Source organism: Methylorubrum subtropicum (genome assembly GCF_038442325.1).
Classification (GTDB): domain Bacteria; phylum Pseudomonadota; class Alphaproteobacteria; order Rhizobiales; family Beijerinckiaceae; genus Methylobacterium; species Methylobacterium subtropicum.
The window spans coordinates 114,570-167,800 of sequence record NZ_JBBXMW010000005.1 but is presented as its reverse complement, the minus strand read 5'-3'; the positions used below and the strand labels follow the sequence as shown (position 1 = coordinate 167,800).

Here is a 53,231-nt window from a genome sequence, read left to right as displayed (position 1 = left end):
CGCGTGCTGCCCTGCGCCGCCTACCTCTCGGGCGAGTACGGCGTGGACGGCCTCTATGTCGGCGTGCCGGTGGTGATCGGCGAGAGCGGCGTCGAGCGCGTCCTCGAAGTCACCTTCAACGACGATGAGAAGGTGATGTTCGAGAAGTCGGTCGGCGCCGTGAAGGGCCTGATTGCCGCCTGCCAGGGCATCAACGAGAAGCTCGCGTAAGACGGGCGAAGAGCGAAGGGTGAGCGGCGCGTAAAAGGCCCGTCCGGGCCGTCGCCGCTCGCTCAAGGCTACTCGATGCTCGCTACTCGCTCCGGGAGGGAACGATGAACATCCACGAATACCAAGCCAAGGCGGTCCTCAAGGAGTTCGGCCTGCCCGTCTCCCGCGGCGTGGCGATCTTCAAGCCGGAGGAGGCGGCGGCCGCCGCCGACGAACTCGGCGGCCCGGTCTGGGTGGTGAAGAGCCAGATCCATGCGGGCGGGCGCGGCAAGGGCACCTTCAAGGGCGCGCCCGAGGGCGCCAAGGGCGGCGTGCGCGTCACCAAGTCCAAGGACGAGGTGGTGCAGTTCGCCCGCGAGATGCTGGGCGAGACCCTGGTGACAATCCAGACGGGCCCGGCCGGCAAGCAGGTCAACCGCCTCTACATCGAGGAAGGCGCCTCCATCGCTGCCGAGTTCTACCTGTCGATGCTGGTGGATCGCGAGACCGGACAGGTCGCCTTCGTGGTCTCGACCGAGGGCGGCATGGACATCGAGCAGGTCGCCCACGACACGCCCGAAAAAATCGTGACCTTCTCGGTCGATCCGGCCACCGGCATCATGCCTCATCACGGCCGCGCCGTCGCCAAGGCACTGGGCCTTTCGGGTCCGCAGGCCAAGGAAGCGGGCGATCTCGCCACCAAGCTCTACACGGCGTTCGTCGCCAAGGACATGAGCATGCTGGAGATCAACCCGCTGGTGCTCACCGGCGACGGCCATCTCAAGTGCCTCGACGCCAAGATTTCGTTCGACTCGAACGCCCTCTACCGGCACGCGGACATCGTCGCGCTGCGCGACGAGACCGAGGAGGACGCGAAAGAGATCGAGGCCTCCAAGTACGACCTCGCCTACATCGCGCTCGACGGCACCATCGGCTGCATGGTCAACGGCGCGGGGCTCGCCATGGCGACGCTCGACATCATCAAGCTCTACGGCGAGGAGCCGGCCAACTTCCTCGACGTCGGCGGCGGCGCCTCGGAAGAGAAGGTGACGGCGGCGTTCAAGATCATCACCGCCGACCCGCAGGTGAAGGGCATCCTCGTCAACATCTTCGGCGGGATCATGAAGTGCGACGTCATCGCCCGCGGCGTGATCGCGGCGGTGAAGGCGGTCGGCCTCGAAGTCCCGCTGGTGGTGCGCCTGGAGGGCACCAACGTCGAGGAAGGCAAGGCGATCATCCGGGGCTCGGGCCTCAACGTGATCCCGGCGGACGATCTCGACGACGCGGCGCAGAAGATCGTGGCGGCGGTTCGGAAGTGAACAAATGGACGGCCGTAGCGCTCGTGATCGCACTTGGTCCTGGTGCACTGTTCGCTGGCATTTGGATGATTGCGCAGTCGTGGTCTGCCCGTAACATAGTATATCGTGGGGACAATCCAGAACTGCGAAAGGCCCACGTAAATGTACAATACTGGGCGCAAGTAGGGTTGTGGGTTGGCCCCTGCATGATCATAAGCGGTCTCATCGTCATCTACTTCGTTCTGGCCATAACGACGGCCCGGCACTAACCCGCGCGAAGGAAATCCATGTCCATCCTCATCGACGCGTCCACAAAAGTCATCTGCCAGGGCTTCACCGGCAAGAACGGCACCTTCCACTCCGAGCAGGCCATCGCCTACGGCACCAAGATGGTCGGCGGCACCTCGCCGGGTAAGGGCGGCTCGACGCATCTCGGCCTGCCGGTGTTCGACACCGTCGCCGAGGCCCGCGAGGCCACCGGCGCCGACGCCTCCGTCGTCTACGTGCCGCCGCCGGGTGCCGCGGACGCGATCTGCGAGGCGATCGCGGCGGAAATCCCGCTGATCGTCTGCATCACCGAGGGCATTCCGGTGCTCGACATGGTGCGGGTGAAGCGTGCGCTGGAGGGCTCGAAGTCGCGGCTCATCGGCCCGAACTGCCCCGGCGTCGTCACCGCGGGCGAGTCGAAGATCGGCATCATGCCGGCCAACATCTTCAAGCCGGGCAATGTCGGCATCGTCTCGCGCTCCGGCACGCTGACCTACGAGGCGGTGTTCCAGACCACGATGGAGGGCCTCGGCCAGACCACCGCGGTCGGCATCGGCGGCGATCCGGTGAAGGGCACCGAGTTCATCTCGATGCTCGAACTGTTCCTCGCCGACGAGAAGACCCAGTCGATCGTGATGATCGGCGAGATCGGCGGCTCGGCCGAGGAAGAGGCGGCGCAGTTCCTGGCGGACGAGGCCAAGCGCGGGCGCAAGAAGCCGATGGTCGGCTTCATCGCCGGCCGCACGGCGCCTCCGGGCCGCCGCATGGGGCATGCCGGCGCCATCATCTCCGGCGGCAAGGGCGGCGCCGAGGACAAGATCGCGGCGATGGAGGCCGCGGGCATCCGCGTCTCGCCCTCGCCGGCCCGGCTCGGCCGCACCCTCGTCGAAGTGCTGAAGGGTTGATCGGGTCTGTAACCCGGGGCCGCGCGGCTGTGTTGCACCGCACGCAAACGCGCGCCACCCATATGAGAGACATCGCCGGGGCGCATCCGTGCCCCGGCCCCCTCCGGAGGCGCGACGCGGGGCTCTAGCCCTCGCGACGGATGGCGCGCCGGACGGACTTGGATCGCGGCCGCCTGCGCCGAGGCGCGGGCCGCCCGAGCGCACAGGACAGGCAGCCATGGCACGCCAGGACGCGAACGAAGCGCTTCTCGAAACCTCCTTCCTCTACGGCGCCAACGCCGCGTGGATCGAGGAGCTTCAGGCGGCCTATGCCCGCGACCCGAACTCGGTCGATCCGCAGTGGCAGAAATTCTTCGCCGAACTCGGCGAGGACGACGCGCTGGTGAAGAAGAACGCCGAGGGCGCCTCCTGGCAGAAGCCCAACTGGCCGGTTCCGCTCAACGGCGAGATCGTCTCGGCGCTCGACGGCAATTGGAGCGCCCTCGAAAAGGCGGTCGGCGAGAAGATCCAGGCGCGGGCCGGCAAGCCCGGCGATTCCGCCAAGGGCGCCGCGATCGTGGCCGCGACCGGCGTCTCGGTCGAGCAGGCGACCAAGGATTCCGTGCGCGCGATCATGCTGATCCGCGCCTACCGCATGCGCGGCCATCTCCACGCCAAGCTCGATCCGCTCGGGCTCGCGCCCCGCGGCGACCACGAGGAACTGCACCCGCAGCATTACGGCTTCCAGGAGAGCGACTGGGACCGCAAGATCTTCCTCGACAACGTGCTCGGCATGGAGTTCTCGACGATCCGCGAGATCGTCGCGATCCTGGAGCGCACCTACTGCCAGACGCTCGGCGTCGAGTTCATGCACATCTCCGACCCCGAGGAGAAGGCGTGGATTCAGGAGCGCATCGAGGGCAAGGACAAGGAAATTTCCTTTACGCCCGAGGGGCGTAGAGCCATTTTGAACAAGCTGATCGAGGCCGAGGGCTTCGAGAAGTTTCTGGACCTCAAATACACCGGCACCAAGCGCTTCGGCCTCGACGGCGGCGAGGCGATGGTCCCGGCGATGGAGCAGATCATCAAGCGCGGCGGCGCGCTCGGCGTCGAGGAGATCGTGCTCGGCATGGCCCATCGCGGCCGGCTGAACGTGCTCACCAACGTGATGGCCAAGCCCTTCCGCGCGGTGTTCCATGAGTTCAAGGGCGGCTCGTCCTCACCCGCCGAGGTCGAAGGCTCGGGCGACGTGAAGTACCATCTCGGCGCCTCGTCCGACCGCACCTTCGACGACAACAACGTCCACCTCTCGCTCACCGCCAACCCGTCCCATCTCGAGATCGTCGATCCGGTGGTGCTGGGGAAGGTGCGGGCGAAGCAGGACCAGAAAGCCAAGCCCAACGTCGAGCGCCGCAAGGTGCTGCCGCTGCTGATCCACGGCGACGCGGCCTTCGCTGGCCAGGGCGTGGTGGCCGAGTGCTTCGGGCTGTCGGGCCTGAAGGGCCACCGCACCGGCGGCTCGATCCACTTCATCATCAACAACCAGATCGGCTTCACCACCGACCCGCGGTTCTCGCGCTCCTCGCCCTATCCGTCCGACGTCGCCAAGATGGTCGAGGCGCCGATCTTCCACTGCAACGGCGACGATCCGGAGGCGGTCACCTTCGCCGCGAAGGTCGCGACGGAGTATCGGCAAAAATTCGGCAAGCCGGTCGTGATCGACATGCTGTGCTACCGCCGCTTCGGCCACAACGAGGGCGACGAGCCGGCCTTCACCCAGCCGAAGATGTACCAGCACATCCGCAAGCACCCGACCGCGCTGGAGACCTACGGCAAGAAGCTCGTCGCCCAGGGCGACCTCACCCAGGAGCAGCTCGACGCCCGCAAGGCCGAGTTCCGCGAGATGCTGGAGGGCGAACTCGACGGCGCGGGCGGCTACAAGGCCAACAAGGCCGACTGGCTCGACGGGCGCTGGTCCGGCTTCCAGGCGGTGCGCGAGGACGTGGACGATCCCCGCCGCGGTCGCACCGGCGTGCCCGCCGAGACCCTGCGCGACATCGCCAAGCGCCTCACCACGCCCCCGCCCGGCTTCCACCTGCACCGCACGATCCAGCGCTTCTTCGACAACCGCGCCAAGGCGGTCGAGACCGGCGTCGGCATCGATTGGGCGACGGCCGAGGCGCTCGCCTTCGGCACGCTCTTGACCGAAGGCCACCGCGTGCGCCTGTCCGGCCAGGACGTGGAGCGCGGCACCTTCTCGCAGCGCCACGCCGTGGTGATCGATCAGGAGAACGAGCAGCGCTACACGCCGCTCAACTCCGTCAAGGAAGGCCAAGCGATCCTGGAGGTCATCAACTCGATGCTCTCCGAGGAGGCGGTGCTCGGCTTCGAGTACGGCTACTCGCTCGCCGAACCCAACGCCCTGGTGCTGTGGGAGGCGCAGTTCGGCGACTTCGCCAACGGCGCGCAGGTCGTGATCGACCAGTTCATCTCGTCGGGTGAGCGCAAGTGGCTGCGCATGTCCGGCCTCGTGCTGCTGCTGCCGCACGGCTACGAGGGCCAGGGGCCGGAGCACTCCTCCGCCCGTCTGGAGCGCTATCTGCAGATGTGCGCCGAGGACAACATGCAGGTCGCCAACTGCTCGACGCCGTCGAACTACTTCCACATCCTGCGCCGCCAGCTGAAGCGCGACTTCCGCAAGCCCCTGGTGCTGATGACCCCGAAGTCGCTGCTGCGCCACAAGCGGGCGGTGTCGAAGATCGAGGACATCGCGGAAGGCTCGACCTTCCACCGCATCCTGTGGGACGACGCCGAGCACGACGAGTCGGGCGTCAAGCTGGTGCGCGACGACAAGATCCGCCGCGTCGTGCTGTGCTCGGGCAAGGTCTATTACGACCTCTACGACGAGCGCGAGAAGCGCGGCGTCAACGACGTCTACCTGATGCGCGTCGAGCAGCTCTACCCGTTCCCGCTCAAGGCGCTCGCCAACGAGATGACCCGGTTCCGCAACGCCGAGGTGGTGTGGTGCCAGGAAGAGCCCAAGAACATGGGCGCCTGGACCTTCGTCGATCCCTATCTCGACTGGGTGCTGGGGCAGGCGGGCTCGGCCTCGAAGCGGGCACGCTATGTCGGCCGCCCGGCCTCGGCCTCGACCGCGGTCGGCCTGATGTCGAAGCACCTCGCCCAGCTCCAGGCCTTCCTCAACGAGGCGCTGGCGAGCTGACGGGCCCTCCCGCGATGCCCTACTTCCTCCTCCGCCTGACCCCGCCGCGTCCGAGCTTCCCGTTCGACGCGACGGAGACCGAGAAGGCGCTGTTCTCCGAGCACGCGGCCTACTGGATCGCGCAGGCCGGGGAGGGGAGGGCGATCGCGGTGGGCCCGGTGTTCGAGCCCGGCAACACCTGGGGTCTGGCCCTCGTCGAGGCCGCGGACGAGGCTGCGGCCGAAGCCCTCGGCGCGGCCGACCCCGTCATCGGCGCGCAGGCCGGCTTCGCCTACGCGCTCGCGCCCGTTCCATCCCTGATCCTGCGGCAGCCGTGAGGCCCGCCGTCACCGAATCCTGAACAGGAGGCCCCCGTAAGGGGGCGGAAGACACCATGGCAACCGACATCCTCGTCCCGACGCTCGGCGAATCCGTGAGCGAGGCCACGATCGGCCGCTGGTTCAAGAAGCCCGGCGACACGGTGGCCGCCGACGAGCCCTTGGTGGAGTTGGAGACCGACAAGGTCACGCTGGAGGTCAACGCCCCGGCGGCGGGCGAACTCGGCGAAATCCTGGTGAAGGACGGCGAGACGGTGGAGCCCGGCGCGGTGCTGGGTTCGATCGTCGAGGGCGGCAAGGGTGCTGGTAAGGCGGAAAAGGCTGCGCCGAAGAGCGCCGAGCCGGCCGAGACCAAGGCCGAGTCCCGCACGGAGAAGGGTGAGGCCCAGCCCGCCAAGGCCGAGAAGCCAGCGCAAGAATCGTCGGCCTCCTACGGCAGCCACGGCGACGCCCCGCCCGCCGCCGCCGGTCGCGGCGCCGACGAGAGCGGCCCGGCGGTCGCCAAGCTCGCCCGCGAATCCGGCGTCGATCCGGCCTCGCTGAACGGCAGCGGCAAGGACGGCCGCGCCACCAAGGGCGACATGCTCGCCGCCATCGCCAAAGGCGGCGACAAGGCGCCGGCTCAGGAGACGAAGGCCCCGCCGCCCCCGCGCGCCCCGTCCGCCCCGGACGACGCCGCCCGCGAGGAGCGGGTGCGGATGACCAAGCTCCGCCAGACCATCGCCAAGCGCCTCAAGTCCGCCCAGGACACGGCCGCGATGCTGACCACGTTCAACGACGTGGACATGGGCGCCGTGATGGCGCTCCGCTCGCAGTACAAGGACGTGTTCGAGAAGAAGCACGGGACGAAGCTCGGCTTCATGGGCTTCTTCACCAAGGCGGTGATCGGCGCGCTCAAGGACGTGCCGGCGGTCAACGCCGAGATCGACGGGCAGGACCTCGTCTACAAGAACTACTACCACATCGGCATCGCCGTCGGCACCGACAAGGGCCTCGTCGTCCCCGTGGTGCGCGATGCCGACGACCTGTCGATCGCCGGCATCGAGAAGAAGATCGCGGGCTTCGGCAAGAAGGCGCGCGAGGGCAAGCTTTCCATCGAGGAGATGCAGGGCGGCACCTTCACGATCACCAACGGCGGCATCTACGGCTCGCTGATGTCGACCCCGATCCTCAACGCGCCGCAATCCGGCATCCTCGGCATGCACCGCATCGAGGAGCGGCCGGTGGTGCGAGGCGGCAAGATCGAGGCGCGGCCGATGATGTATCTGGCGCTCTCCTACGACCACCGCATCGTCGACGGGAAGGAGGCCGTGACCTTCCTCGTGCGGGTCAAGGAAGCCCTGGAGGACCCGGCGCGGATCGTGCTCGACCTCTGAGGCGTTCGGATCATGCGCACGGCCGGCATGACTGCACTCTCCTGCGAAAGCCGTTGAGGCCATGCCGGTCGTTGCGATCATCGATGGGATCGCGATCTGGTTCTACAACGACGATCATGTGCCGCCGCACTTTCATGCGAAATATGCCGAGCATGAAGCGTTGATCGACATAAAAACCCTGAAGATCATCGTGGGGTCGTTGCCGAGGTCGCAGTACCGTAAAGTCGTGGATTGGGCGACGCCTCGCAAGGCCGCGCTGATGCTGGCATGGGTCACGGCACAGTCCGACATCAATCCAGGGAAGATTCCATGAAGCGCCTTCCACGGATCACGGCAGCCGAATACGTCATTCAGGGCGTGCTTAAGATCGTCTGGGACGATGGGTACGAGGGCATCGTGGACCTGCGCCCGACGATCGATCGCGGCAAGATCTTCACGTATCTGCAGAAGTCGGAGAACTTTCGGAAATTCTCCATCGACGAGTATGGGCACTCGATTGGCTGGGTCGGCGATGGCGGCGAGGAAATCGACTTCGACTCCTACAATCTGCGCATGAAATCCGAGAATCAGGCCAAGCTTCAGAAGCTGGTCGCCAACATGCACGCTTAGCGCGGTGTTCGCCCCCGCCCTGTCGGGGCGCGCCGCTCAGTCTTTGCTTCAACGCGCTTTCTCCCGGTGAAACGCCATCGGCCTCGTCGGACAGCGCTCACCATCGGAACGAACCCGCATGTCCTACGATCTCGTCGTCATCGGCACCGGCCCCGGGGGCTATGTCTGCGCCATCCGGGCGGCTCAGCTCGGGCTGAAGACCGCCGTGGTGGAGAAGCGGGCGACCCATGGCGGCACCTGCCTCAATGTCGGCTGCATCCCCTCGAAAGCGCTGCTGCACGCCTCGGAGGCGTTCGAAGAGGCCAACAAGCATTTCGGTGAGCTCGGCATCGACGTCGGCACGCCGAAGCTCGATCTCAAGAAGATGCAGGCGTTCAAGCAGGGCGGCGTCGACGGCAACACCAAGGGCGTCGAGTTCCTGCTGAAGAAGAACAAGGTCGAGGCCTTCCACGGCCGCGGGCGCATCGCAGGCGCGGGCCGCGTCGAGGTGATCGCGGACGACGGCGGCACCCAGGTGCTGGAGACGAAGAACATCGTCATCGCCACCGGCTCCGACGTGACCCGGCTGCCCGGTGTCGAGATCGACGAGAAGACGGTCGTCTCCTCGACCGGCGCCCTCGAACTCGCCGAGGTGCCGAAGAAGCTGGTGGTGATCGGCGCGGGCGTGATCGGGCTCGAACTCGGCTCGGTCTGGCGCCGGCTCGGCGCCGAGGTGACGGTGATCGAGTATCTCGACCGGGTGCTGCCCGGCATGGACGGCGAGGTCGGAAAGCAGTTCCAGCGCATCCTCGCCAAGCAGGGCATGGTGTTCAAGCTCTCGACCAAGGTGACCGGCGTCGAGACCGCCAAGAAGGGCGCGACGGTGACGGTCGAGCCGGCCAAGGGCGGCGAGGCGGAGAAGATCGAGGCCGACGTGGTGCTCGTGGCCATCGGCCGCGTGCCCTACACCGAGGGACTCGGGCTGGACACGGTGGGCGTGGCCACCGACGAGAAGGGCCGCATCCGGACCGACAGCCACTACGCCACCAACGTGACCGGCATCTACGCCATCGGCGACGTGATCGCCGGGCCGATGCTCGCCCACAAGGCCGAGGACGAGGGCGTGGCGGTCGCCGAAATCCTCGCGGGCCAAGCCGGCCACGTGAATTACGGCGTGATCCCGAACGTCGTCTACACCTTCCCCGAGGTCGCCTCCGTCGGCAAGTCGGAGGAGGAACTGAAGAAGGACGGGATCGGTTACAAAGCCGGCAAATTTCCCTTCACGGCCAACGGCCGCGCCAAGGCCAACGGCACCACCGACGGCTTCGTGAAGATCCTCGCCGACGAGACCACCGACCGCGTGCTCGGCGTCCACATTGTCGGGGCGGATGCCGGCAACCTCATCGCCGAGGTCGCGGTGGCGATGGAGTTCGCAGCCTCGGCGGAAGACATCGCCCGCACCTGCCACGCCCACCCGACGCTGACGGAAGCCGTGAAGGAAGCCGCGCTCGCCGTCGACAAGCGCGCGATCCACGTCTGAATCTGACAACGATCCGGCGCCGCCCTGCCGGCGCCGGATCGTTTCGACGGGCCCCGCTCATGTTTTGTATGGTTTCATACAAAATTGTTTTCCGCCGAAATCTGTTCCGGTTCCTGGATTTCGATCAAATTTTTGTTTGTCGGTGCGTAACTTTGCATCGTTGACCGGTCGTCGAAGCCGCCGTTACCCGTGGAACGTCTTCCGGCATCGTCGGATTGAGAGGCGAAGCCCGGCCCGCCGGGTCGTGACCCCGCGGGAACTCCCACACGATGCCGACCTCGCCCGAGAAGCCGAAGACGCCCGGCCAGAACCCGTCGGTGACCGGCAGCGGCCCGTCCGGCGTCGTCGATCAGCACCATGACATCTTCTTCGCCGCCGTCGAGACGACGCGGATGCCGATGATCGTCACCGACCCGCACCAGCCGGACAACCCGATCATCTTCGCCAACCGCGCCTTCCTGCGGATGACCGGTTATTCGGTCGAGGAACTGGTCGGCTCCAATTGCCGCTTCCTGCAAGGCCCCGAGACCGACCGGGACACGGTGGCCGAGGTGCGCGAGGCGATCGCCGAGCAACGCGAGTTCTCGACCGAGATCCTGAACTACCGCAAGGACGGCTCGTCGTTCTGGAACGCACTGTTCGTCAGCCCCGTGTTCAACCGCGAGGGGGAACTTGTCTACTTCTTCGGCTCGCAGCTCGACGTCTCGCGCCGACGCGACGCCGAGGAATCGCTGTATCAGGCGCAGAAGATGGAGAGCCTCGGCCAGCTCACCGGCGGCATCGCGCACGACTTCAACAACCTGCTGCAGGTCGTCTCCGGCCATAACGAGGTGATCCTGGCCCAGCTGGAGCGGCCCGAGATTGACCCCGCGCGCCTGCGCCGGGCCGCGGAGGCGGTGCGGGCGGCGACCGACCGGGCTGCCAAGCTGACGCACCAGCTCTTGGCCTTCTCGCGCAAGCAGCGGCTGGAGGGGCGACTGCTGAACCTCAACGGCCTCGTCGAGAGCATGAGCGAGATGATCGGCAGCACGCTGGGCGAGTCGATCACGCTCAAGACCGTGCCGGCGCCCGATCTCTGGACGACGCGCATCGATCCGACCCAGGCCGAGGTCGCGCTGCTCAACGTGCTCATCAACGCCCGCGACGCGATGCCCGACGGCGGCACCGTGACGGTGCGGACCGAGAACCTGCTGATCGAGGACGAGGACGCCGCCCTCTACAAGACCGTGCCGCTCGGCGCCTACGTGGTGATCTCGGTGACCGACACCGGCACCGGCATGCCCGCCGAGATCCTGAACCGCGTGATGGAGCCGTTCTTCACCACCAAGGGCGAGGGCAAGGGCACCGGGCTCGGGCTCGCCATGGTCTACGGCTTCGCCAAGCAGTCGGGCGGTTCGGTCAAGCTCTATTCCGAGGTCGGCCACGGCACGACCGTGCGCCTGCTGTTCCCGGCCTCCGACCAGAAGGTCGAGGACGAGCGGGTGCCGAGCCAGCGCGCCGCCGACCGGCACGGCACCGAATCGGTGCTGGTCGTCGACGACCGGCCCGACGTGGCCGCGACCGCGGGCACGATCCTGGAGGATTTCGGCTACCGGGTCACGATCGCCGACGGGCCCAAGGCGGCGCTGGACATCCTCGACGGCGAGGCCCGCATCGATCTCCTGTTCACCGACCTGATCATGCCCGGCGGCATGAACGGCGTCATGCTGGCCCGCGCCGCCCGCGAGCGCCAGCCCCGGATCAAGGTGCTGCTCACCACCGGCTACGCCGAGGCCTCGCTGGAGCGCACCGACGCGGGCGGCACCGAGTTCGAGATCATCAACAAGCCCTACAAGCGCATGGAGCTGGCCCGCCGGGTGCGCCGGGTCATCGACGGGCCGACCGGCGTGGGCTAGCCCGAGGGGATGCTCGGCCGCATCCTCCTCACCACCCTCGCCCTGCTGATGGCGATCCCCGCGGGCGCGCTGGCGCTGATCGGCGGGGTGCTGCTCGATCCCGCCCTGCGCGAGACCTTCGGCCGCTTGGGGCTCGCCGGCCTGCTCGCCGGGCTCATGGACCTGTCGGCGGGCCTGCCGCCGGACATGGCCGCGCTGATGCTCGCGTTCCTGGCTCAGGCCCTCGCCCTCCTCGTCGTGCTGCCCCCGGTCCTCGTCGCGCTCATCGGCGCACTGTTCGGCCTGCGCTCGGCCCTCTGGTACGGCGGCGCCTGCGCCGGGCTCACCGCGACCCTGCCCTGGCTCGCCCGCGGCGCCACCTTTCCCGCGGGCCCGGCGGCGGTGGCGGAAGCACGGCTCTCCGCTCTCCTCTTCGCCACGGGCGCCGCCTCGGGCCTCACCTACTGGCTGATCGCCGGCCGCTCCACGGGCGCCCGCCGGCCCGAACGATGACGCATTTTTAGGGTGGACAGCCGCCCGCCAACGCTTAGAACCAGGGAGCGCGGCGCTCCTCCGCCTCCCGGCCCGCCGGGACGACGACCGGAGCCCCCGGCGCGGGCGTAGTTCAGTGGTAGAACGTCAGCTTCCCAAGCTGAATGTCGTCGGTTCGATCCCGATCGCCCGCTCCAACTAACTCGTTGAAGCGTCAGCCTTTCTAACGCACTGCCGCTGACCTCGCGTTCCCCATGTTCCCTATCGCGTTCCCCAAGGCCCGTTCAGGCCTCGTTCTTCACGCTCCGGTGGGCGATGCGAAGCGTCGCCACTTTGCGTGATTTGCCGACCGCGCCGCGCGAGTAGCGCGCCGTAGTCGAAGCTTGTGTGTGAGCGGCTGCGGCCCGCGCGTCGTCGAGATCGGCGCCTGCGTCCTCGGCCTCGGTGATGGCGCCGGCACGGGCATCCATGTTCCAGACCGCATCCGGGATGCCGGCGGCCCGCGCTACGATCCGCCACTCGCGACCGAACGCGTCCCCGGCGTAGGGCCGGCCAGCCTTCTCATCGACAATCAGCGGGCCTACCCGGCGCTCGGCCGGGATCTCTGCCGCGACCGCTTGGACGTGCGGGCAGAGCCTCAGATCGTGAGCCGCGATGGCACCCGTCTTCGAAGTGACCTTCCGGGTCACGCCGTCGAGGATCACGTCGGCCCAGGTCAGGCCCCGAACCCAGCGATGCCCATTGAGCAGGATGCCGGTCGCAGCTTCTCCCTTGGGGATCGGCTCCCACTCGCCGATCACGTCCTTCTGGCGAAGCGCCGTATCGAACTGGACGGCGGTAGCCAGCGCCAACGAGAGGCGCCCCATCTCGATCGCTTTCGGGATGAAAGCCTGGACGTGGGCGAGGTCGAGCGTGACGCGCCGCCGGGCCGGTTGCGGGAACTGCACCTCGGCGAGGATCGCCTTCAATCGTGTGCAGCCTGCCAACTCGGCCGACACGCCGTAGGAGACCATCTCCCGAAGCTTCTTCATGATGCCCCAGGCTCGGCGCACCCGCTCGGGACCGCCGGGCGTCTTCGGCTTCTTCGCCGCGTTGTACCAACGCCAGAAGTCTTCCAGCTTCAGGGCGTCGAGTGCTCTGTCGCCAAAGGCCTTCTCGATGATCCGAAGGACGTGAACGTCCTTCTCCCGCGTCGTGTGCTTGAGCCGACGGAAGGGGCTCGCTTCGTCGACCTGATAGCGGCGCGACAGGCCGCGGATCGTGCCGTCGAAACGGTTTGTCTCGCGGCCCCGACCAGATGACCATTCCAGCATCTCGGCCTGTAGGCGCATGCACGTCGCGGTGATGAGCGCATGCTGTGCCGGATCGTCGAGGCTGTAGGGCAGCCGCACGGTCTCTGGCCGATAGCCGGCCTTCACCAGATCGGCCCGGGCGACCCAGTAGCCGGCATCGGGACCGGTTTTGCGTTTCCGGCGCTTTAGGCCGGGCGCGTTGAGTTCAGAGGGCATCAAGGTTCTCCTGTCCGTCGAGGGCAGGTGCCTCGACGTGGGAGAGACCGTAGCGCCGATTCCAGTAGGCTTGGACAGACGGCCAGTAGCGGCCACCCATCAGGGGATCGACGCGTGGGAGACCATCGCGCTCCAGAACGATGGCCTTCGCCGCCCACTCCGATGGCTCCTGGCTGAGGCGACGCGCGATCTCGGCCTCGCAGGGGAAGAGGCCTTGATCTCGGTGGGGCGGGCGGCGCGGCATCGGTCACGCGCCTCCCATTGCGAGGTCTCGCTTCTGGGGGGAAACAGGCACAGCAGCGCTCATGCTGCTCGCTCCCCCTGCTGACGGGAGGGTCGAAGGTGCTCGACCAATCCAGCCACGGCCATCAACGAAGCCGCCGCACACCGCACCTCGAAGGCGAGAGCGTGATCATTGCCGACTTGCGCCTGAGCGGAGCCGGCCGCGGCGAATGCTGCGACCTGCGAGAGTTGGAGAGCGATTTCCTCGCGGATCAAATCGGAAACGGCGCTCATCGAGACACGCTCCAATGTTCCGGCACGCCGAACGCATGCCCCGCAATGACAGCAGCGAGCGCCGGACTGCGGACCCGGCCGAGTACGACGCGGGTGCGCTGACTTTCGGGTGCCGGAAGATCAGGTGGGAGCGTCGGAACGGATTGCCTACGACGAGCGGTTCGCTTATGCGTGGTCATGCAAATCGACCTTTTCGGCCCCGCGCGGAGACCCCGTGTCGGGGCCTTTTTTGTCTGCGCGACAGGGCGTTGCAGATGCTGGCGGGCATCGGCCCACCAGCGGCGGGCTCCCTCAGGCTGCGGTGGGCGCCGAGGGCATCGGAGTCGGCGGAAGCGCCAGCATCTCGCGAAGCTTTGCAGTCGGAACTCTGAACCTCCCGCCAACTCTGATGGACGGGATGTCGCCGGCCTGACGGGCTCGATAAGCCGCGTTTGTTCCGAGACCCAACACGCGACCTGCCAGCGGCACATCGACCGTCGCCTCGGTCAGCACCTTCATGATGTCACTGCTCATCGAGCCCTCACTAATTGCGGTGAAAGCGCCGCATGAAGTGAAGGAACACGCCCTTGGCCCGTTGTCAACGACTTTTCGCGGTGTTAGCACATCAACGGCGAAAGGCCGGGAGAGACGGTGATGAGCAGTGAGACGCCTAAGAAGAGGATGGGTCGGCCGCGCAAATATCCGGGTACGGAGAAGCGCCCCACACTCACCTTCCGCGTGCGAGACGGCCTCCATGAAAAGCTCAAGCAGTCGTCGGAGGAGGGGGAGCGATCGATTAGCGAAGAGATTGAGCGTCGCCTGGAGCGGTCCTATGAAATAGATAAGCTTGCCCGAAATGCGTGTTCCAACACCATCGACACATTGGAGACGTTGTTCGGCGGGCCGCAGATGATGCGGTTTACTATGGATTTATCGTATGGCCTGAGACAGGCGTTGGGGCGTGAACGAGCAACTGCGGATGACTTCAGTAAAAGCAGGGAGGTGCGCGCTGCGGTTCTGCGACACTTGTTCGATGTTCTGCCAAACTTTTTTGACTTCGCGGAGAAAAACGCGGCGCCAGGAATGGACAAGACCCGCGAGCTTATCATGATAAACTTTAATGCGGTTCTCGACGGCCTTGCTGAATACGAGGACGCATCGCAATCGAGCGAATGAGCGCGGGTGCCAAGACAGTATCCCGCGCGTGGACTGGTGCGGAATGTGCGGAAGAGGCTGATTTCCCCCACGCGTATACGGCTACCGAAAACTCCCCGGACGCATTTCGACGGGTATTACCGCGGGTCGGGCCAGTCCCGTGCAGGATGTGACGAAAAGCCAGCAAAAGCCACGAAGAGGCATTAGGAGCAGCGGCCCGTCTTAGGCCGATGCCAAGTTTTGACAGGTCGGGGTGCTTTCGTGGGCGCCGTTTGATTTCGGAACTCAAAGTCTGGGCTCGCTACCAAAAACTCCCCGGAAATCAAAGCATGCCCCGGCCCGGCCCCTCGCGCGGGCGTACTGCTGGAGAAGCTGTCCCTCGCGTTGTGCGCTTCCAAAAACCCCTCAGACCTCAACAAATCACAACAGGTCTGTCGCTCGGGGCGCGGCTGCATCCTCAGCCCTGAAGCTCCGCGCGCATCACTTCGCAACACCGCCTCAGGAATGCCCGTGCCTCGCGCTCGAAGGCCATCGCCTCCTGCGTCTTCAGCCCGTGCCGGTAGGCCCCGTTCCGCTCACCGCTCGGCGCTCCGCTTCCGGCGGCTCCGCCGTGCATCCGGCACCGCTTCTTCCCGCCCACCGCTGGCGACCGGCATTCCAGTCCCGCCCGTGTCCTGGCACAGCACCGCGCCGAAAGACGCAGTTGCGAGGGCTCGCGGTTCGGTAGGTGCATGGGCTTGGTTTCCATTTTCGATGATCCCCCGCCGCTGGCCCCCTACCTGCGTCACCTGTCCGACGATGGCCTGACCGCCTTGGTAGACGTGGACGTGCTCGACCCGCACGGTCTGCTCGCCCCCACGCCGGAGCTTCGCCAGCGTTTCCATCTGGGTCGTGTAGGTGCGCAGGAACTTGGTCGCGAGGTTGCCGTAGCGCTCCATCCGGTCGATCGACTCTGTCTGCTTGGCGAGGTTCATCATATCCATCGCCATGGCGTGGGTGCCGACCATCTGAACCGCCAGCATGGCCTCGTGCTCGTTCTTCGGCTCGATGCCAGCGACGGCCGCAACGCCTGCGTTTAGGGCTTTGGGGGAAGGCAATGGTTGCCCGCGATCCCTGAGGGCGTTGCCGACCTCACCGCCGGCTCGGTCAGCGAAATCTTGCGAAACGGTGCCGAAGGTAGCCCGCTGCTGCGCGATGAAGCCGCCCGCGTTGTTGTGGGGGATGCCGACCGTGATGTCGGACCCCTCCGCCTTTTTGATATCGAAGGTGAGCGGCGGCGTCCGGCTCCGGCAGTAGGCGAACGCCTTGTCGATGCCCCGCTGCTCCTGCGGTGTCGGCTCTCGCTTCAGGGGCTTTTGAGAGGCACCCACCTTTTCAACGCTCTTGCCCATGCAGACGGCCCTGACCGCAACACCGTGTAATCGTTCCACAAATATATTATGCCGCTACACCTGCAATACGGGAAGCCTGAAAGCCGGTTTTGCTCATTGCCGCGAGTGGTCTTTGCTTCGTCGGAGCACGGCCCTGTCCAGCAGATTAAACGCTTGCCGAGCGATCAGGACGGGCTGGGGATATCGTCGCTCCCTTGAAGCAACGCAGATCGGTGTGGTCGCATTCCCGCATAGTGCTGCGCATCCTCACCGAGGACGACGAGGTTCGCGCCGGGCAACTCGCCAGCATCGACCTGTCCGCTCTGTTCCTGATCGAATGGCGCATCATCGACCCGAACTTGAGGAGCCTTCACGCATCAGCCTAGCAGACCTTCGCCGCCGGCTAGAACGGCACGAGGCCGAACGGCACGCCGGCGTCCCGACCAAGATCCTCGCGAGCTACCCCGTCGAGGACGAAGAGGCAGCCGACGCCGTTCGCAACTGTCGCCAGTGGGTGCGGGACGGCCGCGCGTCAGTGAAGGGCAGCGTGATCTATCTGATGCAGCCGCCGATCACCGTCGAGCAGTGGGCGGTCCGCTACGCGACCGAACACTGACGGGACCGCCTGCCTTGCCCGGCTTTCGCGACTGATCCATATTCGGCCTGCGGTTGATTGGCTCGCCATCAACCGAGTGCGACCCGTGACGCGCCGCCATATCGGCGCCGAGGTTGGCAGGCCCCGGCGGTTCGTCTCCACAGGCACCGGGCTTCCCTGTTCGCGGCAAGGCGCAAAGCGTCTTGGAGGCACTTCTCGCGACAGGTGTGTCTATGTCTCAAGCTGTTCTGATCCACTCCCGCTACACCCCCGCCCGCGGCGGCCACGCCCCTGGCGATCTCCGCAACGCGTTCCTCGAAGCGATCGAGGCTTACGAGGCGTGGGAGGAAGGGACCGACGAGCCGACGGTCGATGTACGCGACCGCCCCGTGACCCTTTCGCGCCTGTGCGGCCTGCTCTGGAATTGTTCGGACACCATGCCGGGCATCGAGCAACGCCACCTTGAGAGCCTGCTGCCAGCCCGTTGGATCGGCGAGGACCGCAGCGGCACCCTTAACACCTACGCCATGGCCGCCCGCGCGCTGCGCGGGCACATCACCCAACAGTGCAGCCGGCTGATTGCCTGATAGGTTGCGACGAGCGGGCTTCATGTCGAGCCCGCTCGCGATCATCCTGCCTTATCCTCTAGCTCTCAAAGCCCGTCGTGCAGTGCTTCGGTGTAAGAGCCTTCGCAGCGCCGTTGAGTTGGAATGTGGCGCTCCGTCCATCAGATAGCGAAATGATCATCTGCTTGGATTTCCGCGCCTTTGCCCAGAGGAAAGCGAAATTGTCTGAGCAGGAATGACAACCTGTGGATATCAAGCCTTGTGCATCTGCAAATAGCTGAACCGATGCTCCGTCCAAAAAAACTTGCACTTGAGATTTGGGGGGTGGGGCCCTACCAACAATCTCAACAAAAATACTCGTCTTCTTCTCCTCCCCCTCCAGGGAGGCGCCCACGTCACAACTTATATTAAAACTGTTTCCGGGACCGCTACGAACAATATATTCGACATATCCTTGTCCGCCCCCAACCGTCCAATTACCAAATGCTTGTGCGGAGGCTGGTGCACTCGGGCTGAACATCATCGCCAGTAGCGCACCGGAAGCCAGAACCCTCATCCTCATCCCTCCGCGTAGTCCTTAGATGCATTCGTCCGAAGAATATAGCGTACCACCGTACGCGGATCGCGGCGCCCCGACACGTCCATGATACGGGTCATGTCGGCGCCGCGCTCGGCGGCTGTGGTGATGAAGCTGATCTGCAGGGAATGCGCCCCAAACAGCGCCGGATCGAGCCCGGCCGTCTCAGCGTGCCGCTGATGATGTCCGCCACCGTCAGGGTCGTGAGGCGAGGTGCTGAAGGTTCGAATCCCCCTTCCGCATTCGAACCGACGGGGAGCGTACCCGCCCCGACCGCGAAACCAGCCGGAACAGCGGCCCCTCGGTAATCCCCGCCGCATCGAGCCATTCGCGCAGCAGCGCAATCGGCCGGACGAAGCGCCCGTGCGGGATCGCCTTCTTGGTGCCGCCCCCCCCCCCCCTGATCCGTCTTGCTCCGGCGCACCAGCACCCGCAGGCCGTCAGGATGGTCGATCAGATGATCCGCAAGCGTGTCATCGCGTGCATGTGGAAGCTCAAGCAGCGCGAACTGGTGCGGGAGGTCGCGATTGAGGGGGAGTTGAAGGGGTGGGTGCGGGCTTGAGTTTATCTTGCAGGGGGCAAACTCGGCAGCTTGGCAACCAAGAAAAAGCGCCTAAGCTTCAACCAGTCGATGGCGACGACGATTGAGAGCTCGCGAGGGCCGCAAAGCGGGCGAATACATTAACATTGATCGACGTTTAGTGAGCTTTGCAATTTCTTCGCGTTCAGCCGGAGAGGCCTTGTCGGCGACAAGCTTGGCGAGCAGGTCCTCAAGCCGCCGATCAACCACGGACTCCTGAGAAATGACCATACCGGCCGCCATCTGATGACACCCTCCTACGGTGCGCTTAGAGTTTAACTTAACCGTTACGATGGGCCTCGGACGGCGTGTGCCCGCACGAGACTCGCAGTTGATCCGTTCTTACCGCCAACGCCGCCATGCCGGCAAGCGCTCGTACGGCCTCAACCGTTTGGACGCCCGTATGATCCGGGCCAACCTCAAAATGGTTGGCTTGGTCACTCGTGCCTACGACGACCCCCCATGCGCTGCCATGCCCGTGCGCTAGGATGGGCACGGCAGCGATTGAGCGATATCGCTCAGCATCCTCGTTTTTTACTAAGTCGGCGTAGAGCGTGCCTATCTGGAGCGCGTTCATATCAGGAACGACAACCTCTGTGCCTCTTGCCAAGGCCGCGCCCGCAACACCCACGCCGCTCGGCCATCTACGGGCGTCATCAATATTACAGGGAACCGTTCGCGACTGGGCTATGCATTGCAGATACTTATCCCCATTGTCCGCCTGCATAGTCTGATAAACGCAAAGTGTGTGATGCTCGGCAGTACGATATCCTATCGCTATATCGAGGGACCGGCTTGCAGTTTCCAGCAATATTGATATTGATCGCTGGACTGGAACGTAATCTTCATGTATAGTCGCCTCGATAACGCCCCGCATTGTATTAACGGCTTGGTATAGCTCTTTGGCTCTAATTTGCTCATTGTTAAATTCATCAATATCTGCATATTCCCAGATCGCCTGCTGTAAAGCTTGCCTTTCGTCCTGCGCGGCCACAACTGCTTGTCGCGCGATTTCCAATTCATCTGAGGAATCTTTTTCTGCCACAGCAATAAAGATGGCGCCAAGCACGGCCACGGCCGCGCTGCCAATGCCAACGTAGTTGGATGCTGTAAAATTTTGCTCGCCCGTAAACTGAGCTATGACGCTAATAGTTGAAAACACGGCAAACATTATTTTGGCAGCGAGAGACGCAATCCATTGGTTGCGGGATTTTTTCGCAAACGCTGCGCCCAGACGATCCGAAATTTCTTTTAGGTCTGCCATGGGCTATTTTGTGTGACCGTTAGCGCCTTAGGATGCAGCCCAACCTAAGGCGGAAATGATGCCTGCTCAATCGAGGATGACGGCATTGAATCCGGTGCCACTACGACGAAGCATCGCAATTAAACGCCCCTAGGCCGCGCGTTTAATGTGCCGCTGCCAGTACCCGCACAGATCCACCGACGGCCCGCGCCTCATCGCCAGCCCGGCAATCTTCTCGTACCGCGCGCCGTTCGGCAGGAGACGGTTGTCCTCGCGCCACGACATCTCGGCGGCATAAAGGCCAGGTAGGCGCCGCTGCCGCGGAGCCATGCTGCACTTACGACCGGGCAGATTGCAGGCTCATCCTGCGAAGGCCAGCCCACATTAGGAAGGCTGCGGCCGCGAGGAACGGCAGAGCTACAATCAAGCCCGCAAAGACGTCGGAACCGATCAGCGCCGCGATAGCATCCCGCAGCGCGATCAACAGCAGGACCAGCGAGACGAGGACGAGCAGCAGCGCGCCGCCGAACAGCCCTGCGAGCGTAGCGATAGCCTTCAGGTTACCGTGCACCTCGATCCTGGCCAGCCGCAGCAAATCGGCGAACTGAGCGCTTGCCTCGCGGACGGCCGCGACGATCAAGGCGGGCGTGCTGCGCGGATCTGCATCCGGCTGCTGCCGATCCACCATCGGCTCGTTCACCGCAGCCGCTTCAATGCTCATCGCGAGTGCCGTCAGCGCGGTTGCGGAACCTGATTCCAGCCCCGCCCCCGTTCTCGGGAATGAACTCTAGGCCAGCGGTTTCCAAGGCGGAGACAACCGCCTTCACGTTGTTGGCCATACCAGCAGCCGGGCCTTCCGCCGCCTCCATCCGCTTGAGGGTGGGGACTGAAATTGAGGCCGACGCGGCCAACTCAGCCTGACCAATCCCGAGCAGAGTCCTAGCGGCTGCGATCTGCCTGCCTGACACCGATTTTTGATCTTTTTGGCTCATAGAGATCCAAATGGATTGACGGAGCGGCCTTGATGATCTATAAGTATCACATTGATGCTTTCGATCAATGGGGCTTCCAATGTCTCGCCGCACCCTCTCTTGGTCCTCCGCCCTCCGCGACATGCGGAACGACCGCGTGCAGGTCCCCCAGGGCTTCCTCGGCTCGCGCGAGCGGATCAGGGTCGCGGTGCGCGTCGGCCGCGCCTCGCTCATCACCCCGACCGGCGCTTTCGACCGCGCCGGCATCATGTCGGCCGCTGCCGCTGCCGCGAAGGCGCATCAGCTTCAGTACGGCTCGACTTGGGCCGTCGCCATGTCGGTCTCGCTTAAGGCCGCATGGCAGTTCGCCAAGTCCCTCCGCTCCGCTGCTGCGCACTGAGCCCGACCAATGCTCTCCGCCCTCACGCGCCGCGCCATAGTCGCCGCGTTCACCCTTCCGGCCCTGGTGCGCCCCGCGCGCCCGGCTCCCGCCGACCCGATCTTCGCCGCCATCGCGCACGCTAAGGCCACCGACGCCACTCTTGCCGCCGCGCTGTCCGGCCTGAACGAGGACGACGAGACCGCTGTGCGCCGCGCCGACGAGGCGGCCGATACCGCCAGCGACACCTTCAACGCCCTGCGGACCATCCGGCCCACCACCGCCGACGGCTTCCGCGCGCTGGTCCGCTTCTACGCCGATCAGGCCGAACTGAACGAACCTCACTGCGCGGGCGCGATGTACCTGCGCCACGTCCTCGCGGCCCTGCCCGAGGGGGCCGTCTGATGGCCGCTCGCCCCACCCGACGCGTCGTCCTCGCCGTCGTGCTGTCCGCCGTGGCGACCCCGCCCGCCGCTCGCGCCGCCCGGCCCGATCCGCTCGCCGCCGCGATCCGGCGGGCCCGTCTCGCCGACTCCGCTCACCGGCAGGCAGGCCGTGACACCCTCACCGCCTTCGGCCCCGACGCCCCGCGTCCCACCTACTGGCGCGCATACCGCTCCGGCGTGCTGGCTGAGCGGTACAGCGCCCGCCGTGCGCTTCACGCCCTGACGCCCGCCACGGCCGACGAGGCGTCCGCCCTGGTCGCCTACTATGCCGAACGGGCCGAGCTGTCGGGCGATCCCGATACGGCCCGCCACGCGCGCCGCCGCCTGCGCAAGGTGTTCGCCCGGCCCGGCGCGCCTCCGGCCCCGCCGCTGCCGCCGGCGCTCAAGCCTCCCGCGCCTTCCTGAACCCGCGCCCGCGCGGCGCCTCCTGCCCTTCACCACCGACCCACCACCGCAACGAGCCCTCACCGGAGCCCGAACGATGACGCACGCCCTGACCCTTCCCGACTTCAGCAGCCGACCCGCCGACGGCGACCGCGTGCCGTTCCATGCCGACCCCATCCTTGCGGCCATCGAGCGCCACGAGGAGGCTTACGCCGTCTTACAGGTCGCGCCGGACGGCGAAGCAAGCGAGGCCGCCGATGCCGTGACCTTCGACGCGCTGCACGCCATGCTCGCGACCCCCTGCGCCACGCGCGCCGGGATGCTCTGCCTGATCCGGCACCTTCGCTGGTTCCTGTCCGAGGAGGCGCCCAACGCCGACGCCTACAGCGCCGAGGGCGGCCCGAGCGCGTGGAGCATCGCCCAGGCCCGCGAGGCCGATCTGTCCCGCTGTCTCGGCGTGGAGCGTATCAAGCGCCTGCCCCTGGCGCTCCCGTCCGGCCGCCTCATCGGCCCGGTGATCGACCTTCGGCCCGTCTCGGCCTCGACCTCGACCGCCGAGCCCTACGCCACCGCCACGCCCACCGCTGTCCGGTTCGTCCGCGCCCTCGACTGCGCGGCCGACGTGCTGGCCGCCCTGGTCCTGATCGTCGGCGGCTGCGGCTTCGTCGGTTTCGCCTCGCTCCTCTGACCCCGCCCGGCCGGCGCGCCGAGGCGCCGCCGGCTCCTGTCCTCCCGACAAGAGATCCCTAGCCATGCGCAACCCCTTCAAGCGCCAGCCCCGCCCCGCCGACAAGCCCAGCCTTCGCGAGCGCGCCGCCACCCTGAAATCCGGCCTCGCGCGTCTGCTCACCCGCCCGGCGGGGCAGGGCGAGGCCAACCAGCAGCGCCGGGCCCTCGTCGCCGGTTCGGTCGCCGCCGCGATCCCGCTGCCCGTCCTGGCCCGCGCCGCGACGCCCGCGGCCTTCACCGCCGAGGCGCCGCCCCTGGCGCTCCCAGCGCTCATCGCCGACCCGCATCCCGACCGCGCGCTGCTCGACCTCGGGGCCGCCCTGGATCGCGCGATCGAGGCCAGCACAAAGGCGCGAGAGGCGCGGGAAGCGGCATGGGCCATCGTGGAGGCCGCCCTGCTCCGGCGCCCCATCGAACTCGCCCCCTCGCTCCGCGATTGGGGGCTGACTCATCCGACCGTCTACGGCCGAGAGCCGCCAGAGGTTCGCGAGTGGCACTGCGGCACGAAGATGCGCTCGACAGATTTCGAGGCGCGCGCCCTGCCCGAGGATCATCAGCGCTGGCAACACGCCTGGACCGGCGCGGGGCTACGCTACGCCATCGCCAATGCCGTCCGGTATCTCGGCCGGGGCGGCCAGACCCCGCATGATGTCCGCCGCTGGCGTGCACTGCTGCCGATCGCGGACGCCTTCGATGCCGAGGTGGCGAAGGCCTACGCGGCGAGTGACTATAACCGCCTCAAGGACGAAGCCGCGTCCGCTGCGGCGAAGGTCAGAGGCTTGCGGATCGACATTCGCGACCTGACCGCGACGACCCCGGAAGGGCTGGCCGTCCATGTGCGGCTCGCCCTCGCGGACGAGCCTCAGAAGACGGCGGACGACCATAGCGCCCTGATGTGTAGCGCTGCTGCCGTCGCGGGTGTGCCTCTGCCTGTATCCGACTTCGACGCAGCAGCTTGGGTTGCCGCTTGGGAGAAGGCCGGCGGGCGTATCAAGTGGATACCGAGCCCGTGCAGTCACGACGAATTGGGCTTCGTCTGGCCGAACACAAAGGTCGCCGGCCTCGACGCCCAACCCGAGCTGCAAGCCCTCGCCCGAGTGCAGCAGCAGCACAGCAGAACCATCGACCGCTGGCTTCGCGCCAACCGCTGACCCCGCCACGCGGCGGGGCGCCCCTCGCCGCACGTCCCTGCATCCTGTGAGCCAAGGAGGCCGCCGTGCCCTCTCTCAACCTGCGCAACCCGCTCCGCCGCGACCCGAACCGCCCGACCCTCAAGCAGCGCGCCGCCGCTCTGAAGGCTACTGCGGCGCGCGTAATCCGCGGCCAGCGGTGCGTTGAGATTACCGATCAACCTTCTTCAGCATCCCTACCGTCAGGAAGTACTGCGGATCGCAGTGCGCGCACCTTCAAGGCACCAGTGCAGAAGATGCACGATGCAGGAGGAGGCGAACCCGGCCGCACCTCCGCAGCCGATGGACATGCGCCTCATCAGGAGCGTGCCATGGGCCGTCACGAGAGCTTTGATCCGACCAACGCCATTCCGTTCTCCCTTGGGACCATGGGCGCGGCTCTACCCGCGCCGGGCTCGCCCGAGGCCCTGGAGGCGTTCGGCGCCGCCTGTCGTGCTGTCGATGCCGCGAGCCGTCTCAGCGATGCCGACATGGAAGCGCTGCACATCGCGCCCGGCGCCTCGCTCTGGACATCCGACAAGGCGACGGACGCGCTGTCCGGCAACTTCTCCCGGTTCATGCCGAACGAGATCGAGGCGGCGCGGGCCACGCCGCGGGCGCGCTTGGAGGAGTTGCAGATCCTCTCCCTTCGCCGCGAGCTGCGCATGGCCGAGGCCGCGCACTCCTCCCGCATCCGTGAGCTTCACGCCCTGGTCTACGGCGACGAGCCGGACCCGGATGACGGGAGCGAGGTGTCCACCTCCCTCCCGGCCCACGACGCTGAGCTGATCGCGCTCGTAGAGCCGTGGGAAGCTGCGCGCCGGCTCTACGAACAGCGATCCGAGGAACAGGAGGAAATCGAGAGGGCTGCGACAGCCAGCGCCAGCTATCCCAGCGAGCGGCCGGAGGGCTTGGGCGCCGACTTCAAGGAGTGGCGAAACCGCGCCGAAGAGTACCGCAAACAAACCGGCATCGACGACGCCGAGGCCGAGAGCAACGACGCGCTCGACGATCTGGTTGAGATCGAGGACCGGGTTGCCGCCATGCCAGCGCGCACGCTGGCCGGGCTACGGCTCAAGGCGCGCATCGCCGAGCGCAATTCCAGCATCGACGTGGATTGGCCGCAGGGCCTCGGTGACGGGATGGTGCGCGATCTGCTGGCGATCACGGGCGGCCCGTCCGGTCTTCGCATCCCGCCGGAGGCGTGAGCGGTGACCGACAACCTGCTCACCTTCCGCCGCCCCGCCCCGGCGCCTGTCGTGCGAACCGACGTGCTCACCGGCCCCGCGCTCCGCGCTGAGATCGAGGCTGCGGCGTCAGCCGCCCTCGACCACGCCGACGCACTTATCGCTATCCTCGACCGCCTGGACGAGGAGCCCGACGACGAGGATGGCGCCGACGCGGAACCGTCGCTCGGAGCCCCCGAGGGCCACGCCTCGCAAGTCGTGTGGCTCCGCGGTGCCGACTGCGACCTCGAACTCTGATCCCCGACCCGGAGCCCCATTCGTGAGAACCCGCCTGACCATGCGCGCTGCCTGGGCACTCTGCCTGCACTCTCTGGCCCGCGGCATCGGCAGGATGCGCCGGCTCCGCCGCGAGGCCATGAGCCGCTCCAGCCGCGAGGCAAGACGGGGCAATGTGGCGACCGCTGCCGCGCTCCCCGCCCTCTTCATCGTCGGCCTGTGATGCCGACCGCGCTCCCGTCCCCGGCTATCCTGCCCTGGCCCAAGCTCCGGCGCGCGATGTTGTTGAAGGTCCGCGCGTCCCTACTCACGGCCCGCATGAAGTGGCTACCCGCCTCGCACGAGCAACGGTGCCGCGCCGGCTGTCGCTGGCTCGACTATTCGAGGGAGATGCACGAGCTGATCGGACGCCCGGAGCCGAAGAGCGTCGCGGTAATTCGCGAGACCTTCGAGCGCCCGTTCCCCGACGGCTCGACCTTGTTCAGCCGCTACGGCGAGCGACCCTGATCCGCGTTCCCCTGATCGCCCTGGCAGGCGATGCAGGGACAAGAGGCCGGCGCCCTCCCTTCGTCCTGGCGGGCGAGGGATACAGGGCCGCCGGCCTCGCCATTTTAGTCATAAGCCCGCAACCGGACGGATCGACCTTGGTCCCGCCACCTCCGGGCGGCAATGGGAGGAATGGTTAAGCGCTCCTCTCCACCCTGTGAGGTCAAGATCGATGGAGAATGGGTGCGCGTTCCAGCCAACGAGGCGCACCGAGCTCATCGCGACAAGCCGAAGCGGTGCCCGAGCTGTCACGGCACCGTGATCACCGCCGGCAGCTACACGAGCGAGCCGAGGATCAGCCTGCAGCATCGCAGGCTGCACGATGGCTGCCCTCTGATACCGCGCCGCTTCAGCGGGACAGCGGCCCTGCACCCCGACGCTCTGGTGTAGGCGCGTGAAGGCTCGTCGGGCGGATCGATTATCCTCACCTCGTCCAGCGCTACACGTCGCGGTCGCGCCGTGGCCGGGGCTATGGGCAGGGGTCACTGACTCAGCAGGAGCCGCCCTGAAACTGGACCGACACCCTTGGGCACCGGCACGCTGGTGCCGGAGTAGTTGGCGTTGAGATACAGGTTCGGCCCTTCGTAGAGGTTGATCTGGCGCGCGACGACGACGGTGTAGGCCGACATGTCGGCGACCGGCCGCTGCGAGTCGATCACGAGGCGCCCGTACGGCAGGTGGATCGTGCCGAGCATGGTGCGGGCGTTGTCGCTGATGATGCGGTAGATCCGCATCGGCTGGGTCGGCGTCACCAGCGGCGGTGGGGTCGGTGCGATGCTGTCGCCGGCCAGGGTGTCGACAAGGCCGACCGGGTCGAACAGAGAGGTGACGGAGGCATCCTCCGACATCAGCAGCCCGGCCATCGGGCCCGTGGTCGGGGCGGTGAGGCTGACGGTGGTCTTCTTGTCGAACAGCAGGCCCGAGTTGTTGCCGGTGAAGAACAGGCCGACATCGGTACCTGAGAGTGTTGCCTCCTTGTCGACGATCAGCGGGCCGTCCTTGAACACGTAGATACCAGGGTTAAACGTTACCACAGCCTTCTTGGTGATCTTCAACCCGCCGCAATATGTGCCGGGGTTCATAGTCGTATTGCTTGCGATGACGTTAGTGCCTTTGCTCGGCCCGGTCAGGGCATCGAGCTTTGCCAAAATCGAAGCAAGCAGCGTGCATTGGCCGATCTGCGGGTTAGAGCGGTCGCGCAACGGGTCTGGGATCACCGGGCAGCCGGTCTGCGGATTGGGCGTGAAGTTGGCGCTCTGGTTCTCGAAGCCGCCCACCGAGCAGATCGTCTGAGCCCGCGCCATCGAGGCGTTGCGGCCGACCATGCCGGATTTGCTCGACGAATTGGAATAGAGCGCGCAATCGTAGGCCGTGACCTGCGCCTTCTGCTGCACGGCGAAGGCGCCGGAGGCGGACGGATCGAGGGCGAGCATGCACAGGCGCATCTTGCCGACGACGCTCGCCTTGGCCTGCGCTGAGATCGCCATCGTGCCGAGCCCCACGAAGGGGCCGAACATCAGCTTGACGGTCTGCTGCGCCCGCGCCGTGACGCTGGTCTTGTCGCCGCCCACGGTGACTTGGATCGCGACCGGCGAGGCCGGGTTCGCCTTGGCCTCGGTCTGAATCGTCTGCGTCGTCAGGCCGATGATGGAATCGGTGTTCGACACCACGAGCTTGAGGGCGTTGCCGCCGGCCAGCACGCCGGCATCGACGGCGGCCTGGAGGTTGCTCCGCGACGAGACGAGACGGGCGTAATCGATCGCCCCGCCGACCATGCCGACGAGGGCGGTGGCCGACAGGCCGAAGATCACGGCGACCGAGCCCCGATCCGCCCGGCGCAGGCGCTGGGCTGCACGTAAACATCCGAGCGCCGTGCTACCGACGAGACCCGTCCGAGCCGCCATAGCGACCGCCACTCCGCTGGGCCCCCCCCGAGCCCGCGGTCTAGACCGGATGGCCTAACGGAAGGACGTATGGCCCTGGACAAAATCCCTATCGACGGGGCCGACTTCTTGTCGTGATGAACGTTGCGTAAAATCTAGATCGTGATTCGTTCGACTGCGCCGATCCCCACGCGCGAACTCTTGGCAATGACCCGTCGGTAGGAGCCTGAGGGACAGATCGCACCGGCGCCTCGCCTCACCCATAGGGGCCGCGAAACAGGTCGCCGAGCGCCTTCCGCCGGAACACGGTCAACCACCGTCGCCGTGCGTGCTCCGGCCGGTCGTGGATCATGTGGCAGCGCTGGCACCATGCCGCGAGGTTGGCCGGCGTATTGTCGGCGGTGTCGTGGTTCCGGTGCGCGGTGGCCAGCACCACGCGCGTCGTCCGGACGGTCGCGAGCACGTCGTTGGCGCCGACAATGAGGCCGAGGATTCGGCCAGCGCTATCGCGCCAGGCCGCCGCCTCCTCGTCCCATCACCGCCCGTCATCGAGGCAGAACACCGTCCGGCCGTGTGGGCGCCCACTGGCCTCGCACCGGCTCTTGGCGCGGCCGAAGCGGATCACCGCCGACAGCTCGCGCCAGTCGATCGGGTAGAAGAACCGATGTTCGCGGCGGATCGGCATGAGGCGCAGGCCAGTGTCTGCGCTTGGCGTAGGCGGGAACTAGGTCGGCTGTCACTGGCCGGACGAGATGCGCCGGCACGAGGGCGAGGCGGTGCGGCAGAAACGAGACAGGCGCGGCCGGGCTAGGTTGAGGCGCCGCTAACCGCCCTCGCCTATCCCGAGGGCAGGCCGCGTTGCGTATCGGCCGCGTCGTGTGGACACGACACAATCGGCCCCGCCAGCCCGTGAGCAGATCGGGCGGCGGGGCTGCTCGTTGATCGTTGACCATGTCGTCCCCATTTTGGGAATATGTCGGTCGCGACCTCGTCGCTTGATCGGACACGGCCACGATGCCGGGGCTTGGGTGATGCCGGATGTACGCGCACCTTCGTTCTGGCTCTCGTGTCCGTTCGCTTTCCCCCTTCGCCGCGGTCGAGCGATCTCGGCTCTCGTGGGCGAGCACGCCGGCTGACGTGTTCGCCCCCTTCATGAGCGACCGGCGCGTCCGGTTGCCCGGTTACCAACCTTCAAAAAGGCATCAGAGGGGCGTGTTGATCGGGCAGGAGGCGGGCGGCTCTCGATAGATGCGAACGCCGGGCAGCTCTTCGCCGTTCTCAACCGCATTGCGACGCTCTTCCTCAGCGTGCTCCCAACTCCATTCGTCGTCATGTTCCCCGTCGAGGACGACGCCGGCCCGGCAGCCCCACCCATACTGCCGCGCGATCTGTGCCTGCTCATAGCTCACAGTGAAATAACCGAATTCGTGCAGCTCCATGTCTCGGCACATGATTTTGCCGTCGGGCGTGGCGATGTCGCCCGGTTTTGGATCATTTGGCAGCGTCGATGTCATTGCCTACTCCCGCAGGGTGCGATCAGTACGATCATACCTATCGGCCAAAGCCGCGAAATAGCTCTTTAAAGCCTTCCGCAGCAACATCGTGAGGCGTTGGCTTCGATGCTTCAGCGGGCGCACAATGTTGCTAAACGTTTGTTTTCATGGTTTTTGATCGTATCGCAAGGAGATGATCAAAATGGATGAAGTCGATTCGCCCGATCTGCTGGCTATGACCGCCGATCTCGTTTCAGCCTATGTCAGCAACAATTCTGTGCCAGCCGCTGAGCTGCCTGTGCTTCTTATTCAGGTGCATGGCGCGCTCACCAGCCTTTCGGCGGTGCCGACTGTTTCTGAGCCCGAGGCAGCAAAAGCGACCCCAGCCCAAATCAAAAAGTCCATCACGCCGGATGCGCTAATCTCGTTCGTGGATGGTAAGCCCTACAAGACTTTGCGCCGGCATCTCACCACGCATGGGCTCAGCATGGAGGAGTACCGCGCCCGATACGGCTTACCATCCGATTATCCGGCGGTCTCGGCGAATTACTCGGCGACTCGGTCTGCCCTTGCGAGGGAGCTCGGGCTCGGCAATCAGCGTCGGAAGGTGGAAGTCGCGCCGGAGCCTGCACCGGAGCCGGCCGCCAAGCCGAAGCGGGGCGTGCGCTCGCGCAAGACCGCCGAAACGGTCTGAGCATTCCCGCTGCAGCATAAGGCGTCGGAACACCCCTTCGGCCCTTAGGTTGGCCTCTCAACGACATGAGAGGTCATCCCATGAGACATGCAGCCATCGCCGCCGCGGCGCTCGCATTTGGCTTTCTGACCACCTCCGCGCCGGCCGAGGCCAAAGGCTGCCTTAAGGGTGCGATCGTTGGCGGCGCGGCCGGCAGCATGGCTGGGCACGGCAAGGCCGGGGCTGCAGCGGGCTGCGCGATCGGCCACCACGAGGCCAACAAGAAGGACAAGCAAGGCGGTCAGGGTCAGCAGGGCACGCCCCAGGGTCAGTAGGCTCGCCTCGATCCGATCAGAGCGCCAGCCTACTTCGCCGTACAGCTGATGCAGATGCCTTCGGCGCTGAGATTCTCAAACTCGCCTTTGTCCTGGCCGGCCGGTGAGACCGCACGCGAAGGCTGCGGGGCCGATACGACCAATCGGCCCCGCAGCCTAAATGTGAGCCTCAGATCCTGCCGGTCACCAGCAGCACGATGAGGATGATGAGCAGGATGCCGCCCAAGCCGAAGCCCGGACCGCGATAAGCTCCGCCGCCGAGGAAGCCACCACCACCGAACGCGATGAGGATGAGCAGGATCAGCAGAATGGTTGTGACGGACATGGGCAACGCTCCTCGTGCTCCCGCACCGATGCTTGAGCGTGGCACCTAACCACCGTCATCACGATTTCGTTGCCAGCCTTCGACGGCGCCTGTGGTCTACCCTTTCAGGCAGGTGCTCATGAACGCCTTGCGGTCGGCGCCCTTCAGGTTCTTTGCCGACGCGTCCGCATTGCAGCCCTTCATCTTGGCCTGCTGGGGTGTCAGCTTCTTCTCGGGCGCCGCGCTCGCCTTGCCGGCGAGGCAGTCGGCCATGAAGCTCTTGCGGGCGTCGCCAGCGAGCTTCTGCGTGCCGGCATCGACGTTGCAAGACTTCATCCGGTCGCGCTGCGCGGTCTGAGCGGCAGACGGGGCCGGCGCCTGCGCAGCAGCCGGGAGAACCAGAGCGGCGAGGATGGGGAACGTCAGGATGGAGGCGCGCATAGGAAGGCTCCGCGAAGACGGTCTGTCGTAGCACGCACACGAGAGTTCGGCACCGCCATCAAGCCGCGATGGGACAGCGAGCTGAACAGCATCAGGTTGACGCAGGCGCAGAGTAAGGTAGGAATCCTGCCGCCGAACAAATCACGACTTTGGTTGCGTTCTACTTTCCGGATCGAGGGCAAACTTCCGCAGGCGCCTTCTTTGTGAAGGTGCCGTGTTTGCTTCGCTGGATACGCTGCTTGTTCGCGGCGTCGCCGCCGATCCTTCGGTGCTTCAGGAGGTGACCATTTCCGAGGCCACGACTTCGCGCGCGCCTTCGCGTTCTCGCGCCCTTTGGGGGCTCGTCGCGGCCACCGTGCTGCTTCCGCTCGCGATCCTGCTGCTCGGCCTCTGGGAGGGGCAGCGCGGCGCCGATGATGGGGCCGAGTTCGCAGCCGAGCGCGACCGGCTTTCTAGGGTCGTGGCGGATCTGGAGGCCCGCTCGCCGCGGGACGGGCGGCCCGATTACCGCATGCAGTTCCGCCACAACGGCCAAAACTACGGCGGGCCCTATGCCGTGGTGAAGGCACGCGAGGCGCGGGACGAGGCCGGAACGCTCGCCACCGTGATGGACTGGCGCCGGGTGCTCCCGCCGGTCGCGGTGGTGGGCGGCGGCATCGCCGCGGCGCTCTCCCTGATCGTGCTGCTGGCCGGCGCCTTGCTCGGAGGGGTAGGCCGCCGCTCGCGCGACGCGCTGGTGCGTGGTTTCTCGCTCATGCGTCGGGTGCTTCCCGCCCTCCTCGCCGTCCAGATCCTGGCCGCGACCGCGGGCTTCGTCGCGGTGATCCTGTTCGAAGCCGGGATGTTCGTGCCCGGTGGCCTCAGCGGCGGCGGGATGAAGCTCCTGGCGCTCGCCGCCGTGGCCGTCGGCGCCGTGATCATCGCTGCCGGCGGTGCGCTTCTCGGACTGCGCCGGGCGCTCGACGCCTTCGAACCCGACCCGCTGCCGATCCTCGGCCGTCGGATTTCACCCGTTGAGGCGCCCGGCCTGTGGCGGCTCACCGAAGGGCTCGCCGAGCGGATGGGTGCGCTCAAGCCCGAGGCTTTGGTCGTGGGCTTGACCGAGGGCTTCTTCGTCACCGCAGGCCCGGCCGTGCTGGAGCCGGGCGGCACCCAGCTTACGGGCCGCATCCTCTACGTGCCACTGCCCTATCTCGCCCTGATGCGCGGCGACGAGATCGCAGCGATCATCAGTCACGAACTCGCCCACTACGCCGGGGGCGACACCGCCTACAGCGCACGCTTCCTACCGATCTATGCCGGCGTCGGGCGCTCCCTCGACGCAGTAGCAAGGGGCCAGCAGGGCTCTCTCGGCCTGCTCGGGCCGTCCGTGCGGCTCGGCCTGTTCGTGATGGAGCGTTTCCACCTCGCCGTGCGCCACTGGAGCCGGGTGCGCGAGTTCGCGGCCGACGCGGCCGGTGCCGGCGCGACCTCGACGGAGGCGTCCGCGCGGGCGCTTCTGCGCAGCGGCGCACTGGGTCCCCGTATCGCCGAGACCCTGGAGCAGGCGGCCAACGCGCCCGGCTCGGCTCCGCCTGACCTCGTTGCGGCGATCCTCGATCGCGCCAGCACGCGCGGCCTCGACGATCCCGCAGCTCATCTGGAGCAGGAGCAGCCTCACCCCACCGATACACATCCGCCGACACGCGAACGCATCGCAGCCCTGGGGCGGACGATCGACGCCGATCTTCTGACAGCGGCTCGCGTCGCGCCGCCGCCCCATGCGCTGGGGCAGCTCGCCGCCTACTTCGCCGACCCGGCCGGGCTGTGCCGGGCGGCGACCGGCGATTTCCTCGGCGCGGTCCGCGCCCAGGAGGCGGCCGTGCGGGAGCATCTGGAGGCGACGGTCGCGGAAGTCGGCACCGAGGAGCAGGTGCTGCATGCCAACCACCGCGCCCGCGGGCTGGCGCTGGCGGTGGGCGGCGGCTTGTTCGCCGCCGTGGCGCTCGCCCTGGCTCTGTTCCGCATCCCGGGGATTTCACTCCACGAGGCCCGCATCGTCCTCGCGGTGGCGCTCACGTTCGCTGCGCTCCTCGGCGCGGTCGGCGGCTTCATCCTGTGGCGGGGCGATCCGCTCGCCCTGACCTTGAGCCCGGAGGGGCTGAAGGCGCCGGGCCTCGACCGGACGATTCCCTGGGAGGCTGTTGCCGATCTCGACATGACGCTCAGCCAGAGCACCATGGTGACGCGCCTGCTGCTGCCGCCCGAAGCCGTCTTCCCGCAGCGCGTCCCCGGCGGCCGCAACGTGAAGCTCGACGCCAAGCGCGGCATCGTCACCGTCTCGGTCGGCCTGCCGCGCGGGATGAGGCCGCAGGACTTTGCCGAACTGATCGGGCTCTACCGGGCAGCCCACCAGGCCCGCCGGATCCTGGCGGAGCAGGCCCTGACCGAGCGGATGCCTGCCGAGACTGGCATGGCCCGCGCCACCCCTTCCGAAGCACAGCCTGCCTGAGGAACCGATGAGCGCATCCCTGAAGACCGAGACGACCCGGACGTCCGATTCCCTGCGCCTACCGCCCGAGCGTATGGGCTGGACCGCTATGTTCTTCGTGCTGTTCGGCGTCGTCACGCTCGGCGGTATCCTGGGGGCCAGCGCTTGGTTCACGGCGCCCGTCGTGGTTTCCGACTGGCAGGTGCGTGAGACCGCGCAGCCAGCCCCGCAGGCTCGGGTAAGCGAAGGTAAGTGCAGCACCAAGCTCGTGATCCACATCTGCGACGTGACGCTGAACCTGCGCACGGCCCAGGGCAGCGTGACGCGGCGGGTGAACTACGTGTTCGCGGGCCTGCACGCAGGCGACTACGGCGTCGGGGTGATGGCCGATCCGGCTCGGCCCGACCTCGTCACCACCGATCTCGGGCTCGACCGGCTCTGGAACCGGACGATCACCCTGTTGGTCCTGATGGGCGCGCTCGCCGCCTGCATCTACGGGGCGCTGCTCTCGGTGATCCGCAATCGGCGTGCTGCGGGTTGAGTGGCAGGCGCGACGCTCTCAGCTCTTCGGCGCCCGCCAGCCCGCAGCCCGCGCTTCGTCCTCCGAGCAGAACATCCGCTCGCCGGCCTTCGGGCTGATCTGCGTCCGAGCGTAGTCCCGCGTGCCGGGCAGATGGTAGATGCGCTCGCCGGTACGCGAGATGTTGCCCTTGATCGCGCACGTGCCGAGGGCGGCCGCAGGCGGTGCAGGAGCGGCAGTGCCGCCGATCTGCCCCTCCGGGCCGCTTCGCTTGTCGCGGCGCCAATTCCAAGGCGGCGTGAAGGTGCCGGCCCACAGCCCACGCTTGGCCGCCCGCGCTGTATCCTCCTGCGCGACGTAGGCGGTCGAGTATCGGCGGTAGGCGAGCCCGAGCCCTTGTTCGACCAGCCAGCCGTTGAGGTCGAGCGCGCCGAGCCGGCAGACCGCGACGGACCGGCCGTAGCGGTCGGTCTCGATCGGCTCGCAGGAGACGGTGCCGGAGCCGATCTTGTCGGCAAGAGCGAGCGCCGCCTTCTGCCCGCAGCGGTAGGTCCGGCGGCGGGCGTCCTGGCAGGTCTGTGCGCTCTCGGGGGTATCGACGCCCTGGAGCCGGAAGCGTTGGCCGCGGATGTCGAGGGTATCGCCGTCGATGACGGTGGCGCGGCCTGTGACGGGCTCGGCCTGCGCGTTGCCGGCACCGATCCCGAAGACGGTGATGGCCGCTGCAGCCGCCCAGCGTGCTCGATGCATAGTTCTCCGCCTCGATTCACGCTGGTGGGAGAAACTGCTGGAATAGGTCTTTGAGGGGGGCGAACCGGTCGAGTGCGGGCAGCTCGCCCGGAGCGATGAAGCCTTCACCGAAGAATGGGTAGCGCTTCGCATCGAAGGAGGTCCGCAGCCAATCAATGACACGGCGCACTCGCGGAATCTGCTCGACATCGGGATGATAGGTCAACCAGATGTCGACCCGTGCCGTCGCACCGCAATCGATCGCCACGAGGCCGGTGCGCAGCGGGCTGACGTAGGTCGGCAGCCAGCCGATGCCCGCCCCGTTTGCGATGGCCAGGATATGCGCACTGCTGGCGTTCGTCGTGTTGGCGATCGTGCCCGTGAACGGCGCACCGGCGAAGATCCGGTTGAGGTTTTCCACGGTGGCCGCCTGCTCGGCGATCTGGATGGCGAGACGGTGGGTCGCGAGTTCAGCCGGAGACGTGGGGCGACCGTACTCGGCGATGTAGCCCGCCGAGGCGTAGGGCATCAGATGCATGTAGCCGAGGCGCACAACCTTCACGTCCAGGGCTTCGGGCCGGGTCACCTGCACCGCCAGATCGGCCTCCATCCGCAGCACATCCGCCGAGGTCATGCCACAAGAAAGATCGATCCGCAGGCCGGGCGAGCGCCGCTGGAACTCGACCATCTGCGGCGTCAGCCAGATCGCACCCAGCCCTTCTGTGACGGCGATTCGAACGGTCCCCTGCTCGCCCGGTGCGAGCGCATCGTGGGCGCGCAGCAGTCCCAGAACCTGCTGCTCCATTTCGGCGCCCACCGCCGCAACGCGGTGTCCCTCCGGAGTGAGGCGTATCCCGTCCGGATGGCGGGTGAGCAGGCGTGCATTCAGGTCTTTTTCGAGCTTGCTGACGGATCGCCGGATCGAACTCACGGTGATCCTCAGTTCACGCTCGCAGGCGCGAAAACTTCCGTGCCGATACAACTCTAGGAAAATCCAGATCGCATGCCAGTCCGGCATTCGTTCAGGCAGATGGCCCGTGGGTGGTGCGGAAAACGCCACACCCTGTGACGGGTCAGTGGGCATGCAGGGCCGGCTCCAGATGCGAATGGAAGGAGGAACTTGTATCGCCTAAGTTAACGAGCCAGGGAAATGAATCAGCATTTCAGGGGCATCACATTCGATGCGCCGCCCAACGAACGGGACCGGCCCTGTACCCCTCTGGACAAGATCGATGCCGCGCGCGCCGCGCAGCACTTAGTCGCCTACACACCCTCCGACGCGGAGCTGGCGCGCTTCTTTGATCGCGGGCGATCCGAACTCGGCAGTGCAATTGAGCTTTCGGTGATTCGCCGAGTGATGTCGGCCAATCCCGACACGGTCCACGCCCTGGCTCTGCGGGATCAACACGACATTACCGAGCCGCGGGCAGGCGGATTCATCGCGTGGCTGCCGCTCACCGCATCGGGGCTACGGGCGCTGCTTGACGGGACTTTCGATGGCTCCGATCCCGCGCCCGAGCACGTCGCAGCCCAGCACGAGCCGCCCGCGGCCATCTACATCTGGGCGATCTACGCGCCGGGCCGCCTTGCGGCCGGCATCGCCTGGGCTTGGCAGCGGTGGTCGACGCCTATTTGCCGGGACGCCGACATCTATGCCCGCGGTGTCACCCCGAATGGGCGGGCATTCGCCCGCCGGATCGGCTTCGAGCCCTGCCCGTCAACCGAGACCACGCAGGAACACCTCTACATCTTCCGGCGAGAGCGGGACAGCCGCCCCCTCTACGACAGCTATCCGAGCACGAAGCTCAAGCACACCGTGACGGTGGTACGCACCCATGACGACCTCGCGAAGGTCATGGCGATCCGCGCTGCCGTCTATATGTCGGGTCAGGATTGCCCTTACGTCGAGGAATTTGACGGCAACGATTTCTCCGCAACTCATCTGCTCGGCTTTACGGGCGACGAAGTCGCCGCCTGCCTGCGCATCCGCTGGTTCGCAGGCTTTGCTAAGCTCGAACGCGTGGCAGTGCTACCCAAGCAGCGCCGGTCCCGGCTGGCGGCAGTCTTGGTCAAGGCTGCGCACGAACTGTGCCGCATGAAGGGGTACACCAAGGTCTACGGGCACGCCCAAACCCGACTCGTTGACTTCTGGCTGCGTGCCGGCGCGCGCCCGTTCCCAGGCGCACAGCAATTCCACTTTTCGGATCATGAATACGTCGAGATGCTCGCGGAAATCCCGGAGCACCCAGACGCTATCACGATCGGTGCCGATCCGCTCCTCATCATCCGACCGGAGGGGCGTTGGCACGCGCCCGGCGCACTGGATCGCTCTCGCTCACGGCCTGCGAACTGTCCCGAGACCGACCGGCGCACCGCGCGCTGACGCTGTTCCTATCCCGTAGGTCTTTCGCCCATGGCTAGCACTAAAACCCTGCAGCATGCCGATCTCTACTTTCGGTCTCTCCTAGATGTCGCGGTGCCCCTACACAGATGCCTCGTCGAGGAGATGTGCCAGTCAGGAAAGCCGCCGCTTGAGCTTGCAACTAGACTTGAGGACATTGGCCAAGCGTTCATCGCAATGGCGCAGGATTTAGCGGGCGCCCTCATCGATCAGGGCCGAATGGCCGATGAGCCCGATCCTGATGATTACGCCGAGGCACGCATCAGCAAGTTCGCGAAAGAAGTGATTGAGGGGGCCGGAGAGCTGGTGCTGGAAGGCGGCGTGCGCCTGGATGGAGCCGCAGCGCTGAGCGCCCTGCCAATCGTGTCCGATTCCATCAAGACTGCGCTGTGGGTGGCTCGCGCAGATGAGATCGCACGGCGCGAGACTACAGCCTAGCAAGCGGACGTACGATGCAAGGTTTATACGATAGCTCGGACGAACCTCAGCAGCTCCCTATATGCACAACCTTTTCTATCTCGTAGCCCAGCCGGGCGATCAGTTTGAGCAATGCAATGTGCAGGCCTGGCGCAGTCGCAGCATCGACCAATTGGATTGCCGCTTCGGCGTTAGCGAGCAGCATGCCGAGCACCTCGAGTTCAGCTGAAGGCTCGTTCGTTGCATCAGGGACCAATCTGGGTGGTTCAGGCATGGCGCAGCTTAGCAGCTAATGGCTTTCATGATCGAGTGGAGGCGGTGCGGCCTTGACGCACCAGCGTGACGCTCCTCCGTCAAGCCTTGGGTGCTGATTCGTCCCCGTTATCCGCAGGCAGTCCACCGCCTTTCCACCCTCACCTTGACCGGGAACCGCCCCGCTGTTTGTTCACTTCCTGTTCTCGTCGGTGATCAGGGGCGGCAGGCATGGCGACGGCAGCGCAGGTCCAGACGATCGCCGACATGAGCGAGGCGGAGCTGGCCGCGCTCGCCTACCTCGAAGCGGCCGGCGGCGATGCGCAGCGGGCGCTCGCGTTCGCCGTCGAGGATCTACTGCGGGCGGAGGGTGACCTCGCCGTAGCGCGGCGTGCCATCTCCCACGGCTACGTCCGTGCAGGACGCGTGGATGGCCAACTCGTTGAGGCCCGCGCGGAATGAGCAAGGCGCCGCTCTACCGCGTCGAGGAACTGCCCGCCGACGGAGTCGGCACGATTCGCGTGCCGGTGATGGGCCCCGCCCTCTGCGCTGGCTTCCCGTCGCCCGCCGACGACTTCCAAGAGCAGGCGATCGAGCTGCCGCGCTGGCTCGTGCCGAACCCACCCGCGACCTTCTTGTGGCGCATCGCCGGCTTCAGCATGCGCGATGCCGGCATCCACGACGGCGACCTCGCTTGCGTCGACCGCAGCCTGACGCCCGGCCACGGCAGCATCGTCGTCGCGGCTGTCGATGGCGAGATGTCGATCAAGCGCATGGTGGTCGAGGGCAACCGCGCACGGCTCGCCTTCGACAACGCCGAGCTGCCCGTCTACGCGCTGCAGGAACTCGCCGAGGCCGCGATCTGGGGCGTGGTGCGCTTCACCATTCGCTGGCACCTCGCCGCGGCTGGACGGTCCCGGTGAGCGGGCCGGCGGCACGGCTGCGCGACCGGATCGGCGGTGGGCGCGCCATCGCGCTCATCGACGGCAACTCGTTCTACTGCTCGTGCGAGCGGGTGTTCGACCCCAAGCTCGCCCGCGTGCCGGTGATCGTGCTGTCCAACAACGACGGCTGCGCCATCGCCCGCACGGCCGAGGCCAAGGCGCTCGGGATCAAGATGGGCGCACCCTACTTCATGATCCGCGAGATGTGTCAGGCACAGGGCGTGCGCGTGTTCTCGTCGAACTACACCCTCTACGGGGACATGAGCGCGCGCATCAACGCGATCTACCGCGACGCCACGCCCGAGGTCGAGGTCTACTCGATCGACGAGAGCTTCCTCGACCTCACCGCCTTCACCCGCCGCGACCGGGTCGCGCTCGCACGCGACATCCGCGCGACCGTGCGAGCCTGGACCGGCATCCCGACCTGCGTCGGACTCGGGCCGACCAAGACGCTGGCCAAGCTCGCCAACCACATCGCCAAGAGCGTACCCGAACTCGACGGGGTGTGCGACCTCACCGACCCGGCGGCTTACGAGCACTGGCTCTGCCGCATCCACGTCGGCGAGCTGTGGGGCGTCGGCCGCGTCTCGCTGGCGAAGCTCGAAGCACTCGGCATCGATACCGTAGCGGATTTCCGGGACATCGATCCCCGGCCGGTGCGCAAGGCGCTCACCGTGGTGGGCGAGCGGATGATCCACGAGCTGCGCGGCGTGTCCTGCCTGGGGCTCGACCTCGTGCCGGCGCGGCGCAAGGGCTGCGCGGTGACGCGCTCGTTCTCCGGTCGGGTGACGGAGCGGGCCGAGCTGGAGCAGGCGGTGGCCGCGCATGCAACACGGCTCGGCGAGAAGCTGCGGCGGGAGGGGCTAGCGACCTCCCACGTCACCGTCTTCTACCACACGAGCGAGCACGATCGCGGCGAGCCGATGCGCTCTGTCTCGACCGTGGTGAGCCTGCCCGAGGCGACGAACGACACGCTGGCCCTGATTCCGGCCGCGCTGCACGGCGTAGCCCGCACCTGGCGTGAGCAGGGTAGCCCGCCGTGGCGCTACTCGAAGGCCGGCATCGTCACGACCGACCTCGTACCACTGGCGGGCTCACAGCGGGCGCTGATAGGCCGGCTCGACCGCGACCGCTCGGCAAGCTTGATGGGCGCGCTCGACGCCTGCAACGCGCGCTGGGGCCGGGGCGCGGTGGTGCCGGCGCGCGCCGGGCTGGAGCGGCAGCGGCGCGGCTGGGCGACGAAGTTCGAGATGCGGACGCCCCGCTACACGACGCGGGTGGAGGAGCTGCCGACGGCTCATGCGTGAGGGACGCCCCGCCCCTGAAGCGTGCCGAATTAAGTAGCGAACTGATCGACCCTGCACGTCGCTGCGCAGGGTCGATCGCTACGTCTCACCACTTGTAGCTGATGCTGCCCAGGATCCTTCGAGCTTCGCCGTAATAGCAGTTGAAGTTATCCTGACACGCCGAGACGAAGCGATCGTCGCCGATGTTTGCTGCTGTGATTGATGCCCGGATGCCGTTCGTGAAGTCATAATGGATCGTGGCGTCGTAGAGCAGGTATTCGGGAACGCTCAGGCGACCTTGTAGGGTGTTGTTGAGCGCGTAGGAGCTGCCAACGTAGCGCAGGCCGCCGCCAAAACCGAAGCCGCGCAGGGGACCATCCTGGAACGTGTAGTCCGCGAAGACGTTCGCGAGGACTTGCGGCGTCGCCGTCGGTGTTCTGCCAGCTATCGGTGTCAGTGTGTCGGACCCGTACCTGATGTCGTAGGCCGTGAACGATGCGGTGACGTTCAGGCCCTGCGTGAGAGTCGCCACGAACTGAGCCTCGACACCCTGCGAGGTGACGGAGCCGAGCTGAACGAAGCTCGTGATGGTCCCAGGCACTGGGATCAGCGGGTCGCTGCGGGTGAGATCGAAGGCTGCGAAGGACAAGATCCACTGCTGGCCGACCGGCGCGTAGCGGAAGCCAACCTCGACCTGCTCACCGTTGTCTGGCCTGAAAGCAGCGCCGGTAACGGCGTCGAACCCGATCTGCGGCTGGAAGGATGTCGCGTAAGAGACGTAGGGCGCCAAGCCGAAGTCGAAGTTGTAGACACCAGCGATGCGGTACGTCAGAGCTTGATCTTTACGACTACTATCCGTTCCGAACAGCTGCTTATCAACGCTCGTAGAGGCAAAGTCCGCACGAACACCGCCAATGATCGAGAAATTATCGGTGATCCGGATTTGATCCTGCGCGTAGAACCCAAGTTGTTGGAAGTTATCCCTGTCGGCAAGGTAGGGCGAAAGCGGAAGCGGCGTCACACCATAGACTGGGTTGATAATATCCAGCGCAGGCACGCCGGGAAATTGATAGCCGGATGCCTGTGTATCGTGCAGCGTGTAGTTCTTGTAATCGACGCCGAACAGGGCCGTATGGCGGAACAGGCCGTCGGAGAAGTCGGCCTGAGCCTGATTGTCGATCTGGAACAGGTTCACGCGGGAGCTATCGCGGAACTGGTACCGGGCGAGCTGGGTCTCGTTCGTTCCGGCGAGATAGCCGAGCTGCCCGATGAACGAGTTCTGGTAGGCTTGGCTGAACGAGTAGCGGGCGTTCTGGCGGATCGTCCAGGTAGCGTCGAGGGCCGTCTCGAATTCGTAGCCGACGAAGGCCTGCTCGCGGCGGAAGGTGTTGAGCTTGGTATCGCCGACGTTGAGCGAGCGGGGAATAAACAGCCCACTGGCATTCGGCACGACCGTGCCGCTGTAGGGCAGGAAGTTCGCAGTGACCCCGGTCCAGTCCTTCTGATAGCTTGAGAGGATCGTGAACGAGGTGGCGCCGTCAGGCCTGTAGGTCAGCGCAGGCGCGATGTAGATGCGGTCGGCATCCACGCCATCGACCTGAGTGCCGCCGCCGCGGCCGATGCCGGTCAGGCGGTAGAACCAATGGCCGGACTTATCAGCCGGTCCACCTATATCGAAGCCACCATAGGCGTTGCCGAATGAATCCGCACCTGCCTCGACATAGCCGAACGGTACGCTGGTTGGCCGCTTGGTGATCGTATTGATCATGCCGCCAGGGGTGCCGGAGCCGAACAGGAGTGAGGACGGGCCGCGCAGGACTTCGACCCGCTCAATACCGAACGGATCGGTGCGGAAATAGTTGAAGCCGTAATTCAGAAGCTGCAGACCGTCCTTGTATAGCCCATAGTCATGAGCGACAAAGCCGCGCAGCAAGAACCAATCCAAGCGAGCGTCGTTGCCGAACACGCCGGAATACACGCCGGGCGTATATTGGGTGGCCTGGGTTAGCGTCTGAGCACCAGTGGCTCGGAGCTGCTCCTGACCGATGACGCTGACCGACTGCGGGGTTTCAAGCAACGAGGTGTTGGTTTTCGTCGCTGTCGAGGTGCGAGTCGCCACGAAGCCGTCGACAGGTCCCCGAGGATCTTCGGTTACAACCTGACCAGGGCGAACGATGGTGCTAGCTGGCAGGCCCGCGCCGGGAAGAGTGCTCGAACCGACTCTCGTCGGGCCGACCTGTCCCGCGACCGAGATTTCATCGAGTGTCGTGGTTTGTGTCTGTGTTTGCGCCCACGCCGCACTGCTGCCGAGGAAAAGCGCAAGAAGCGACAAGCTGGCCAAAGCAGCCGACCGGACGGACGCCGAACCGGAAGATCGATTGGAGCCACTGAACGGCATGCTAAACTCCCAGATGCAGTGCGAGAGCCTGCAATCAGCCGCATACTGCTGCGGAGAAGGTTGTTTGGAACGGTAATAAACTGCTGATACTTATCAGCATTCTGGGCTGGCATACGTCATGGCCAAGCTGGCCACAAGCGATCTAAGCGCTTCGCTTTTTATATGTTGCCGTCTAGCAACATTAGTTTTGCCTTAGAATAATTCAAAGATACATTTTCCGGAAATTTCCTCGAATAAATGACGTCGTTGATACAGTAAAAGATGATCAATTAGGTTGCATATTTATGGCAAACTTCCACAATCGGATTGAAAGGCGCATTGGCTGTGACCGCGCCTGTTTGCAAAATGAATTCATAATTCTCGCATTGAGTTTGCTAATTTATTTCCCTCAATTTGACAGCTCTTTTATTTCGTGAGGAGGCATTGTGCGGATCTCGGCTCTTTTGAAATGAATCACGCCATGAACGATCTATCCGCATGCCTTTATGAGGAGGCCGACAATGTATTACTTGCGTGGCATCCAGGGCACGAGCTTCGGAAGACCAGCCATTTTGCTCGAAGCTGGCTATTATATCCTTCCAAAATTGGCGGTGTCGCCAGCGCCGAAAGCACCCGTACACCGTGCTGTGTGGCCCATAATCCGTCGGGCAGTCAGCCCAAAGACATTCGCTCAAGCCAACGTGAATTATCCCAGATATTTTACTACGAATATCTAAATGGTCCGCTTGCAATCGCTGAGGAAGGTGAGCTTGTATTGCGGACCACTGGGCATTTGTTAGCCAAAACATCAAGTCCATAACTCAAACCTGCCGATCATCCCGCTGGCTGGCTATGTCTTAGGTCGTATGTACCGTTCTCGTTGATGACATCACCTTGAGGCAGCTGCCTGACGCGACCACGTTGCTTCCATGCCCGCCTGCAAAACTATAAGCAACAACATCGACATTCCGGCCTTTAGGTGTGGGTGCGGGTGATTTTGGCGGTGTTTTCAGCGTTCGCCCCGCTCGGCGGCGTCATGCCCTGGGCGCTCGATGCCCGCGCTCCGCCTCTTAACGAGCCCGCCCTGCGTGAGGTGGCGTAACGATCTATGTTGTAGGCCGTCAAGCTTGTGCGCCTCACACCGGGGTACACTCAGGCAGTGGTCTCATCGTCAGCAAGATCGCCACCGACCTGCGTCCGCATTGCCTGCGCCACCCGCGTGTAGAGCTTTACCGTCGCTTCGATATTGGCGGCCTTCATGACTTCCATCGCCTCGGCGTGCTCGGGGGCGACAGCCATGCCTTCCAAGCCCTTCACGTAGTCCGCGGCAATCTCCTCAACCGCGTCGGGTGTGATCCCCGCCAGTCGGAACGCCGTAGGCGCGATCATCATCACCATCCCGCGCAAAGCCGTCACCTCTGCGGACAGTCGGAAGTCGTCTTTGTCCATCTTCGCCGCTCCGGATGACCCTAGGGTGGTTACCCAGCACTGACACTGCCGAGCTTGCAAGATACATAATTGCCAATGCATCTGCTAAAACTGCACCCATGTGCAACCTCTACAGCCTGACGAAGAGCCAGGACGAGATCCGGCGCGCCTTCCGGATCGACACGGACCGCACCGGCAACCTGCCGCCGCTGCCCGGCATCTTTCCGAACACCGCGGCACCGATCGTCCATGTCGCGGAGGGGCAGCGCGTGCTCGCAATGCACCGCTGGGGCATGCCCTCGCCCGCCTTCGCGCTGGAGGGCAAACGCGTCGATCCCGGCGTCACCAACGTGCGCAACACCGGCTCGCCGCACTGGCGCCGCTGGCTCGGGCCGCAGCACCGCTGCCTCGTCCCGCTGTCATCGTTCAGCGAGTTCAACAAGGCGGCCGGCGGCGACATCTGGTTCGCGTTCGGCGAGGAGCGCCCGCTCGCCTGCTTCGCGGGGATCAGGGCCGAGGGCTGGACCTCGGTGCGCAAGCTCAAGGACGGTGAAACGACGGACGACCTCTATGCCTTCCTGACATGCCCGCCGAACGCCGAGGTTGGCGCGGTGCACCCCAAGGCGATGCCGGTAATCCTGACGAGCGAGGAGGAGCGCGACGCGTGGCTGCGCGCGCCGTGGGCTGTGGTAAAGGCGCTGCAGCGCCCACTGCCTGACGGAAAGCTCGTGATCGTTGCTCGCGGGGTTCGGCGGGACGAGGACTGAGGGAGTGCTCGACCGGTCCTATTCCTTCCTGTCATTGATTGCGCAAGACTCGGGCTTCAACGGAAAGGCAAAGGCCACCGCTTCGTTGAGCGCCTCGGGCAGCACGGTCATGTGGGTACGGCCTGGGATCAGGCGGAAAGTGCTCACCACGCCAGAATGCCGGCCGAGCCGCTCCGCCATCGCGCGTGCACGGTCGACGATACCAATGGAACCCAGTTGAGCCAGGCGCTGCTCGCGGCCCGGAAGGTCCTGCTGGAACGGCGCCAGTTCGGCCTCGTAGGCGGCAGCCAGCAGCAACACGCGGGCGCAAACCGGCGGTCCCTTCTCGAAGGCGTCGATGCTGCCGAGCAGGGATCCGTTCTCCCAATAGATGCTCGGACTGGCAGCGATCCAGTGGGAGAAAGCCTGCGGCGCGTGGGCGAGCGCGTAGAGAACGAACAGGCCGCCGAAGGAATGGCCGAACAGAGCTTGGCGCGAGTGGTCGATGGGACAGCGTCGGGCGATCTCGGACCGAAGATTCCGTGTCACGAAATTGAGGAAGTCCGCGGCCCCGCCGGTCCGTAGCTCCGGACCGCCCGGCTTGTGCGGCGGATAGGTCCGCCCCGGCGGCGGGGTATAGTCCCATGACCGGCCCACGCCGTCATAGGCCTCATCCGACGCGGCTCCGATCGCAGCGATGGCAAAGCGTGAGCCGATCCCACTGCCACTCGGGTAGGATGCCTGCACGCGCTCGATGTCGATGGCCGTGCCGACGACCGCATTGCCGTCGAGCAGGGTGAGGACGGGCCATCCGGCCGAGGGTGCGTCGCCGGGCGGAATGTAGAGCGTGATGCGTCGAGGCGCCCGTCCGTCGGTGCCGCCGAGATCGAACCGGATCGCGCCGGGCAGCGGCGCGGGCCCTTCCACACCTGCCGCCCCCTGGGCCGACGCGGAGAGCGGGAGCCGTAGGCCGGCTGAAAGCCCCAGCGAGAGACCGAGGATAGCGCGTCGCGAGGGGGGCGTCATCGGCAACCAGCGGTGCGGCGCAGGGAGCAGCGGGGAAGCATGGGGCGTCGCCCTCGTAGCGGTCGGAATGCCAAATCCATGCCATCATGGATTGTAGATCATCATATAATATATATTTCGGAAGAGGAGGGAAAGCAGGCTTTCCCCCGATCAAAATCATAGAAGATTCATTCACATCGATTTATATCAATTAAAAACTAGGCTAATTTATTTCGAGATATGGCTTGTTTTCGTCATAAATAGCCTGCAAGCGCGTTTAAGGCCAAGCTTATAACCCCCGTCTGATCCATGATCCTGTCGCGCTGCCGGCTTGCCGGCCTTCTCCTTGCCTCGACGGCCCTGTCCTCCCCGGCTGTCTCACAGACCAGCGTCGAGCTGAGTGAGATCTCGGTCGCAGGCGGCCCCATCGTCAGCGGCCTCGGCGGGAACGTCGCGGTCTCCCAGGACAGTTCGGCAACGAGCGGCGGGGGCGGCGGCCCGAGCGGCGTCACTGGCTACACCGCGCGCATCAGCCCCACGGCGACCAAGACGAACACGCCGCTGATCGAGACGCCGCAATCGGTCACGGTGCTGACGCGCGAGCAGCTCAACGATCGCAACGTCCAGACGCTCAACGAGGCCATCGGCTACGTGGCCGGCGTCTCCTCGAACGTCTTCGGCTTCGATCCGCGCTTCGATTCGTTCTACGTGCGCGGCTTCAGCCTGACCTACGACGGCATCTTCAGGGACGGCTTGCGCCAGATCGGAGCGGGCCTGACGGTGCCGCGGATCGAGCCCTACGGCCTTGAGGCCGCCACCATCCTGCGGGGGCCATCCTCCGGGCTCTACGGCCTCGGCTCGCCCGGCGGCATCCTCGACGTCACGACGAAGCGCCCGGTGTTCATCCCCTTCGGCGAGGTGCAATTGCAGGCCGGCAACTTCGACCGCTATCAAGGCAACTTCGACGTCGGCGGGCCGGTCGAGGGCACGGACGGCACGCTCGCCTACCGCATCACCGGCCTCAAGCGTCAATCCGACACCTTCCTGCCCGGCGGCGCCGACGACCGCAGTTACATCGCGCCGGCCTTCACTTGGAAGCCGTCCGCCGACACGACCTTCACCTTCTTGAGCGAGTACCAAGAAACCAAGCTGCCCGGCAGCACGACGTTCTTCAATCAGAACTCCAGGCCAACCCGCCTCTATGCGAGTGATCCCGCCTTCAACGACTTCAAGCAGCAGCAGGGCCGGATCGGCTACGCGTTTGAGCACCGCTTCGACGGCGATCTGTTCTTCCGGCAGAACTTCCGCTTTTACGATGTCGGCACCGATTACCGCTATACCACGATCACTGGCCTCGAAGGCACGACCGCGAACCGCGCGACGGGCTTCTCGCGGCAGCACCTCAGCCAGGTCACCCTCGACAATCAGATCGAGGCGCATGTCGCGACCGGGCCGGTTCAGCACACGCTGCTGGCGGGCCTCGACTACTCTCACTATGATTTTAACTATCGTTTCGGCTTCGGCACGGCGCCCGGCCTCGACCTCATCACGCGCAACTATGGCCAGCAGGCGATCGTCGCCCCGCCGCTCGGACCGCGCACCGCGCAAAGCCAGGATCAGGTCGGGCTCTACCTGCAGGAGCAGGCCAAGTTCGACCGCTTCGTGCTGACGATGTCCGGCCGCTACGACTGGGTGTTCCAGAACACGGTCGGCACCACAGGCATCGCGACCCAGCAGAACGATCAGGTGCTCACCGGCCGCGTCGGTCTCAACTACCTGCTCGCGCCTGGGCTGGTCCCCTATGCCAGCTACGCAACGACCTTCGCGCCGCAGCCGGGCACCGACGCTTCCGGGCGCGCCTTCCGGCCGGCGACGGGCGATCAGATCGAGGCGGGCGTCAAGTATCTCATCCCGAACACGAACATACAGGCGAGCGTCGCCGGCTTCGACATCGTGCAAAGCAGTGTGCTGCGCACGGATCCGAACAACATCGCCTTCCAAATCGCGACGGGCTCCGTTCAGTCACGCGGCTTCGAGATGGAGGCCATCGCCAACTTCGCCCCAGGCACCAACCTGACCCTGGCCTACACCCATCTCGACCTGCGCTATCTCAGCCAGACCTCGTTCGGGGGGCAGACGCTCGACGGCAACGCTCTGTCGGGTATCCCAGGAGACACCTTCACCGGCTTCCTGACCTACCTGTTCCCGCCCGGCTCGGCCTTGAGTGGTCTCACTCTGGGCGGTGGCATCCGCTTCAACGCCAACAGCTTCGCCAACGACGAGAACACGGTCCGCAACCCGACCGTGACCCTGTTCGATGCGCTAGTTGCCTACGATTTTGCGGCCATCGACCCGAAGTACAAGGGTTTCCGCGCTCAAGTGAATGCCAACAACGTGTTTGATCGCGACTATTTCACGTGTCAGGCGGGCTTCTGCTACCGTGGCGCTCCAGCAACGGTGATCGGAAGCCTCATCTACCGTTGGTGAAAGGGCGGTTGTTCCGCGGTGCCGAGCGTTGAGCACTCAGATCGACAGAGCGATCGGTGCTTCAGACACGCTACGCAGCCGTCGCCCCGTTCCCAGCGGATGTCTGTCCAACGGCAACGAGCACAGCCCTGCTAAGGGGATCGTTCCGCAACGCGTGGGCGAGGGTCTAAGGCAGAGCTGCAACTTTCATAATTTCCTAAAAAGGGTTACTTAACTTTTACCACGATACGCAACCGGACGTATTTGCAGGCAACCTGAAGCTATAGCGAGCATTCGTATCGTATTGATAGCTTCAGGAGTTAGAAGTCGATGTCGACCGAATTCCCTGATTCTGTAGTGGTATGTCTTGACCCGCAGCGACCGGATTTTGGCGTGAAGCTTGTCGAGAATGTGCCAGACGCATTGTCGGCCTTGCATCGGCATGGTCTCGAAGAAGCCTTGCACGGGCCGCAATCTGACCTTTGGAAATCAGCCGCCGGTGCTCTCGTCAAAGCCGACATAGAACCAAACACTAGTAACTTGCGCGCGGCTTACGAAGGCTTCCTGCGTTTGGTGAAGATCGTAGCGCCTGTCCCAACGAGTGTTCGTCTGCGGGTCTCGCCCAGAGGACTGCGAGAACATGTCGAGGCATTCTTCATGACGTGATCATACGTGGATGGCTCCTGCCGTAGTTCAGGCTAGCCAAGACAGCCACCACGCCACGAAAGCGACCGCTCCGCCGAGCATCAGCACCGCCGGCAGCGGATACCACCACCGGAACGGGCCCGAGCAGTACCGCGGGCGCTCCGGGTGCGTGCGATCGACCTCGGCGAGGTAGCGTTCGAAGCCGGGGTCGGGCGGTTCCTGCATCACGATCTCTCCCCTCGGAGCTGTCCCATCAGCTCGCCCCCAGCGACACGGGTGGTGAGCGACGCTTGGCGCGCTGCCGGCTCAGGGGCATCCCTGGCTCATCCATCGATTGATTCGCGCCGATGATGGTGGCCGGGCCGGGTCACCTTCACAAGCGACCGGCCCAACTGCTCAGTGCCGCGGTCTAGGATGCGCCGCGACTCGCTTTCAGCCCGGGCGACCTGTCCAGCCAGTACGGGTTTGCTCTTCCTTAAGCGCTTCCACGCTGGATGGACCACGGCGAGATCCAACGCCGGATGACCGCTTCCTCCTCTCAAGGGCAATCAGCGAAGAGTGGGCGACTCGCCGGGCTTGAGCGTTCGATCCTCTCCCTCCGGCCCGCCGAGGGAGACGTGCGAGATCAGCCGGTCCAAGTGGTCGAAGACGTGTTCGAAGGCTTGCGTCACGGCCTGTTCGAATGAACCGTCTTGCTTGCCCTGCGCCGCCTTCAAGGCGTCGAGGAGTTGGCGGTGCTTCTGCGTGTCGCTCGACATGGGTTGCTCCAGCCGGCCGAGGCGCCGGTCTCTCGCCAAGTCTCGCCAGGGAGGCAGGTTCCTGACCCGGTCGCGAAAGGCACGCCTCGAAGTCCGGCGGCCTCAAACCAGCTAGGGCCACTTGACCGCATGGCCTCGATGGCCTCGGCATCCAGCAAGAGCGTCACCTACTGTTTCGAGTTGTCGACAGTAGGCCGCCCCTAAGCGGGCCGCCCCGACGAGCGATCACCCTCAACGACCTCCAGTGTCCGTAGGATCGCATTCGCAGTGGCGTCGGCATCGACACGCCCCTCGTCGGAGGCGACGAAGAAGGCCACGGCCTCAATGCTGTTCCCGGCGGCGGGGCCGACCACGACCTTGAGCACGAGCCCCTCCGGCCCGCTCGCGTCCTTGATCAGGGCAACGAGGTAGCCCGCGGCCTGACCGTAGACGTGGAGCGGCTGGTAGCCATCCTCATAGGCCGGAGGCTCGGTACTGGCTGGTTGCTGAAGGCCCCCGAACGAAGGGCGGATGACGTTGTCCATGGCGTTCATGGCGTTCCGGGATGCGCGAGGCGGCCTATTTCGCAGACCCTTATGGCGATGAGGCGTCGGGCGAAAGCCGTCCCCACTCGACAACCGCTGTGCGACTCCCGACATTGGGGGAATGCGCCTCGCCCTTGCCGCTTTTGTCGTCCTCGTCGCGTCGCCCGCGACGCTCTCTCCGGCTTTCGCTCTGCCGTCCGTTCAGGACTGTCGGCAGATGACCGACGTGGCGGGAGACATGGCGGCTTCTATCGACGGCGTGGCAGCAATGCTGCGACGCCAATCAAGCAAGGGGATGATCGCAGTATCAGACGGCGAGCGCCGGGCGGCCTTGCAACGACTGGAAGAAAGCCGCCTTCGGCTTCTCCCTGCACTGGACGATTACAGCGCGGCATCCTCCCGGCTTGCCGAGGCCTATCGAGGGTGCGCCAACCGCTGAAGGCGCCGGGCTTCAGGTCGCCTTCATCTTGCCGACACGGGTCAGGAGATCGGTGGCCACTGCCACTTTGTCGTGCGGCGCCCCGCCGTCGTGAAGGTGGTCGCGGAAGGCGGCCAGGAAGTCCTCCATCACTGTGAGGAACGTGTCGCCATTGCGCACGAGGTCGAAGGAGCCGTCCCCCTTCATCTGGAGGCCTGACTTGCCGTCCTCGGAGCCGAAATGCATCCGATCGGCGGGGAGGTTGGGGAGCTGCTTGCCCTTGGAGTGCGCGGTCGGCACCGCCATGGCGTCCGAGAGGGAGTGCATGCGGCCGGAGCGGTTGCCGCTCTGGTCCGATCCGTCCTCGATCGCACCATCAAGCGAGCGCTGCCCGAAGTGCAGCACCACTTCATCGCCGTCCTTCAGCGGCTTGTGCATGATGAGGCCGCCGGCTCGCTGGTGCATCACCGGCACCGACACGAGTTCCGGGGCGCGTAGCGTCTCGCCTGCGATGACCATGGATAGCTTGGGCTGCACCCTCGCGGTCTGGGTCGTAGCGTCGTAGCCCTTCACGATGCCAACGGCCGTGGTGTTGATGTCGGCGCGCTCGTCCTCGATCATCCCGGCAAGGCTCTCGTGCGGATGGTGCCGCGTCGATGTCCCTTGGAAACCCGCCATAGCCTGAACCTCCAACCTACTTTTTCACCTTGTCACCTTGGACGCGGTGCGCCTCGATCTCCGCCTGAAAGTCGTCGTCGCGGGAATTGCCTTCCAAGGACATCGCGGCGACGCGGAACAGTCCGCCGCCGCTGTCGGTGCCGCGCTTATCCCGCTGGCCTCCCGCGCCCGTGTCGAGGAAGTTCGATCGAACGTCGATCAGGTGCCCGACCCTCAGACCGGGAATGATGAGCGTCGTTACGGTGCAGCCTTTGTCCGTTATCACGGGCGACCCTAGCATCCCCGTCTCGGCCGAGATCAGAACCGGGTTGCCCAGATGCTCGTCTGACTTCACGATCTGAAGTTCGCCGTTCTGGATTGACCAATAGAACCCATGCTTTCGACCGAGCGTATCCATCTCGCGATAGGCCTTGCCGTAGAGCACCGTCGACCGCTTCGTAGCGGGGAGATCGTCCAAGCCTTTGATCTGGCCCTTCGTCACGCCCGGCATCTGCTTGCGCAGATATTCCACGATTTCTTTGGGCTTCGTGCCGGCCTTGAACGTCTTGGACGCCTTGCCTTGGTTAAATGCCTTGTCGCCGTCGCCGACTTCGATTGTCGTGATGATGTCCGGCTTCTCGCGTTTGCCGCTGCCCTTGGTCCCCGAGGCGCTGTCTCGGATCTGGCCCCGGAACAGGATCTCGGGGCCGGTGTCCTTGTAGCCGGCCAGAAGGGTGAGGGTCGTGTATTCGTTGCCCAGCATCTTGCGCCGGGCCTCCGACAGGTTCGTGATCGAAACCGTGCCGTTGTTCGGCTTGCTGCCGATCGACAGGGTGCACGTGAAGGCGATCTGCAAGCCGGGCTCGTCGTGCTGATCGCCGAAGAACGTCGCGGAGCCGCCGGGGCCCTCAACCTCAACCCGGATGACTCGGCCGAAAAGGCGGGACATCAGTGCATCTCCTGTCGCGCTGCCATCAGGGGGCCGTGTCCGAGCCGGTCGCGGCCGAGCTGCCTTTGACGAGGCTGGAACCCATGCTCGACAGTGCGCCGGTCACGCCCGAGGCGGCGGCCTGCGCCACGCTCGGCACGCCGTTGACGGTCTGATTGACCGTCACCGACTGCTGCCTCTGATCGTTGCCGGTGTTGCTGTAGTTGTTCGTCACGGCCGCGCCCTGCTGCGCCCCCTGGGCGAGCCAGTTCATGCGGTTGCCGAGACCGCCCGGACCGATGCCGCCGGGCGTAGCGCCGGCCGACCCTGCCCAATTCATGCGGTTGCCAAGGCCGCCGAACTGCTGCTGTGCCGTGGCCATCGGGGGCAGGCCCCTTTCTGCGCGGGCCGCGTTCTGGCCCTGCCGAAAGGAAAGGGCGTTCTCCTGCGCAGCCATGCCAGGCGTGCCGAGAAAGTAGTTGCCGATTGCTTCGGCGGTTTCGTTGAACCAACGGCGAATGCCAGCATTGCCGGGGTCAACCTCGTCCAAGGTTTTGGTCTGTTGCGCCTCGGCTTGAGAGGCATAGCCCTCTTGTAGCTTGTTAAATCGCTCAAGTACGTTGGAGCTTGTCTCAATCCTATTGATAAAAGTGCTAAAGTTCTCCATACCTACGGCGAGTATCGACTTGGTTGCGTCTCCGGCGCGTGTCTGAACCACCTCTGCTGAACGCTGGCCGCGGTCAATCTTGTTGACATCGGTTTGGGTCTGCTTGCCAAAGTTCTCAACAATGCGACCTTCATAGTTCTTCGGGTCTTTAAGGATGTCGCGGAACTCTTTGATCTTGTCGATGCCATTGAGAAGTTTTTGAATGTCGTCCTGATATTCCTTGCCGAACAAGTTGGTCAG

General features: G+C 65.5%; 60 protein-coding genes, 1 tRNA gene and 2 pseudogenes (2 of these 63 cut by a window edge). 36 read left to right on the top strand and 27 right to left on the bottom strand.

Annotation, left to right across the window (positions count from 1 at the left end; all coding sequences use genetic code 11):
• The 12 genes and pseudogenes from mdh to AAHG03_RS09710 all read left to right on the top strand — a co-directional run.
• Positions 1–210, top strand: the 3' portion of a protein-coding gene (mdh, locus tag AAHG03_RS09765; protein WP_342150432.1) for a malate dehydrogenase. It extends 753 nt beyond the left edge of the window; only the last 210 of its 963 coding nucleotides appear in the window; the start codon falls outside the window, past its left edge; its stop codon occupies positions 208–210.
• A gap of 41 nt (positions 211–251) precedes the next feature.
• Positions 252–1,508 (top strand): annotated as a pseudogene (sucC, locus tag AAHG03_RS09760) (ADP-forming succinate--CoA ligase subunit beta); the annotation flags it as partial.
• A gap of 266 nt (positions 1,509–1,774) precedes the next feature.
• Complete coding sequence (gene sucD, locus AAHG03_RS09755) at positions 1,775–2,659, top strand: succinate--CoA ligase subunit alpha (protein WP_342150431.1); 885 nt, start codon at positions 1,775–1,777, stop codon at positions 2,657–2,659.
• A gap of 217 nt (positions 2,660–2,876) precedes the next feature.
• Complete coding sequence (locus tag AAHG03_RS09750) at positions 2,877–5,861, top strand: 2-oxoglutarate dehydrogenase E1 component (protein ID WP_342150430.1); 2,985 nt, start codon at positions 2,877–2,879, stop codon at positions 5,859–5,861.
• Positions 5,862–5,875: 14 nt separating this feature from the next.
• A complete protein-coding gene (locus AAHG03_RS09745; protein WP_342150429.1) occupies positions 5,876–6,178 on the top strand; it encodes a YciI family protein in 303 nt (100 codons plus the stop codon).
• 56 nt (positions 6,179–6,234) lie between these two features.
• On the top strand, positions 6,235–7,554 hold the full coding sequence (gene odhB / locus AAHG03_RS09740) for a 2-oxoglutarate dehydrogenase complex dihydrolipoyllysine-residue succinyltransferase (protein WP_342150428.1): 1,320 nt from the start codon (positions 6,235–6,237) through the stop codon (positions 7,552–7,554).
• Between the two features lie 61 nt (positions 7,555–7,615).
• Complete coding sequence (locus AAHG03_RS09735; protein ID WP_342150427.1) at positions 7,616–7,867, top strand: DUF4160 domain-containing protein; 252 nt, start codon at positions 7,616–7,618, stop codon at positions 7,865–7,867.
• Positions 7,864–8,163 (top strand): DUF2442 domain-containing protein, encoded by a 300-nt coding sequence (locus AAHG03_RS09730; protein ID WP_342150426.1) that lies wholly within the window; start codon positions 7,864–7,866, stop codon positions 8,161–8,163. The genes AAHG03_RS09735 and AAHG03_RS09730 overlap by 4 nt, the downstream gene beginning before the upstream one ends.
• A gap of 118 nt (positions 8,164–8,281) precedes the next feature.
• Positions 8,282–9,682 carry a dihydrolipoyl dehydrogenase gene (gene lpdA / locus AAHG03_RS09725; protein WP_342150425.1) on the top strand — a complete coding sequence of 467 codons (1,401 nt, stop codon included), beginning with the start codon at positions 8,282–8,284 and terminating at the stop codon, positions 9,680–9,682.
• A gap of 269 nt (positions 9,683–9,951) precedes the next feature.
• Positions 9,952–11,577 (top strand): hybrid sensor histidine kinase/response regulator, encoded by a 1,626-nt coding sequence (locus AAHG03_RS09720; RefSeq protein ID WP_342150424.1) that lies wholly within the window; start codon positions 9,952–9,954, stop codon positions 11,575–11,577.
• Positions 11,578–11,586: 9 nt separating this feature from the next.
• The gene (locus tag AAHG03_RS09715) at positions 11,587–12,069 is read left to right on the top strand and encodes a hypothetical protein (protein ID WP_342150423.1); all 483 of its coding nucleotides are present in this window, start codon (positions 11,587–11,589) and stop codon (positions 12,067–12,069) included.
• 101 nt (positions 12,070–12,170) lie between these two features.
• Positions 12,171–12,245: transfer RNA gene (locus AAHG03_RS09710), tRNA-Gly, on the top strand.
• A gap of 87 nt (positions 12,246–12,332) precedes the next feature.
• Here AAHG03_RS09710 and AAHG03_RS09705 read toward each other — a convergent pair.
• The 3 genes from AAHG03_RS09705 to AAHG03_RS09690 form a co-directional block, all read right to left on the bottom strand.
• Positions 12,333–13,556: a site-specific integrase gene (locus AAHG03_RS09705; protein WP_342150422.1), complete on the bottom strand. Its 1,224-nt coding sequence runs from the start codon at positions 13,554–13,556 to the stop codon at positions 12,333–12,335.
• A 303-nt stretch (positions 13,557–13,859) separates the two neighbouring features.
• Positions 13,860–14,072, bottom strand: coding sequence for a hypothetical protein (locus tag AAHG03_RS09695; protein WP_342150421.1), 213 nt, complete (start codon positions 14,070–14,072; stop codon positions 13,860–13,862).
• A 291-nt stretch (positions 14,073–14,363) separates the two neighbouring features.
• Positions 14,364–14,585, bottom strand: a complete 222-nt coding sequence (locus AAHG03_RS09690) for a helix-turn-helix domain-containing protein (RefSeq protein WP_342150420.1) — start codon at positions 14,583–14,585, stop codon at positions 14,364–14,366.
• A 120-nt stretch (positions 14,586–14,705) separates the two neighbouring features.
• Here AAHG03_RS09690 and AAHG03_RS09685 point away from each other — a divergent pair, with 120 nt between their 5' ends.
• On the top strand, positions 14,706–15,227 hold the full coding sequence (locus AAHG03_RS09685) for a hypothetical protein (RefSeq protein WP_342150419.1): 522 nt from the start codon (positions 14,706–14,708) through the stop codon (positions 15,225–15,227).
• A gap of 436 nt (positions 15,228–15,663) precedes the next feature.
• Here the strand turns inward: AAHG03_RS09685 and AAHG03_RS09680 are convergent, their stop codons facing one another.
• Both AAHG03_RS09680 and AAHG03_RS09675 read right to left on the bottom strand, forming a co-directional pair.
• Positions 15,664–15,846 (bottom strand): hypothetical protein, encoded by a 183-nt coding sequence (locus AAHG03_RS09680; protein ID WP_342150418.1) that lies wholly within the window; start codon positions 15,844–15,846, stop codon positions 15,664–15,666.
• On the bottom strand, positions 15,782–16,597 hold the full coding sequence (locus AAHG03_RS09675; RefSeq protein WP_342150417.1) for a hypothetical protein: 816 nt from the start codon (positions 16,595–16,597) through the stop codon (positions 15,782–15,784). Before AAHG03_RS09675 ends, AAHG03_RS09680 begins: the two co-directional genes overlap by 65 nt.
• 316 nt (positions 16,598–16,913) lie before the next feature.
• On the opposite strand from AAHG03_RS09675, the gene AAHG03_RS09670 reads away from it, so the two are divergent.
• Both AAHG03_RS09670 and AAHG03_RS09665 read left to right on the top strand, forming a co-directional pair.
• Positions 16,914–17,192: a hypothetical protein gene (locus tag AAHG03_RS09670; RefSeq protein ID WP_342150416.1), complete on the top strand. Its 279-nt coding sequence runs from the start codon at positions 16,914–16,916 to the stop codon at positions 17,190–17,192.
• A 212-nt stretch (positions 17,193–17,404) separates the two neighbouring features.
• A complete protein-coding gene (locus AAHG03_RS09665; RefSeq protein ID WP_342150415.1) occupies positions 17,405–17,758 on the top strand; it encodes a BRA0787 family protein in 354 nt (117 codons plus the stop codon).
• A 58-nt stretch (positions 17,759–17,816) separates the two neighbouring features.
• On the opposite strand, the gene AAHG03_RS09660 is transcribed toward AAHG03_RS09665, so the two are convergent.
• The 4 genes from AAHG03_RS09660 to AAHG03_RS09645 form a co-directional block, all read right to left on the bottom strand.
• Positions 17,817–18,293 carry a hypothetical protein gene (locus AAHG03_RS09660; RefSeq protein ID WP_342150414.1) on the bottom strand — a complete coding sequence of 159 codons (477 nt, stop codon included), beginning with the start codon at positions 18,291–18,293 and terminating at the stop codon, positions 17,817–17,819.
• 634 nt (positions 18,294–18,927) lie between these two features.
• The gene (locus tag AAHG03_RS09655; RefSeq protein ID WP_342150413.1) at positions 18,928–19,137 is read right to left on the bottom strand and encodes a hypothetical protein; all 210 of its coding nucleotides are present in this window, start codon (positions 19,135–19,137) and stop codon (positions 18,928–18,930) included.
• A gap of 37 nt (positions 19,138–19,174) precedes the next feature.
• Entirely contained in the window at positions 19,175–20,158 is a 984-nt protein-coding gene (locus AAHG03_RS09650) for a GAF domain-containing protein (protein WP_342150412.1), read from the bottom strand.
• 316 nt (positions 20,159–20,474) lie between these two features.
• Complete coding sequence (locus tag AAHG03_RS09645; protein ID WP_342150411.1) at positions 20,475–20,858, bottom strand: phage holin family protein; 384 nt, start codon at positions 20,856–20,858, stop codon at positions 20,475–20,477.
• Positions 20,859–21,265: 407 nt separating this feature from the next.
• Here AAHG03_RS09645 and AAHG03_RS09635 point away from each other — a divergent pair, with 407 nt between their 5' ends.
• The 8 genes from AAHG03_RS09635 (at position 21,266) to AAHG03_RS09600 (ending at position 25,901) form a co-directional block, all read left to right on the top strand.
• Complete coding sequence (locus AAHG03_RS09635; protein ID WP_342150409.1) at positions 21,266–21,508, top strand: hypothetical protein; 243 nt, start codon at positions 21,266–21,268, stop codon at positions 21,506–21,508.
• 9 nt (positions 21,509–21,517) lie between these two features.
• Positions 21,518–21,892, top strand: a complete 375-nt coding sequence (locus AAHG03_RS09630; protein ID WP_342150408.1) for a hypothetical protein — start codon at positions 21,518–21,520, stop codon at positions 21,890–21,892.
• Positions 21,892–22,338, top strand: a complete 447-nt coding sequence (locus AAHG03_RS09625) for a penicillin-binding protein (protein WP_342150407.1) — start codon at positions 21,892–21,894, stop codon at positions 22,336–22,338. Before AAHG03_RS09630 ends, AAHG03_RS09625 begins: the two co-directional genes overlap by 1 nt.
• 76 nt (positions 22,339–22,414) lie before the next feature.
• Positions 22,415–23,005 carry a hypothetical protein gene (locus AAHG03_RS09620; protein ID WP_342150406.1) on the top strand — a complete coding sequence of 197 codons (591 nt, stop codon included), beginning with the start codon at positions 22,415–22,417 and terminating at the stop codon, positions 23,003–23,005.
• A 64-nt stretch (positions 23,006–23,069) separates the two neighbouring features.
• The gene (locus AAHG03_RS09615; RefSeq protein WP_342150405.1) at positions 23,070–24,197 is read left to right on the top strand and encodes a hypothetical protein; all 1,128 of its coding nucleotides are present in this window, start codon (positions 23,070–23,072) and stop codon (positions 24,195–24,197) included.
• Between the two features lie 65 nt (positions 24,198–24,262).
• Entirely contained in the window at positions 24,263–25,423 is a 1,161-nt protein-coding gene (locus AAHG03_RS09610; RefSeq protein WP_342150404.1) for a hypothetical protein, read from the top strand.
• Between the two features lie 3 nt (positions 25,424–25,426).
• Positions 25,427–25,699, top strand: coding sequence for a hypothetical protein (locus AAHG03_RS09605; protein WP_342150403.1), 273 nt, complete (start codon positions 25,427–25,429; stop codon positions 25,697–25,699).
• A 22-nt stretch (positions 25,700–25,721) separates the two neighbouring features.
• Positions 25,722–25,901 carry a hypothetical protein gene (locus AAHG03_RS09600; RefSeq protein ID WP_342150402.1) on the top strand — a complete coding sequence of 60 codons (180 nt, stop codon included), beginning with the start codon at positions 25,722–25,724 and terminating at the stop codon, positions 25,899–25,901.
• 805 nt (positions 25,902–26,706) lie between these two features.
• On the opposite strand, the gene AAHG03_RS09595 is transcribed toward AAHG03_RS09600, so the two are convergent.
• From AAHG03_RS09595 to AAHG03_RS09585, 3 genes and pseudogenes are all read right to left on the bottom strand, one after another.
• The gene (locus AAHG03_RS09595) at positions 26,707–28,128 is read right to left on the bottom strand and encodes a pilus assembly protein TadG-related protein (protein ID WP_342150401.1); all 1,422 of its coding nucleotides are present in this window, start codon (positions 28,126–28,128) and stop codon (positions 26,707–26,709) included.
• A 235-nt stretch (positions 28,129–28,363) separates the two neighbouring features.
• Positions 28,364–28,792: pseudogene (locus AAHG03_RS09590) on the bottom strand (hypothetical protein).
• Positions 28,793–29,309: 517 nt separating this feature from the next.
• The gene (locus tag AAHG03_RS09585) at positions 29,310–29,621 is read right to left on the bottom strand and encodes a hypothetical protein (protein ID WP_342150400.1); all 312 of its coding nucleotides are present in this window, start codon (positions 29,619–29,621) and stop codon (positions 29,310–29,312) included.
• A gap of 172 nt (positions 29,622–29,793) precedes the next feature.
• On the opposite strand from AAHG03_RS09585, the gene AAHG03_RS09580 reads away from it, so the two are divergent.
• The gene (locus AAHG03_RS09580; protein WP_342150399.1) at positions 29,794–30,294 is read left to right on the top strand and encodes a Ros/MucR family transcriptional regulator; all 501 of its coding nucleotides are present in this window, start codon (positions 29,794–29,796) and stop codon (positions 30,292–30,294) included.
• An 80-nt stretch (positions 30,295–30,374) separates the two neighbouring features.
• Positions 30,375–30,608, top strand: a complete 234-nt coding sequence (locus AAHG03_RS09575; protein ID WP_342150398.1) for a hypothetical protein — start codon at positions 30,375–30,377, stop codon at positions 30,606–30,608.
• 169 nt (positions 30,609–30,777) lie between these two features.
• Here AAHG03_RS09575 and AAHG03_RS09570 read toward each other — a convergent pair whose 3' ends face one another.
• The gene (locus AAHG03_RS09570; RefSeq protein ID WP_156384084.1) at positions 30,778–30,933 is read right to left on the bottom strand and encodes a DUF3309 domain-containing protein; all 156 of its coding nucleotides are present in this window, start codon (positions 30,931–30,933) and stop codon (positions 30,778–30,780) included.
• Positions 30,934–31,029: 96 nt separating this feature from the next.
• Complete coding sequence (locus tag AAHG03_RS09565) at positions 31,030–31,353, bottom strand: PsiF family protein (RefSeq protein ID WP_342150397.1); 324 nt, start codon at positions 31,351–31,353, stop codon at positions 31,030–31,032.
• Positions 31,354–31,708: 355 nt separating this feature from the next.
• Here AAHG03_RS09565 and AAHG03_RS09560 point away from each other — a divergent pair, with 355 nt between their 5' ends.
• Together AAHG03_RS09560 and AAHG03_RS09555 are read left to right on the top strand one after the other, a co-directional pair.
• On the top strand, positions 31,709–33,844 hold the full coding sequence (locus AAHG03_RS09560; protein ID WP_342150396.1) for a M48 family metallopeptidase: 2,136 nt from the start codon (positions 31,709–31,711) through the stop codon (positions 33,842–33,844).
• Positions 33,845–33,851: 7 nt separating this feature from the next.
• A complete protein-coding gene (locus tag AAHG03_RS09555) occupies positions 33,852–34,364 on the top strand; it encodes a hypothetical protein (RefSeq protein WP_342150395.1) in 513 nt (170 codons plus the stop codon).
• An 18-nt stretch (positions 34,365–34,382) separates the two neighbouring features.
• Here the strand turns inward: AAHG03_RS09555 and AAHG03_RS09550 are convergent, their stop codons facing one another.
• Together AAHG03_RS09550 and AAHG03_RS09545 are read right to left on the bottom strand one after the other, a co-directional pair.
• Positions 34,383–35,093 carry a thermonuclease family protein gene (locus AAHG03_RS09550; protein WP_342150394.1) on the bottom strand — a complete coding sequence of 237 codons (711 nt, stop codon included), beginning with the start codon at positions 35,091–35,093 and terminating at the stop codon, positions 34,383–34,385.
• Positions 35,094–35,109: 16 nt separating this feature from the next.
• Positions 35,110–36,156 (bottom strand): LysR family transcriptional regulator, encoded by a 1,047-nt coding sequence (locus AAHG03_RS09545; protein WP_342150393.1) that lies wholly within the window; start codon positions 36,154–36,156, stop codon positions 35,110–35,112.
• Between the two features lie 66 nt (positions 36,157–36,222).
• Between AAHG03_RS09545 and AAHG03_RS09540 the strand changes: the two genes are divergently transcribed.
• On the top strand, positions 36,223–37,455 hold the full coding sequence (locus AAHG03_RS09540; protein WP_342150392.1) for a GNAT family N-acetyltransferase: 1,233 nt from the start codon (positions 36,223–36,225) through the stop codon (positions 37,453–37,455).
• Between the two features lie 30 nt (positions 37,456–37,485).
• The gene (locus AAHG03_RS09535; RefSeq protein ID WP_342150391.1) at positions 37,486–37,911 is read left to right on the top strand and encodes a hypothetical protein; all 426 of its coding nucleotides are present in this window, start codon (positions 37,486–37,488) and stop codon (positions 37,909–37,911) included.
• A gap of 46 nt (positions 37,912–37,957) precedes the next feature.
• Here AAHG03_RS09535 and AAHG03_RS09530 read toward each other — a convergent pair whose 3' ends face one another.
• On the bottom strand, positions 37,958–38,095 hold the full coding sequence (locus AAHG03_RS09530; RefSeq protein ID WP_342150390.1) for a hypothetical protein: 138 nt from the start codon (positions 38,093–38,095) through the stop codon (positions 37,958–37,960).
• A gap of 278 nt (positions 38,096–38,373) precedes the next feature.
• Here AAHG03_RS09530 and AAHG03_RS09525 point away from each other — a divergent pair, with 278 nt between their 5' ends.
• From AAHG03_RS09525 to AAHG03_RS09515, 3 genes are read left to right on the top strand one after another with little or no spacing between them, the layout of a single operon-like run.
• On the top strand, positions 38,374–38,604 hold the full coding sequence (locus tag AAHG03_RS09525) for a hypothetical protein (protein WP_342150389.1): 231 nt from the start codon (positions 38,374–38,376) through the stop codon (positions 38,602–38,604).
• Positions 38,601–39,065 (top strand): LexA family protein, encoded by a 465-nt coding sequence (locus tag AAHG03_RS09520; RefSeq protein ID WP_342150388.1) that lies wholly within the window; start codon positions 38,601–38,603, stop codon positions 39,063–39,065. Before AAHG03_RS09525 ends, AAHG03_RS09520 begins: the two co-directional genes overlap by 4 nt.
• Positions 39,062–40,393 (top strand): Y-family DNA polymerase, encoded by a 1,332-nt coding sequence (locus AAHG03_RS09515; protein ID WP_342150387.1) that lies wholly within the window; start codon positions 39,062–39,064, stop codon positions 40,391–40,393. The genes AAHG03_RS09520 and AAHG03_RS09515 overlap by 4 nt, the downstream gene beginning before the upstream one ends.
• Positions 40,394–40,478: 85 nt before the next feature.
• On the opposite strand, the gene AAHG03_RS09510 is transcribed toward AAHG03_RS09515, so the two are convergent.
• From AAHG03_RS09510 to AAHG03_RS09505, 3 genes are all read right to left on the bottom strand, one after another.
• Positions 40,479–42,770 carry a TonB-dependent siderophore receptor gene (locus AAHG03_RS09510; protein WP_342150386.1) on the bottom strand — a complete coding sequence of 764 codons (2,292 nt, stop codon included), beginning with the start codon at positions 42,768–42,770 and terminating at the stop codon, positions 40,479–40,481.
• Positions 42,771–43,144: 374 nt separating this feature from the next.
• The gene (locus AAHG03_RS27090; RefSeq protein ID WP_412759737.1) at positions 43,145–43,558 is read right to left on the bottom strand and encodes a transposase; all 414 of its coding nucleotides are present in this window, start codon (positions 43,556–43,558) and stop codon (positions 43,145–43,147) included.
• Between the two features lie 343 nt (positions 43,559–43,901).
• Positions 43,902–44,198 carry a hypothetical protein gene (locus AAHG03_RS09505; protein WP_342150385.1) on the bottom strand — a complete coding sequence of 99 codons (297 nt, stop codon included), beginning with the start codon at positions 44,196–44,198 and terminating at the stop codon, positions 43,902–43,904.
• Positions 44,199–44,296: 98 nt separating this feature from the next.
• Between AAHG03_RS09505 and AAHG03_RS09500 the strand changes: the two genes are divergently transcribed.
• Positions 44,297–44,944 carry an SOS response-associated peptidase gene (locus AAHG03_RS09500; protein WP_342150384.1) on the top strand — a complete coding sequence of 216 codons (648 nt, stop codon included), beginning with the start codon at positions 44,297–44,299 and terminating at the stop codon, positions 44,942–44,944.
• 18 nt (positions 44,945–44,962) lie between these two features.
• Here the strand turns inward: AAHG03_RS09500 and AAHG03_RS09495 are convergent, their stop codons facing one another.
• Positions 44,963–45,949, bottom strand: a complete 987-nt coding sequence (locus tag AAHG03_RS09495) for an alpha/beta hydrolase (RefSeq protein ID WP_342150383.1) — start codon at positions 45,947–45,949, stop codon at positions 44,963–44,965.
• 288 nt (positions 45,950–46,237) lie between these two features.
• Between AAHG03_RS09495 and AAHG03_RS09490 the strand changes: the two genes are divergently transcribed.
• Together AAHG03_RS09490 and AAHG03_RS09485 are read left to right on the top strand one after the other, a co-directional pair.
• Entirely contained in the window at positions 46,238–48,415 is a 2,178-nt protein-coding gene (locus tag AAHG03_RS09490) for a TonB-dependent siderophore receptor (protein WP_342150382.1), read from the top strand.
• A 309-nt stretch (positions 48,416–48,724) separates the two neighbouring features.
• A complete protein-coding gene (locus AAHG03_RS09485; RefSeq protein WP_342150381.1) occupies positions 48,725–49,060 on the top strand; it encodes a hypothetical protein in 336 nt (111 codons plus the stop codon).
• A 27-nt stretch (positions 49,061–49,087) separates the two neighbouring features.
• On the opposite strand, the gene AAHG03_RS09480 is transcribed toward AAHG03_RS09485, so the two are convergent.
• From AAHG03_RS09480 to AAHG03_RS09470, 3 genes are all read right to left on the bottom strand, one after another.
• The gene (locus AAHG03_RS09480) at positions 49,088–49,264 is read right to left on the bottom strand and encodes a hypothetical protein (protein WP_342150380.1); all 177 of its coding nucleotides are present in this window, start codon (positions 49,262–49,264) and stop codon (positions 49,088–49,090) included.
• Positions 49,265–49,587: 323 nt separating this feature from the next.
• Positions 49,588–49,797 (bottom strand): hypothetical protein, encoded by a 210-nt coding sequence (locus AAHG03_RS09475; RefSeq protein WP_342150379.1) that lies wholly within the window; start codon positions 49,795–49,797, stop codon positions 49,588–49,590.
• A 200-nt stretch (positions 49,798–49,997) separates the two neighbouring features.
• Positions 49,998–50,321: a hypothetical protein gene (locus tag AAHG03_RS09470; RefSeq protein ID WP_342150378.1), complete on the bottom strand. Its 324-nt coding sequence runs from the start codon at positions 50,319–50,321 to the stop codon at positions 49,998–50,000.
• A 121-nt stretch (positions 50,322–50,442) separates the two neighbouring features.
• Here AAHG03_RS09470 and AAHG03_RS09465 point away from each other — a divergent pair, with 121 nt between their 5' ends.
• Entirely contained in the window at positions 50,443–50,760 is a 318-nt protein-coding gene (locus AAHG03_RS09465) for a hypothetical protein (RefSeq protein ID WP_342150377.1), read from the top strand.
• A 12-nt stretch (positions 50,761–50,772) separates the two neighbouring features.
• Here AAHG03_RS09465 and AAHG03_RS09460 read toward each other — a convergent pair whose 3' ends face one another.
• From AAHG03_RS09460 to AAHG03_RS09450, 3 genes are all read right to left on the bottom strand, one after another.
• Positions 50,773–51,360 (bottom strand): Gp138 family membrane-puncturing spike protein, encoded by a 588-nt coding sequence (locus AAHG03_RS09460; protein WP_342150376.1) that lies wholly within the window; start codon positions 51,358–51,360, stop codon positions 50,773–50,775.
• Between the two features lie 73 nt (positions 51,361–51,433).
• On the bottom strand, positions 51,434–52,345 hold the full coding sequence (locus AAHG03_RS09455; RefSeq protein WP_342150375.1) for a baseplate hub protein: 912 nt from the start codon (positions 52,343–52,345) through the stop codon (positions 51,434–51,436).
• A gap of 25 nt (positions 52,346–52,370) precedes the next feature.
• Positions 52,371–53,231, bottom strand: the 3' end of a protein-coding gene (locus AAHG03_RS09450; RefSeq protein WP_342150374.1) for a phage tail tape measure protein. The gene runs 1,119 nt beyond the window's last position; only the last 861 of its 1,980 coding nucleotides appear in the window; its start codon lies off the right edge, out of view — the gene reads right to left on this strand; its stop codon occupies positions 52,371–52,373.

What these genes read in the sequence shown, in the direction of transcription:
- AAHG03_RS09505 (WP_342150385.1), bottom strand. Translation starts at nt 44,198, where the DNA reads ATGGACAAAGACGACTTCCGACTGTCCGCAGAGGTGACGGCTTTGCGC.
- AAHG03_RS09535 (WP_342150391.1), top strand. Translation starts at nt 37,486, where the DNA reads ATGGCTAGCACTAAAACCCTGCAGCATGCCGATCTCTACTTTCGGTCT.
- AAHG03_RS09685 (WP_342150419.1), top strand. Translation starts at nt 14,706, where the DNA reads ATGAGCAGTGAGACGCCTAAGAAGAGGATGGGTCGGCCGCGCAAATAT.
- AAHG03_RS09690 (WP_342150420.1), bottom strand. Translation starts at nt 14,585, where the DNA reads ATGAGCAGTGACATCATGAAGGTGCTGACCGAGGCGACGGTCGATGTG.
- sucD (WP_342150431.1), top strand. Translation starts at nt 1,775, where the DNA reads ATGTCCATCCTCATCGACGCGTCCACAAAAGTCATCTGCCAGGGCTTC.
- AAHG03_RS09480 (WP_342150380.1), bottom strand. Translation starts at nt 49,264, where the DNA reads ATGCAGGAACCGCCCGACCCCGGCTTCGAACGCTACCTCGCCGAGGTC.
- odhB (WP_342150428.1), top strand. Translation starts at nt 6,235, where the DNA reads ATGGCAACCGACATCCTCGTCCCGACGCTCGGCGAATCCGTGAGCGAG.
- AAHG03_RS09585 (WP_342150400.1), bottom strand. Translation starts at nt 29,621, where the DNA reads ATGACATCGACGCTGCCAAATGATCCAAAACCGGGCGACATCGCCACG.
- AAHG03_RS09510 (WP_342150386.1), bottom strand. Translation starts at nt 42,770, where the DNA reads ATGCCGTTCAGTGGCTCCAATCGATCTTCCGGTTCGGCGTCCGTCCGG.
- AAHG03_RS09620 (WP_342150406.1), top strand. Translation starts at nt 22,415, where the DNA reads ATGACGCACGCCCTGACCCTTCCCGACTTCAGCAGCCGACCCGCCGAC.
- AAHG03_RS09555 (WP_342150395.1), top strand. Translation starts at nt 33,852, where the DNA reads ATGAGCGCATCCCTGAAGACCGAGACGACCCGGACGTCCGATTCCCTG.
- AAHG03_RS09715 (WP_342150423.1), top strand. Translation starts at nt 11,587, where the DNA reads ATGCTCGGCCGCATCCTCCTCACCACCCTCGCCCTGCTGATGGCGATC.
- AAHG03_RS09730 (WP_342150426.1), top strand. Translation starts at nt 7,864, where the DNA reads ATGAAGCGCCTTCCACGGATCACGGCAGCCGAATACGTCATTCAGGGC.
- AAHG03_RS09485 (WP_342150381.1), top strand. Translation starts at nt 48,725, where the DNA reads ATGTCGACCGAATTCCCTGATTCTGTAGTGGTATGTCTTGACCCGCAG.
- AAHG03_RS09660 (WP_342150414.1), bottom strand. Translation starts at nt 18,293, where the DNA reads ATGAGGGTTCTGGCTTCCGGTGCGCTACTGGCGATGATGTTCAGCCCG.
- AAHG03_RS09455 (WP_342150375.1), bottom strand. Translation starts at nt 52,345, where the DNA reads ATGTCCCGCCTTTTCGGCCGAGTCATCCGGGTTGAGGTTGAGGGCCCC.
- AAHG03_RS09460 (WP_342150376.1), bottom strand. Translation starts at nt 51,360, where the DNA reads ATGATCGAGGACGAGCGCGCCGACATCAACACCACGGCCGTTGGCATC.
- AAHG03_RS09495 (WP_342150383.1), bottom strand. Translation starts at nt 45,949, where the DNA reads ATGACGCCCCCCTCGCGACGCGCTATCCTCGGTCTCTCGCTGGGGCTT.
- AAHG03_RS09625 (WP_342150407.1), top strand. Translation starts at nt 21,892, where the DNA reads ATGGCCGCTCGCCCCACCCGACGCGTCGTCCTCGCCGTCGTGCTGTCC.
- AAHG03_RS09645 (WP_342150411.1), bottom strand. Translation starts at nt 20,858, where the DNA reads ATGAGCATTGAAGCGGCTGCGGTGAACGAGCCGATGGTGGATCGGCAG.
- AAHG03_RS09650 (WP_342150412.1), bottom strand. Translation starts at nt 20,158, where the DNA reads ATGGCAGACCTAAAAGAAATTTCGGATCGTCTGGGCGCAGCGTTTGCG.
- AAHG03_RS09655 (WP_342150413.1), bottom strand. Translation starts at nt 19,137, where the DNA reads ATGGCGGCCGGTATGGTCATTTCTCAGGAGTCCGTGGTTGATCGGCGG.
- AAHG03_RS09520 (WP_342150388.1), top strand. Translation starts at nt 38,601, where the DNA reads ATGAGCAAGGCGCCGCTCTACCGCGTCGAGGAACTGCCCGCCGACGGA.
- AAHG03_RS09665 (WP_342150415.1), top strand. Translation starts at nt 17,405, where the DNA reads ATGTCTCAAGCTGTTCTGATCCACTCCCGCTACACCCCCGCCCGCGGC.
- AAHG03_RS09570 (WP_156384084.1), bottom strand. Translation starts at nt 30,933, where the DNA reads ATGTCCGTCACAACCATTCTGCTGATCCTGCTCATCCTCATCGCGTTC.
- AAHG03_RS09750 (WP_342150430.1), top strand. Translation starts at nt 2,877, where the DNA reads ATGGCACGCCAGGACGCGAACGAAGCGCTTCTCGAAACCTCCTTCCTC.
- AAHG03_RS09465 (WP_342150377.1), top strand. Translation starts at nt 50,443, where the DNA reads ATGCGCCTCGCCCTTGCCGCTTTTGTCGTCCTCGTCGCGTCGCCCGCG.
- AAHG03_RS09490 (WP_342150382.1), top strand. Translation starts at nt 46,238, where the DNA reads ATGATCCTGTCGCGCTGCCGGCTTGCCGGCCTTCTCCTTGCCTCGACG.
- AAHG03_RS09475 (WP_342150379.1), bottom strand. Translation starts at nt 49,797, where the DNA reads ATGTCGAGCGACACGCAGAAGCACCGCCAACTCCTCGACGCCTTGAAG.
- AAHG03_RS09720 (WP_342150424.1), top strand. Translation starts at nt 9,952, where the DNA reads ATGCCGACCTCGCCCGAGAAGCCGAAGACGCCCGGCCAGAACCCGTCG.
- AAHG03_RS09615 (WP_342150405.1), top strand. Translation starts at nt 23,070, where the DNA reads ATGCGCAACCCCTTCAAGCGCCAGCCCCGCCCCGCCGACAAGCCCAGC.
- AAHG03_RS09580 (WP_342150399.1), top strand. Translation starts at nt 29,794, where the DNA reads ATGATCAAAATGGATGAAGTCGATTCGCCCGATCTGCTGGCTATGACC.
- AAHG03_RS09470 (WP_342150378.1), bottom strand. Translation starts at nt 50,321, where the DNA reads ATGGACAACGTCATCCGCCCTTCGTTCGGGGGCCTTCAGCAACCAGCC.
- AAHG03_RS09595 (WP_342150401.1), bottom strand. Translation starts at nt 28,128, where the DNA reads ATGGCGGCTCGGACGGGTCTCGTCGGTAGCACGGCGCTCGGATGTTTA.
- AAHG03_RS09530 (WP_342150390.1), bottom strand. Translation starts at nt 38,095, where the DNA reads ATGCTGCTCGCTAACGCCGAAGCGGCAATCCAATTGGTCGATGCTGCG.
- AAHG03_RS09525 (WP_342150389.1), top strand. Translation starts at nt 38,374, where the DNA reads ATGGCGACGGCAGCGCAGGTCCAGACGATCGCCGACATGAGCGAGGCG.
- AAHG03_RS09745 (WP_342150429.1), top strand. Translation starts at nt 5,876, where the DNA reads ATGCCCTACTTCCTCCTCCGCCTGACCCCGCCGCGTCCGAGCTTCCCG.
- AAHG03_RS09540 (WP_342150392.1), top strand. Translation starts at nt 36,223, where the DNA reads ATGAATCAGCATTTCAGGGGCATCACATTCGATGCGCCGCCCAACGAA.
- AAHG03_RS09545 (WP_342150393.1), bottom strand. Translation starts at nt 36,156, where the DNA reads ATGCCCACTGACCCGTCACAGGGTGTGGCGTTTTCCGCACCACCCACG.
- AAHG03_RS09565 (WP_342150397.1), bottom strand. Translation starts at nt 31,353, where the DNA reads ATGCGCGCCTCCATCCTGACGTTCCCCATCCTCGCCGCTCTGGTTCTC.
- AAHG03_RS09735 (WP_342150427.1), top strand. Translation starts at nt 7,616, where the DNA reads ATGCCGGTCGTTGCGATCATCGATGGGATCGCGATCTGGTTCTACAAC.
- AAHG03_RS09675 (WP_342150417.1), bottom strand. Translation starts at nt 16,597, where the DNA reads ATGGGCAAGAGCGTTGAAAAGGTGGGTGCCTCTCAAAAGCCCCTGAAG.
- lpdA (WP_342150425.1), top strand. Translation starts at nt 8,282, where the DNA reads ATGTCCTACGATCTCGTCGTCATCGGCACCGGCCCCGGGGGCTATGTC.
- AAHG03_RS09670 (WP_342150416.1), top strand. Translation starts at nt 16,914, where the DNA reads ATGGCGCATCATCGACCCGAACTTGAGGAGCCTTCACGCATCAGCCTA.
- AAHG03_RS09550 (WP_342150394.1), bottom strand. Translation starts at nt 35,093, where the DNA reads ATGCATCGAGCACGCTGGGCGGCTGCAGCGGCCATCACCGTCTTCGGG.
- AAHG03_RS09695 (WP_342150421.1), bottom strand. Translation starts at nt 14,072, where the DNA reads ATGAGCGCCGTTTCCGATTTGATCCGCGAGGAAATCGCTCTCCAACTC.
- AAHG03_RS27090 (WP_412759737.1), bottom strand. Translation starts at nt 43,558, where the DNA reads ATGTTTTGGCTAACAAATGCCCAGTGGTCCGCAATACAAGCTCACCTT.
- AAHG03_RS09705 (WP_342150422.1), bottom strand. Translation starts at nt 13,556, where the DNA reads ATGCCCTCTGAACTCAACGCGCCCGGCCTAAAGCGCCGGAAACGCAAA.
- AAHG03_RS09500 (WP_342150384.1), top strand. Translation starts at nt 44,297, where the DNA reads ATGTGCAACCTCTACAGCCTGACGAAGAGCCAGGACGAGATCCGGCGC.
- AAHG03_RS09630 (WP_342150408.1), top strand. Translation starts at nt 21,518, where the DNA reads ATGCTCTCCGCCCTCACGCGCCGCGCCATAGTCGCCGCGTTCACCCTT.
- AAHG03_RS09575 (WP_342150398.1), top strand. Translation starts at nt 30,375, where the DNA reads ATGAGACATGCAGCCATCGCCGCCGCGGCGCTCGCATTTGGCTTTCTG.